This window comes from Roseomonas sp. F4, from assembly GCF_053891155.1.
Genome location: NZ_JBSSHK010000005.1, coordinates 1 through 56553 on the forward strand (window position 1 = coordinate 1; position 56553 = coordinate 56553).

The 56553-nt window shown below is 69.2% G+C and carries 49 protein-coding genes and 2 tRNA genes (1 of these 51 only partly in view); 25 read left to right on the top strand and 26 right to left on the bottom strand.

Annotated elements, in window-relative coordinates:
- Nucleotides 1–1257: putative bifunctional diguanylate cyclase/phosphodiesterase (locus ACVFYP_RS19730; protein ID WP_499201929.1), on the top strand; the 1257-nt coding region annotated here is incomplete at its 5' end.
- Between the two features lie 26 nt (nucleotides 1258–1283).
- Here ACVFYP_RS19730 and ACVFYP_RS19735 read toward each other — a convergent pair.
- Both ACVFYP_RS19735 and ACVFYP_RS19740 read right to left on the bottom strand, forming a co-directional pair.
- Complete coding sequence (locus tag ACVFYP_RS19735; RefSeq protein ID WP_499201930.1) at nucleotides 1284–2024, bottom strand: SDR family NAD(P)-dependent oxidoreductase; 741 nt, start codon at nucleotides 2022–2024, stop codon at nucleotides 1284–1286.
- Between the two features lie 47 nt (nucleotides 2025–2071).
- Nucleotides 2072–2422, bottom strand: coding sequence for a hypothetical protein (locus tag ACVFYP_RS19740; RefSeq protein ID WP_499201931.1), 351 nt, complete (start codon nucleotides 2420–2422; stop codon nucleotides 2072–2074).
- A gap of 500 nt (nucleotides 2423–2922) precedes the next feature.
- On the opposite strand from ACVFYP_RS19740, the gene ACVFYP_RS19745 reads away from it, so the two are divergent.
- The 3 genes from ACVFYP_RS19745 (at nucleotide 2923) to ACVFYP_RS19755 (ending at nucleotide 6258) form a co-directional block, all read left to right on the top strand.
- The gene (locus ACVFYP_RS19745; protein ID WP_499201932.1) at nucleotides 2923–4086 is read left to right on the top strand and encodes an MFS transporter; all 1164 of its coding nucleotides are present in this window, start codon (nucleotides 2923–2925) and stop codon (nucleotides 4084–4086) included.
- Nucleotides 4087–4156: 70 nt separating this feature from the next.
- Nucleotides 4157–4618: a RidA family protein gene (locus ACVFYP_RS19750; RefSeq protein WP_499201933.1), complete on the top strand. Its 462-nt coding sequence runs from the start codon at nucleotides 4157–4159 to the stop codon at nucleotides 4616–4618.
- An 11-nt stretch (nucleotides 4619–4629) separates the two neighbouring features.
- The gene (locus ACVFYP_RS19755; RefSeq protein WP_499201934.1) at nucleotides 4630–6258 is read left to right on the top strand and encodes a GMC family oxidoreductase; all 1629 of its coding nucleotides are present in this window, start codon (nucleotides 4630–4632) and stop codon (nucleotides 6256–6258) included.
- Between the two features lie 45 nt (nucleotides 6259–6303).
- Here the strand turns inward: ACVFYP_RS19755 and ACVFYP_RS19760 are convergent, their stop codons facing one another.
- Complete coding sequence (locus ACVFYP_RS19760; protein ID WP_499201935.1) at nucleotides 6304–6783, bottom strand: VOC family protein; 480 nt, start codon at nucleotides 6781–6783, stop codon at nucleotides 6304–6306.
- Nucleotides 6784–6961: 178 nt separating this feature from the next.
- Nucleotides 6962–12175, bottom strand: coding sequence for a LamG-like jellyroll fold domain-containing protein (locus tag ACVFYP_RS19765; RefSeq protein WP_499201936.1), 5214 nt, complete (start codon nucleotides 12173–12175; stop codon nucleotides 6962–6964).
- A 146-nt stretch (nucleotides 12176–12321) separates the two neighbouring features.
- Here ACVFYP_RS19765 and ACVFYP_RS19770 point away from each other — a divergent pair, with 146 nt between their 5' ends.
- Nucleotides 12322–13479 (top strand): glycosyltransferase, encoded by a 1158-nt coding sequence (locus tag ACVFYP_RS19770; protein ID WP_499201937.1) that lies wholly within the window; start codon nucleotides 12322–12324, stop codon nucleotides 13477–13479.
- Here the strand turns inward: ACVFYP_RS19770 and ACVFYP_RS19775 are convergent.
- The 8 genes from ACVFYP_RS19775 to ACVFYP_RS19810 all read right to left on the bottom strand — a co-directional run bounded on the left by ACVFYP_RS19775 (nucleotide 13424) and on the right by ACVFYP_RS19810 (nucleotide 20255).
- Entirely contained in the window at nucleotides 13424–14005 is a 582-nt protein-coding gene (locus ACVFYP_RS19775) for an SAM-dependent methyltransferase (protein WP_499201938.1), read from the bottom strand. The genes ACVFYP_RS19770 and ACVFYP_RS19775 overlap by 56 nt on opposite strands.
- A complete protein-coding gene (locus ACVFYP_RS19780) occupies nucleotides 14002–14781 on the bottom strand; it encodes a PIG-L deacetylase family protein (protein ID WP_499201939.1) in 780 nt (259 codons plus the stop codon). Before ACVFYP_RS19780 ends, ACVFYP_RS19775 begins: the two co-directional genes overlap by 4 nt.
- Nucleotides 14775–15899 carry an acyl-CoA dehydrogenase family protein gene (locus tag ACVFYP_RS19785; RefSeq protein ID WP_499201940.1) on the bottom strand — a complete coding sequence of 375 codons (1125 nt, stop codon included), beginning with the start codon at nucleotides 15897–15899 and terminating at the stop codon, nucleotides 14775–14777. Before ACVFYP_RS19785 ends, ACVFYP_RS19780 begins: the two co-directional genes overlap by 7 nt.
- Nucleotides 15900–16034: 135 nt before the next feature.
- Nucleotides 16035–17036 carry an LLM class flavin-dependent oxidoreductase gene (locus ACVFYP_RS19790; RefSeq protein ID WP_499201941.1) on the bottom strand — a complete coding sequence of 334 codons (1002 nt, stop codon included), beginning with the start codon at nucleotides 17034–17036 and terminating at the stop codon, nucleotides 16035–16037.
- Nucleotides 17037–17126: 90 nt separating this feature from the next.
- Complete coding sequence (gene minE / locus ACVFYP_RS19795; protein ID WP_499201942.1) at nucleotides 17127–17420, bottom strand: cell division topological specificity factor MinE; 294 nt, start codon at nucleotides 17418–17420, stop codon at nucleotides 17127–17129.
- Nucleotides 17417–18235 carry a septum site-determining protein MinD gene (minD, locus tag ACVFYP_RS19800; RefSeq protein WP_499201943.1) on the bottom strand — a complete coding sequence of 273 codons (819 nt, stop codon included), beginning with the start codon at nucleotides 18233–18235 and terminating at the stop codon, nucleotides 17417–17419. Before minD ends, minE begins: the two co-directional genes overlap by 4 nt.
- Before the next feature lie 144 nt (nucleotides 18236–18379).
- Nucleotides 18380–19138 (bottom strand): septum site-determining protein MinC, encoded by a 759-nt coding sequence (gene minC / locus ACVFYP_RS19805; RefSeq protein ID WP_499201944.1) that lies wholly within the window; start codon nucleotides 19136–19138, stop codon nucleotides 18380–18382.
- Nucleotides 19139–19301: 163 nt separating this feature from the next.
- Nucleotides 19302–20255, bottom strand: a complete 954-nt coding sequence (locus ACVFYP_RS19810) for a Bug family tripartite tricarboxylate transporter substrate binding protein (RefSeq protein WP_499201945.1) — start codon at nucleotides 20253–20255, stop codon at nucleotides 19302–19304.
- 66 nt (nucleotides 20256–20321) lie between these two features.
- Between ACVFYP_RS19810 and ACVFYP_RS19815 the strand changes: the two genes are divergently transcribed.
- The 6 genes from ACVFYP_RS19815 (at nucleotide 20322) to mtnA (ending at nucleotide 24973) form a co-directional block, all read left to right on the top strand.
- Complete coding sequence (locus ACVFYP_RS19815) at nucleotides 20322–21224, top strand: ABC transporter substrate-binding protein (protein ID WP_499201946.1); 903 nt, start codon at nucleotides 20322–20324, stop codon at nucleotides 21222–21224.
- A complete protein-coding gene (locus ACVFYP_RS19820) occupies nucleotides 21221–21658 on the top strand; it encodes an acyl-CoA thioesterase (RefSeq protein ID WP_499201947.1) in 438 nt (145 codons plus the stop codon). The genes ACVFYP_RS19815 and ACVFYP_RS19820 overlap by 4 nt, the downstream gene beginning before the upstream one ends.
- Nucleotides 21659–21782: 124 nt before the next feature.
- Entirely contained in the window at nucleotides 21783–22223 is a 441-nt protein-coding gene (locus ACVFYP_RS19825) for a DUF983 domain-containing protein (protein ID WP_499201948.1), read from the top strand.
- The gene (locus tag ACVFYP_RS19830) at nucleotides 22216–22707 is read left to right on the top strand and encodes a UPF0262 family protein (RefSeq protein WP_499201949.1); all 492 of its coding nucleotides are present in this window, start codon (nucleotides 22216–22218) and stop codon (nucleotides 22705–22707) included. The genes ACVFYP_RS19825 and ACVFYP_RS19830 overlap by 8 nt, the downstream gene beginning before the upstream one ends.
- A 92-nt stretch (nucleotides 22708–22799) precedes the next feature.
- A complete protein-coding gene (locus ACVFYP_RS19835; RefSeq protein WP_499201950.1) occupies nucleotides 22800–23888 on the top strand; it encodes an Acg family FMN-binding oxidoreductase in 1089 nt (362 codons plus the stop codon).
- Nucleotides 23885–24973: an S-methyl-5-thioribose-1-phosphate isomerase gene (mtnA, locus tag ACVFYP_RS19840; RefSeq protein WP_499201951.1), complete on the top strand. Its 1089-nt coding sequence runs from the start codon at nucleotides 23885–23887 to the stop codon at nucleotides 24971–24973. Before ACVFYP_RS19835 ends, mtnA begins: the two co-directional genes overlap by 4 nt.
- Here mtnA and ACVFYP_RS19845 read toward each other — a convergent pair.
- Nucleotides 24955–25161, bottom strand: coding sequence for a hypothetical protein (locus ACVFYP_RS19845; RefSeq protein WP_499201952.1), 207 nt, complete (start codon nucleotides 25159–25161; stop codon nucleotides 24955–24957). The two genes, mtnA and ACVFYP_RS19845, sit on opposite strands and share 19 nt — an antisense overlap.
- 222 nt (nucleotides 25162–25383) lie before the next feature.
- On the opposite strand from ACVFYP_RS19845, the gene ACVFYP_RS19850 reads away from it, so the two are divergent.
- From ACVFYP_RS19850 to ACVFYP_RS19860, 3 genes are read left to right on the top strand one after another with little or no spacing between them, the layout of a single operon-like run.
- Nucleotides 25384–26223, top strand: coding sequence for a transporter substrate-binding domain-containing protein (locus ACVFYP_RS19850; protein WP_499201953.1), 840 nt, complete (start codon nucleotides 25384–25386; stop codon nucleotides 26221–26223).
- Nucleotides 26224–26233: 10 nt separating this feature from the next.
- Nucleotides 26234–26914: an amino acid ABC transporter permease gene (locus ACVFYP_RS19855; RefSeq protein ID WP_499201954.1), complete on the top strand. Its 681-nt coding sequence runs from the start codon at nucleotides 26234–26236 to the stop codon at nucleotides 26912–26914.
- Complete coding sequence (locus ACVFYP_RS19860; protein ID WP_499201955.1) at nucleotides 26911–27585, top strand: amino acid ABC transporter permease; 675 nt, start codon at nucleotides 26911–26913, stop codon at nucleotides 27583–27585. The genes ACVFYP_RS19855 and ACVFYP_RS19860 overlap by 4 nt, the downstream gene beginning before the upstream one ends.
- 12 nt (nucleotides 27586–27597) lie before the next feature.
- Here the strand turns inward: ACVFYP_RS19860 and ACVFYP_RS19865 are convergent, their stop codons facing one another.
- Nucleotides 27598–29565, bottom strand: a complete 1968-nt coding sequence (locus ACVFYP_RS19865) for a methyl-accepting chemotaxis protein (RefSeq protein ID WP_499201956.1) — start codon at nucleotides 29563–29565, stop codon at nucleotides 27598–27600.
- Between the two features lie 201 nt (nucleotides 29566–29766).
- Here ACVFYP_RS19865 and ACVFYP_RS19870 point away from each other — a divergent pair, with 201 nt between their 5' ends.
- Nucleotides 29767–31068, top strand: coding sequence for a hypothetical protein (locus tag ACVFYP_RS19870; protein WP_499201957.1), 1302 nt, complete (start codon nucleotides 29767–29769; stop codon nucleotides 31066–31068).
- A 7-nt stretch (nucleotides 31069–31075) separates the two neighbouring features.
- Here ACVFYP_RS19870 and ACVFYP_RS19875 read toward each other — a convergent pair whose 3' ends face one another.
- Together ACVFYP_RS19875 and ACVFYP_RS19880 are read right to left on the bottom strand one after the other, a co-directional pair.
- A complete protein-coding gene (locus tag ACVFYP_RS19875) occupies nucleotides 31076–32224 on the bottom strand; it encodes a serine/threonine-protein kinase (RefSeq protein WP_499201958.1) in 1149 nt (382 codons plus the stop codon).
- A gap of 172 nt (nucleotides 32225–32396) precedes the next feature.
- On the bottom strand, nucleotides 32397–33281 hold the full coding sequence (locus ACVFYP_RS19880; RefSeq protein WP_499201959.1) for a Tll0287-like domain-containing protein: 885 nt from the start codon (nucleotides 33279–33281) through the stop codon (nucleotides 32397–32399).
- A 259-nt stretch (nucleotides 33282–33540) separates the two neighbouring features.
- On the opposite strand from ACVFYP_RS19880, the gene ACVFYP_RS19885 reads away from it, so the two are divergent.
- Entirely contained in the window at nucleotides 33541–35136 is a 1596-nt protein-coding gene (locus ACVFYP_RS19885; RefSeq protein WP_499201960.1) for a methyl-accepting chemotaxis protein, read from the top strand.
- Nucleotides 35133–36314 carry a PP2C family protein-serine/threonine phosphatase gene (locus ACVFYP_RS19890; protein WP_499201961.1) on the top strand — a complete coding sequence of 394 codons (1182 nt, stop codon included), beginning with the start codon at nucleotides 35133–35135 and terminating at the stop codon, nucleotides 36312–36314. Before ACVFYP_RS19885 ends, ACVFYP_RS19890 begins: the two co-directional genes overlap by 4 nt.
- Before the next feature lie 5 nt (nucleotides 36315–36319).
- Here ACVFYP_RS19890 and ilvD read toward each other — a convergent pair whose 3' ends face one another.
- The 3 genes from ilvD to ACVFYP_RS19905 form a co-directional block, all read right to left on the bottom strand.
- Nucleotides 36320–38038, bottom strand: coding sequence for a dihydroxy-acid dehydratase (gene ilvD, locus ACVFYP_RS19895; protein WP_499201962.1), 1719 nt, complete (start codon nucleotides 38036–38038; stop codon nucleotides 36320–36322).
- Nucleotides 38039–38139: 101 nt separating this feature from the next.
- A complete protein-coding gene (locus ACVFYP_RS19900) occupies nucleotides 38140–38328 on the bottom strand; it encodes a hypothetical protein (RefSeq protein ID WP_499201963.1) in 189 nt (62 codons plus the stop codon).
- A gap of 2 nt (nucleotides 38329–38330) precedes the next feature.
- Nucleotides 38331–41012, bottom strand: coding sequence for a valine--tRNA ligase (locus tag ACVFYP_RS19905; RefSeq protein WP_499201964.1), 2682 nt, complete (start codon nucleotides 41010–41012; stop codon nucleotides 38331–38333).
- A gap of 98 nt (nucleotides 41013–41110) precedes the next feature.
- Here ACVFYP_RS19905 and ACVFYP_RS19910 point away from each other — a divergent pair, with 98 nt between their 5' ends.
- Nucleotides 41111–42085, top strand: coding sequence for a Bug family tripartite tricarboxylate transporter substrate binding protein (locus tag ACVFYP_RS19910; RefSeq protein WP_499201965.1), 975 nt, complete (start codon nucleotides 41111–41113; stop codon nucleotides 42083–42085).
- Between the two features lie 32 nt (nucleotides 42086–42117).
- Here ACVFYP_RS19910 and ACVFYP_RS19915 read toward each other — a convergent pair whose 3' ends face one another.
- The 3 genes from ACVFYP_RS19915 to ACVFYP_RS19925 form a co-directional block, all read right to left on the bottom strand.
- Nucleotides 42118–42711 (bottom strand): DUF2497 domain-containing protein, encoded by a 594-nt coding sequence (locus ACVFYP_RS19915; RefSeq protein WP_499201966.1) that lies wholly within the window; start codon nucleotides 42709–42711, stop codon nucleotides 42118–42120.
- Nucleotides 42712–42714: 3 nt separating this feature from the next.
- Entirely contained in the window at nucleotides 42715–44100 is a 1386-nt protein-coding gene (locus ACVFYP_RS19920) for a TolC family outer membrane protein (RefSeq protein ID WP_499201967.1), read from the bottom strand.
- A 70-nt stretch (nucleotides 44101–44170) separates the two neighbouring features.
- Complete coding sequence (locus ACVFYP_RS19925; protein WP_499201968.1) at nucleotides 44171–44872, bottom strand: protein-L-isoaspartate O-methyltransferase family protein; 702 nt, start codon at nucleotides 44870–44872, stop codon at nucleotides 44171–44173.
- Between the two features lie 177 nt (nucleotides 44873–45049).
- On the opposite strand from ACVFYP_RS19925, the gene ACVFYP_RS19930 reads away from it, so the two are divergent.
- Nucleotides 45050–45120, top strand: a tRNA-Cys gene (locus ACVFYP_RS19930).
- Between the two features lie 83 nt (nucleotides 45121–45203).
- Nucleotides 45204–45278, top strand: a tRNA-Asn gene (locus tag ACVFYP_RS19935).
- 54 nt (nucleotides 45279–45332) lie between these two features.
- On the opposite strand, the gene ACVFYP_RS19940 is transcribed toward ACVFYP_RS19935, so the two are convergent.
- Entirely contained in the window at nucleotides 45333–45932 is a 600-nt protein-coding gene (locus ACVFYP_RS19940; protein WP_499201969.1) for a TetR/AcrR family transcriptional regulator, read from the bottom strand.
- A gap of 127 nt (nucleotides 45933–46059) precedes the next feature.
- On the opposite strand from ACVFYP_RS19940, the gene ACVFYP_RS19945 reads away from it, so the two are divergent.
- Together ACVFYP_RS19945 and ACVFYP_RS19950 are read left to right on the top strand one after the other, a co-directional pair.
- A complete protein-coding gene (locus ACVFYP_RS19945; protein ID WP_499201970.1) occupies nucleotides 46060–47286 on the top strand; it encodes an efflux RND transporter periplasmic adaptor subunit in 1227 nt (408 codons plus the stop codon).
- A 145-nt stretch (nucleotides 47287–47431) separates the two neighbouring features.
- Nucleotides 47432–50593 carry an efflux RND transporter permease subunit gene (locus ACVFYP_RS19950; RefSeq protein WP_499201971.1) on the top strand — a complete coding sequence of 1054 codons (3162 nt, stop codon included), beginning with the start codon at nucleotides 47432–47434 and terminating at the stop codon, nucleotides 50591–50593.
- Nucleotides 50594–50599: 6 nt separating this feature from the next.
- Here ACVFYP_RS19950 and ACVFYP_RS19955 read toward each other — a convergent pair whose 3' ends face one another.
- Nucleotides 50600–51598, bottom strand: a complete 999-nt coding sequence (locus ACVFYP_RS19955; protein WP_499201972.1) for a Bug family tripartite tricarboxylate transporter substrate binding protein — start codon at nucleotides 51596–51598, stop codon at nucleotides 50600–50602.
- A 144-nt stretch (nucleotides 51599–51742) separates the two neighbouring features.
- Here ACVFYP_RS19955 and ACVFYP_RS19960 point away from each other — a divergent pair, with 144 nt between their 5' ends.
- Nucleotides 51743–52612 carry an ABC transporter substrate-binding protein gene (locus ACVFYP_RS19960; protein ID WP_499201973.1) on the top strand — a complete coding sequence of 290 codons (870 nt, stop codon included), beginning with the start codon at nucleotides 51743–51745 and terminating at the stop codon, nucleotides 52610–52612.
- Between the two features lie 125 nt (nucleotides 52613–52737).
- The gene (locus ACVFYP_RS19965) at nucleotides 52738–53415 is read left to right on the top strand and encodes an HAD hydrolase-like protein (RefSeq protein WP_499201974.1); all 678 of its coding nucleotides are present in this window, start codon (nucleotides 52738–52740) and stop codon (nucleotides 53413–53415) included.
- Between the two features lie 3 nt (nucleotides 53416–53418).
- On the opposite strand, the gene prpB is transcribed toward ACVFYP_RS19965, so the two are convergent.
- Nucleotides 53419–54339: a methylisocitrate lyase gene (gene prpB / locus ACVFYP_RS19970; RefSeq protein ID WP_499201975.1), complete on the bottom strand. Its 921-nt coding sequence runs from the start codon at nucleotides 54337–54339 to the stop codon at nucleotides 53419–53421.
- A 190-nt stretch (nucleotides 54340–54529) separates the two neighbouring features.
- Complete coding sequence (locus ACVFYP_RS19975; RefSeq protein ID WP_499201976.1) at nucleotides 54530–55942, bottom strand: sodium:proton antiporter; 1413 nt, start codon at nucleotides 55940–55942, stop codon at nucleotides 54530–54532.
- 190 nt (nucleotides 55943–56132) lie between these two features.
- On the opposite strand from ACVFYP_RS19975, the gene ACVFYP_RS19980 reads away from it, so the two are divergent.
- On the top strand, nucleotides 56133–56553 hold the 5' portion of the coding sequence (locus ACVFYP_RS19980; protein ID WP_499201977.1) for an SRPBCC family protein. Its footprint extends 269 nt past the window's final position; 421 of the gene's 690 nt are visible here — the first part of the coding sequence; its start codon is at nucleotides 56133–56135; its stop codon lies beyond the right edge, outside the window.

A 56553-nucleotide genomic window follows, 5' to 3' on the forward strand; every position in this document is an offset into this window, starting at 1 on the left:
CTGGTCAAGCTCGACATTCTTCGGTTCCACGAGGTCAATAATGGCTTCGGCTATGATGTCGGTGACGCGCTGCTTCGTTCGGTGGCCGCGCGGCTTACGACGCTGTCGGCGTTTGCGCTTGGCCGCACAGGCACCAACAGCTTTGCACTCGCATTCGAACTCAACCATGAAGGCCGCGCCGCAAGCCTGGTCGACGATGTCCTCGACCTGTTGAGGCCGCGTTTCGTGCTTCCCGGCATATCGCTCGCGGTCCAGTTCGGCGCCGGCTTTGCCGTCGGACCCGCCCGCATGGACCCGCTACAGATCGTTCGTCAGGCCGGCGCGGCGTTGCAGCGATCCAAGGCAACGCCCAGCCACGCGCCGCATCCTTTCGCAGCCTCCGACGAGCGGGACGCGCGCAACCGCATCCGCTTAGCCAACGAATTGCAGACCGCGATTCCAAATCACGAATTGCTGTTGCACTATCAGCCTCAGTTCGATCTCGGCTCAGGCGAGCTGGTCGGGGCGGAAGCGTTGATGCGTTGGAACCACGGCGTGTTCGGCGTTCAGTCGCCCGCCCGCTTCATCGGCATCGCAGAGGAAACCGGCGCAATTCTGGAAATCGGCTGCTGGGGTCTGCGCACGCTCGCGGCGAAAGCGGCGCAGATCAATCGAGGGCGCAGCACGCCCATCCGTTTTTCCTTCAACGCGTCGGTCGTGGAATTCATGCGGCGCGACATGGTCGCCTTTGTTGAGCAGGTGCTGAATGAGACAGGCTGCCGGGCTGAGTGGCTGACCCTCGAGCTCACCGAAAATCTGATGATCACTGACCCGGACCAGATCCGAAGGGTGTTCGCAGACTTGCGGCGCCTCGGCGTCGGGATCTCGATCGATGACTTCGGGACGGGATATTCCAACCTTCGCTACCTGGAGCGCTTTTCGCTCAGCGAGATCAAGATTGACCGCAGCTTCGTGCACGACGTGGCACACAGCGTGGCCAAGCGCATCATTGTCGAAGGTGTCGTCAGGCTCGGCGCGGCCCTGGACATCCGCATCGTAGCCGAAGGGATCGAGACGGAGGCGGAGCGCGCGATCATGCAGTCGCTGGGCTGCTCGGTGGGCCAGGGCTATCTCTTCGCCAGGCCCATGGACGAGGATCAGCTCGAAAGGCTTCTCAACGGTGGCGCTGATATTCGTGCTTGCCGGGATCCAGGAGGGCTTCTGCCGATGCGCGCATCCGCGACGACGCCGTGCGCAGGCTTATTGGAGCAGGCCTAGGCCTGCTCACGAAGAAGCAACGCCGCTCAGGCGATCGCGCCGCCATCGACGGTCAGGGTCGCGCCCGTGATCATGCTCGCGGCGGGGCTTGCAAGAAAGACCACCGCATTCGCGATCTCACGCGGCACGGCATAGCGCCCCAGCGACGTCAGGCTTCGTTGGAAATCGGCAGACTGGCCATCCGCCGGGTTTGCATCCGTATCGGTCGCGCCTGGCTGCACGAGATTGACGGTGATGCCGTTCGGGCCGAGTTCGCGCGAAAGGCCCCGCGTGAAGGACGTGAGCGCCGACTTGGACATCGCATAGATCGTCATGCCCGGGAACGGGACCCGCTCACCCAACGACGAACCGATGGTGATGATGCGTCCGCCTTTGCCGAGATGCGGAATAGCGGCCTTCGCGAACAGCACCGGCGCCCGCACATTGACGTCCATCACGGCCTGATAGTCGTTCAGGGCCATGTCGGCGATCGTGCCGATATGGCCGATCGCTGCGCTGTTGACGAGGATATCGAGGCCACCAAGCGCGGAGACGGCTTCGCGCACGGATCGTGCGATGGCGTCCGGATCGGCGCTGTCCGCCTGGATGGACACGGCACGACGCCCCTCGCCTTCAATCGACTTGACCACCGCGAGAGCTTTCTCGGAGGCACTCTGATACGTGAAGGCGACGTCGGCGCCGTTCTCCGCCAGCGCCAGGGCGATCGCGGCGCCGATTCCCCGCGATCCTCCGGTGACCAATGCGCGCTTGCCGTTCAGATCGATCATGCGAATGTCCTTTCCAGCCACTGTCGCCACGCCACGACCTTGGGCGATCAAGCGTCCGGCTGCTGCCAATGGGGGTAGGTCACGTAGGCCGTCACGGCACCATCATCATGAGAACGGATCGTCACCTTGTCACCCTTCTGCATGGCGATGATCTCCCCCGGGCCCGCCGTCACCGAACCATGGTTATCGGAGACGGTGATCTTGCCTTCGAGAATCACCATCGTGTCATGCACGGCCATGGTTTCCTCCAGGACCTGGCCCGGTCCATAGCGCCCGAAGCCGATTGTCACGGGGCCACCATGGCGCTGGTCGAGGACATTGCCGGCGAAGATGTCACCATCCTGCCCTGGTGAGCGCTCCATTGCGGCATCTGCGATGGCAAATTTTTGAACTGGCATGAACTGCCTCCTTATGTTTGGCGGCATGCGCTGCTGCAACCTGCATCGGCAGCCGTAGTTTCTGCCCAAGAATTCAATCTGCCGTTGCCCCACTTTTCATAAGCATCACCAGACGGGACTCGTTCCAGCCAGGATCAGATGAACCGCCGGGGCGTCATGGGTGCAAGATGATGCGGCCAAGCGGTAGGTGGCGCTCAGCACAGGCGTGGGCCTTGGCCGCTGCCGCTAGGGGAACGAGAAATACCGTAAGCGTCGACGCGGCGGCCTGCGGGTGTCGGTTACCGATTCCAGAGCGGCTCGTGATGCTGGCGGACGTCAGGCTACATTCCTTGTCGAGCCGCGTCTGTGCCGGTACCTTTTTCGCGTAATTCAGAACCTAAGCGCCGGCCTGCAGGAGACGAGAATCGCTCATCGAGCGGGATCAGCCAGGCCCGCAGCAACCATGGGCCTTCCCGCGCCGCGGCGGGCCGCCTTTCCCACAAGCCAAACTGGACACCGTCATGGAACCCGCGCCTGGAAGGTCCCGCGGCCTCTCGCTGGTCGCCGTCATCGGCGCGGCCGCGATCTTTGGCCTGACCTACAGCCTCACCGCACCTTTGCTCGCCCTGAACCTCGCCGCCCGGGGTCTTGGCGAGACCATGATCGGCCTGAACGCGGCGATGCATGCCGTCGGCGTGCTGCTGGTCGCGCCCATCCTGCCGCGCCTGGCCGGGCGGTTTGGCGCGCGTCCGCTGATCCTGTCCGCACTGCTTCTCACCGCCGGGCTGCTGCCGCTGTTTCCGCTGGTGCCACTGATCTGGGTCTGGTTCCTGCTGCGCATCGGGCTGGGGGTCGGCGCCGAGATCCTGTTCGTGCTGACCGAAAGCTGGGCCAGCGAGTTGAGCGACGACAGCACGCGCGGCCGGATCATGGCGACCTATACGGCGACGCTGTCGCTCGGCTTCGCCGGTGGTCCGATCATCCTGTCCTTCACGGGGCCTGACGGCATGCTGCCCTTCGCGGTGGGGGCGTTGGTGACGTTGCTGGCGCTGCTGCTGATGGCGCATCCGGGGCTGTTGCGGCCCGCGATGAACGCGCATGGCCACAGCAACCTGTTGCGCTTCATGCGTCTCGCCCCCGTCGCGATGGGCACCACCGCGCTGAATGCGGCGGTCGAGACCGCGGGGCTGTCCTTCCTGGCGCTCTATGCCATGCGGCTGGGGTGGGAGGAGCAGGCGGGCACGCAGCTCATCACCACGCTGCTGCTGGGCGCGATCCTGCTGCAACTGCCGGTCGGCTGGCTCTGCGACAAGATGGACCGGCGACGACTACTGCTGTGGCTCGGCGGCATCTCCACCGCTGGCGCGCTGGCCTGGCCCTTCATGCTGGGCCATGCCTGGATCGCCTATCCGGCGCTGTTCGTCTGGGGCGGGGTCTTCGTCGGGATGTACACGACGATGCTGGCGATCATCGGCGCCCGCTTCCGCGGCACGGATCTGGTGGGCGTCTATGCCGCCATGGGTCTGCTCTGGGGCGCCGGGGCCTTGCTGGGGCCGTCGCTGGCCGGCGTGTCGCTGGACCTGACGCGGCACGGGCTGCCGCTGTTCGTCGCGGCGGCCTGCGGCGCCTTCACCCTGTTCCTGCTGCGCTGGAAGGAACCGGCGCCGGCGAAGCAGGCAGAGTAGCGCAAAGGGGGGGGATGGATCAGCGCCCGCCCGACCGGCAGGATACGCGGCGCAACCTGGGGAGTCCGCCATGTCCGCCGAAAGCCGCCTGACCGAGCTGGGCCTCGTCCTGCCCGCCTCACCCAAGCCCATGGGCAACTACGTGCCTTGGCGCATCGGTGGCGGGCTGCTGTTCCTGTCCGGCGTCGGGCCGCGACTGGCGGATGGCAGTTCCGTGGTGGGCGTGGTCGGCGCCGAGCTGGATGTGGAGCAGGGCTACGCCGCGGCGCGGCTGTGCGGACTCAACCTGCTGGCCAACATGCGGAACGCGCTGGGCTCGCTCGATCGGGTGGACACCATCCTGAAGGTGCTTGGCATGGTGCGCGGCACGCCGGATTTCGGCCATCAGCCGGAAGTGATCAATGGTTGCACCGACCTGTTCGTGGAGGTGTTCGGGGAGGCCGGGCGCCCGGCACGTTCCGCCGTCGGCATGGGCAGCCTGCCGCGCGGCATCGCGGTGGAGATCGAGGCCGTGGTTCTGCTGCGCGGCTGAGGGGACCGATCATGGCCAAGCCGGATGGCGACAGCTTCGACTATGTCATCGTCGGATCCGGCGCCGCCGGGTCCGTCCTCGCCAACCGGCTGAGCGCCGATCCCGGCGTGACGATCTGCGTGCTGGAGGCCGGGCCGCCGGACCGCAACCCCTTCATCCACATCCCCGCCGGCTTCATCAAGACCCTCGCCAACCCTGCGGTGACTTGGCAGTTCAAGACTGAGGCCATCCCGATGACCGGCGGGCGGCGGATCAGCACGACGCAGGGGCGCACCCTCGGCGGGTCTTCCTCCGTCAACGGCATGATCTACAATCGCGGCCAGCCGACCGACCTCGACAGCTGGGCGCAGCGTGGCAATCGCGGCTGGGGCTATGCCGATTGCCTGCCCTATTACCGCCGCAGCGAAAACCGCATCGGCCTGTCCGACGACACGCGCGGCCGCACGGATGGCGCGATCCCGGTCACCGACATGGACTGGATCAACCAGGTGTCGGAGGCCTTCATCCAGGGCTGCGAGGGCATCGGGATTCCGCGCACGCGCGACTACAACAGCGGTGACCAGGCTGGCGTCGGCTATTACCAGCGCACCATCCATAAGGGCCGGCGCATCTCCGCCGCCGTCGCCTTCCTGAAGCCGGCCATGAAGCGGCCCAACCTCAGCGTCCGCACCAATGCCCGCGCCAGCCGCATCCTGTTCGAGGGCAAGCGCGCCGTCGGCGTCGAATACCTTGCCAGCCCTGGCGCGCCGCCACGCCGCGTGATGGCGCGGAAAGAGGTGATCGTCTCCGCCGGCACGGTGAACACCGCGCGTCTGTTGCAGGTCTCGGGCGTCGGGCCGGCCGCGTTGCTGGCCTCGCTGGGTGTGCCCGTGGTGCATGAACTGCGCGGCGTCGGCTCCAATTTCCGCGACCATTACGCCAGCCGCTTCGTGATGCGCGCCAGGCCCGGCGTGCAGACGCTGAACCAATTGGCGCGTGGCGCCAGCCTGGGCGCGCAGATCGCCCGCTGGGCCACCGGGCGGCCCAGCATCCTGGCCACCACGCCGTCGCATGTGCATGTCTTCTGGAAGAGCTTTGCGGGCCTCGACCAGCCCGATCTGCAGTGCGTCTTCACCCCTGGCAGCTATGCCGAGGGCAAGGTCTATGTGCTGGACGACTATCCCGGCGTCACCGCCGGCGCCTGGCAGCACCGCCCCGAAAGCACCGGCTGGGTGAAGGCGCGCAGCGCGAATGTCTTCGAGGATCCGGAGATCAATCCGAACTACCTCTCCGATCCGATGGACATCCGCGTGCATCTCGGCGGCATGCGCCTGCTGCGGCGCATGCTCGGCACGCCGGAACTGTCGCAGTACCTGGAAGCGGAGACCCTGCCCGGCCCGGACGTGCAAAGCGATGACGAACTGCTGGACTTCGCCAAGAAGAACGGCAGCACCACCTATCACCTGATCGGCACGGCACGGATGGGGCCAGAGACGGACCCCTCCGCCGTGGTGGATGACCGGCTGCGGGTGCATGGCATGCAGGGGCTGCGGGTGGTGGATGCCTCCATCATGCCCAGTATGACCTCCGCCAATACCTATGCGACCACGCTGATGATCGCGGAGCGTGGCGCCGACTTCATCAAGGGGGCGGTGGCCTGACGCGGCCTTCAAGGGCAGGCAACTTCGCCAAGGAAGACCAGAGACTTACGGCGCGGGCAACCCATCCTGTCGTCGCCACTCGCTCCAGGGAATGTTGCCCAGTTCGGGTCGGGGGGCCTCGTCGAGCATGGCTAGCACTTCGATGCTGTGGCCATCCGGGTCGCGGAAGTAGACTGAGGCGGCCGGCATCCAGGTGAGGACGGTCGATTCCTGGGTGGGCTGCGCGAAGAAGTCCAAAGGCTCCACCCCTGCGGCGCGCAGCCGGGCGGGCGCGGCGAGGACCTCCTCCAAAGGCAGTGCGAAGGCGATGTGGAGCTTCATGGCGTTGGGCGAACTCGACCCCGCCCAGAGGCCGAGCATTGCGTGACCGCGGCCACCGATCCAGAGGAAGGCCGCCGCTCGGTGCTCAACGACATGGGCGGGTTCAAGGCCGACGACGTGGCGGAAGAAGAAGGCCACCGATCGGTCGAGGTCGCGGACGTTCAGGTGCGTCTCGAACAACCCTCGTGGCGAAAGAACCGCCATGGGAACCTCCGGCTTTGGCACCGCGAGGATAGGTTGATGCGCCCAAGATCTTCAAGGCCGAGGGCTGTCCCGAACCTCTGTTGCAGCCACCCCCGGCCGGGTTGAACGCAGTACGTTCAACCCGCTTTGGATGGAGAGGGCGTATTCGCAATCGGCGGGGCGAAGCGCCCCATCCGCATCAGGCGATGATGACGATCTCGCTGCCGGTCCAGCCGGTGGCGTTGACGAAATCCGTCACGATCTGGCGGGCACCGGTGCCGGTACCGTCCGCATCCCACCAGAGGCGGTTGGCGTCGGTCTCGAAGACGAACTGGCCGAAGGCGCTGTCCGCCCGGCCGGTCGTGTTCTCGACGTAGCGACCCGCGGCCAGCAGATCCATACCGGCGACAAGCCCGCCACCGAAGCCCGCAGCCGAGATTTCAACCGTATCGGCGGCGGAAAAATCCTCGATGCGGTCGCCTGCTTCCGAAGCCAGGCCGAAGCGGAAAATGTCGGCGCCCGCGCCACCCAGCAGGCGGTCGCGACCGGCGCCACCTTCCAGCGTGTCGTTGCCGCCCAGGCCTTGCAGCACGTCGTTGCCGCCCATGCCGCGCAGCACGTCGCCGCCGGCCGAGCCGATCAACCGGTTGCTTGTCGCGCTGCCGGTGCCCGTCAGACCGGAGACCGTCAGCAGCAATTCCTCCACATTGTCGGAGAGCGTGAAGCTCACCGAGGCATTGACGCGGTCACGCCCCTGCCCGGCCAGTTCCATCACCACATCGCCGGCATTTTCGACCATGTAGATGTCGTCGCCGAAGCCGCCTTCCATGCTGTCGGCACCGGCGCTGCCATTCAGCGTGTCATTGCCCTCACCGCCCCGCAGCGTATCCGCACCGCCGCCGCCGATCAGCGCATCATGGCCGCCCGCGCCGTCCAGCACATCGTTGCCGCCGCGGCCGATCACCACGTCATTGGAACCGGTCGCCACGATAGTGTCGTCCTGGTTGGTGCCGGCCACCTCATAGACCAACATGTCGCGCCGCCCGTCATGCTCCACCGCCATCTGGGTGGTGGTGGTGCCGCCCGTGGTGATGGTGAATTCCGGCGCGCCGAAAGCCTCCGGCGCATCGACCAGCGAGGTCACCTTCACATCGTCAAAGGCGAGGCCCGCATTGCCCCAGGAATAGAGGCCGACCGTGCCCTGCGTCAGCGAACGGTCCTCGACGGCATAGGCGAAAATCTCCTCGCCATTGATGAAGGCGCTCATTTTCTGGTCGACGATCTCGAAGCGCAGATGGAAAGTCTCGCCCGGCGTGTAGCGCTGCGGCACCTGGGCCAGGATCTCCTCGATCCCGTCGCGCATGCGGATCAGGTTGAACAGCGGGCCCGCGCCGTTGGACGGGTTGCGGTCATAGGTACCGTCCGCATCCAGCTCCAGCTTGTAGTAGTTCTTGGCGTCCTGGTAGTGGATCAGGAAGCCGAGCCCGTCATTGTCCGGCGTGATGATATTCGCCTCGATGGCATAGTCGGTCCATTCGGAGGCGCCTGCGCCCTGGTACAGCGCGTAGGTGCCGAGGCGCAGCACGTTCACGCCGTCACCCAATGGCGACCAGCCGTTCAGCCACTTGTCCGGGTTGGAGGCGCCATCCCATTCGAGCTGCCGCGATTGCAGGTCGGACCGCTGCACCAGCTTGCCGTCCACGATCGCCCAGTCGGACTGCTTTCCATCCGGGCCGAGCCCGCCCAACTCGCCCTCATCGACGATCACCCAATCGGTGGGGATCGCGGCGCCAGAGAAGTTCTCGGCCACCAGCACCGGGCCTTCCGGCGCAACCACCGGGGCTTCCGGCTGCGGCGGCGTGTAGGCATCCACCGTCACATTGTCGAATTGCGAGGAGCGCTGGTTGTCGGAATAGAGGCCGATCGTGCCGCCATCCAGCGGGGTCGCATCCACCACCTCGCCACCGAACAGCAGCTTGCCGTCCAGCATCGCCGTGATGCGGCCGTCACTGATGGCGACGGACAATTCCTGGTCCACGTTGAAGCGCGTGCCGCCGATCTCCGTCGCCAGCACCGTCTCCACGCCTTCCGCCACGCGGATCAGGCTGCGCGTATTCGTCTCCCCATCCAGCACCAGGCGGTAGTGGTTGTCCTCATCCTGCCAGTAGAAGACCAGGCCGATGCCGTCATTGTCGGTGGAGCGGATGGTCGCGGCCAGGCTGTAATCGTGCCAGTCCAGCGCGGCCTCCGCATTCCACAGCAGCACGTTGTCGGCGCTGTCCGACATTTCAAAGACGCGGCCTTCCGCCGCCGCTTCGCCAGCCTGCGCCTCGCCAGGCGCGAAGACGGTGCCCTTCACCAGGAAGTTGCTGGCCGTCTCGCCGGTCTGGCCGAAGCTCAGCGTGGCGGGGCCGTAGGTCGGCGCCAGCGTCGGCTCGTTGAAATCGAACTGCGCGGAGAGCGCGGTGGGCGCCGTGGCCGCGATGCCGCCGGCCTTGGCACCGCCGAGCGCCGTCATCTCCGTCTCGGTATAGACCTTGTCGGTGACGAGCACAGAGGAGACGTAGAGGTTGGAGGTCTCGCCATCCTCATCCGTGAACAGGCTGGCGCCGGCGCCGACATCCAGGCTGAAGCGCGCGGCGGAGACAGTCTGCTCGCCGACCTTCACACCCTCGATGTACTTCGACATCAGCAGCGTATCGGTGCCGTTCGGCGTGAAGGTGAAGCCGACGCGCTGCCAGGTGTTATAGGCGAAGCTGCCCTGGTAGTTGCCGCCGATGCCGATGCCGCCTGTGCCATCGCCACCCATGCGGATGAACAGGTCGCCATCATCCACATTGTTCGGATTCAGCTGCATCAGCGCGGTCCAGTTGCCCTGACCAGACGGCACCAGGATGTCCATGATGAGCGACCAGGTGGGCACCAGTGTGCCGATTTCCTGGCCCAGATTCGGCTGCAGCAGCAGGCCCTGATTCGGCGCCAGCTTCGGGATGAAGCCGACGCTCTCGGCACCGCCAGCCAGCGCCGCGATGCCGAAGCTCTCCGGCGTGCCGGTCTCGATCAGCGTGGCGGAGGCGCCGGGGCGATCCCAGCCCGCGAGGCTCCCATCGTTGAAGTTCTCGGTCAGCATATTGCCGGGGCCGGCGACCAGGACGAGTTTCTGGTCGGTGGTGACGCGGCCTTCGGCGTCGGTGACGGCCAACGTCAGATGGTGGCGGCCGGCGCCGAGTTGGATCTCCGCCACTTCGCCGCGCGCGATGGCATTGCCCTCGGCATCGTACCAGATGTGGGAAACGATATCGCTCGCCGGGTCCAGCGTGCGGCTGCCATCCAGCGTGACATTGGCGATGCCGCGCAGGTTCGACACGGAAAGGAACAGGTCGTCACCCGCCCTGGCCTGGGCGCGGAGGTCCGGCGTGCCGACATCGATGTCGGTGAACACCTCCTCATGCCCGCGATACGTGCCGGTCAGACCATCGCGATCAAGCTCCTCCTTGGTGCGATAGCCATCGAGGTAGTCGTCGAATTCGGTGAAGTAGGTCTCGGTGGAGATGCGGTCGTTGTCCGGGTCAATCACGACCAGGCGCATGGCGCCATTGCCACCATTGCCGCCCAGCGCCTCATTGCCGTTGCCGGTGATCTCGCGGGCGATGCCGTTCTGGTAGTTCACCAGGCTTTCGATGATGGCGTTGCCGTGCTGGCTGTAGCTGACATTGGTTTCCGCGCCGTCGCCGAAGATATGGCCGGAGAAGGTGAAGGCGATGTTCGGGTATTTCGCCAGAAGCTCGCGATACACCGTCTCACCGTCATTCGCGCCTTCGGGGTCGCGGCCGATGCCGTAGTCGTAGCCCGCGCCCTCGTCATAGAGCGGACCGCCGGCCGGGTCGTGGCGGCCGGCATAGTCGGTGAGGGAGTGGGAGACGATGATGACGCGGTGATCGAGATGCGCGTCCAGCACTTCGCCCGCCCAGCGGATAACGTCGTCGCGGGGGCCGAACTCCATCGACAGCACCAGCCACTTGGTCCCGTCCGTCGCGGTGAAGGTGTTGTAGTTGTTCACCGCGCGATCCGGCTCGCGGTCATAGACGCCGCCGAAGGTGCCGGGGTTCGAAGCCGCCTGACGTTCCGGCGAGAAGTAGATATCGAGTCCGGATGTATGATCGCTGGCGCTGCCGCCCGGACCCTGGTCGTGATTGCCCGGCAGGACCGAGTAGGGAATGATGCCGTCGAGCTGCGACAACGCCGCATTCACCACGGCCCATTCGGTCGCCAGGTTGTTCTGCGTGATGTCGCCGACATGGGCGACGAAGTTGATGTTGTGGCTGTCCTTGTTATCGACCAGCCAGCTCGTCATGTTCATGAACATCTGCGGCGTGCCGTTGGTCAGGCTCGCATCCGAATAGTCCTGCGTGTCCGGCAGCACCGCGATGGTATAGGCGTTAGGGCCAGCGACGCGGACGCGGAAGTTGTCGGCCGCGACGTTGCCTTCCGAATCCGTGGCGGTCACGCGCAGATCGGCGTGGCCGAGCGCACCGAGATCGAGCGTCAGCGTCTCGCCATCCAGCACCGCGCCGGTGACCACGCTGTCATCGTCATTGCCGATGGTGAAAGTGATGTCGTCGCGGTTGAAGACCTCCGACAGGTCGATGGTCACGGTCGAGCCCGGCGTCTTCATCACGTCGCTGATGCGGTTCACCACCTGCAGGTCCGGCGCCGGCGGCGGGTCCGCGTCGCCCGGCGCGGCCAGGCTGCCCTCGCCATAGCTCGCCGCGAAGTCGCCCTCCTCGAAGTCGAACTGCGTGGCGCCGGCTGAAACCGGCGTGGCGGCGATGCCATCCGCATCCGCCCCGCCCAGCGCCGCAACCTCATCCGCCGTCAACGCCCGCTCCGCCACCATGACGGAGGAGATCGCGCCGGCATTGGTCTCGCCATCCTCATCGGACAGCAGCAGCGCGCCGCCCTCATCGCTGAGGTTCCAGCGTGTGCCGGACAGGGTCTGGCTGCCCACCGAGACGCCGTCGATATACTTGTCGAGCACGATGCCGCCCGGCGTCGCCTCCGCCGTGACCACAACGCGGTGCCAGGCGTTGAAGGTGAAGTCCCCGTCATAGACGCTGGAGATGCCGAGGCCGCCGCTGGTCGCGCTGCTGGCGCGGATGAACAGCTCGCCATCGCTGGCATTGCTGGTATCGGTCTGCAGCAGCGCGGTGAAGGCGCCGATCGGCGTCGGCAGGAAGATGTCGAGTGCCAATGTCCATTCGGTCAGCATGCCATCGGCATCGCCGGTATTCGGCAGCAGCAGCAGCGCCTGATCCACCGTGAAGGCGGTGAATTTCAGAATGCCCGACTCGCCGCCGGCAAGCGCCGGCAGTCCCAGGCTGGAGGTTGTTCCAAACTGCACGAAGTCGGACATTCAAATGGCACCCCATCTTGCGAGGCGCGCACAGTCGGGCCGATCCATGTCACGGCTTGTAGCGGTTTGGTTAAGCTCCGATGTCGAATTGGGCAGCTTCCCCCTTCGGGAACGATCGCCCCAGAAGGGCGTTGGCGCCGCACCCCATGTCGATGCCACCCCGTCCCGCCCCGCGCCTCGTCGTCGCCATCCCGGCCCGGGACGAGGCCGCAAGGCTGCCCGCCTGCCTGACGGCGCTGGCGCAACAGCAAGGTGTGGCGCCAGGTGAGTTCGCGGTGCTGGTCCTGGCGAATAACTGCCGCGACGACACGGCCGAGCGGGCACGCGCCCTGGCACGCGAGCTGCCCTATCGGCTGGAGGTGGTGGAATGCCGCCTGCCGCCCGGGCGTTCCCATGCCGGTGGCGCCCGCCGCGCCGCGATGGAAGCTGGCGCCGCGCTGTTTGGCGACGCGCCAGCGGAACAGGCCCTGCTGTTCAGCACCGACGCCGATGGCCGTGCCGAGCCGGGCTGGATCGCCGCCAACCTCGCGGCCTTCGCCGCGGGCGCCGATGCCGTGGCCGGCACCTACGCCCCCGACCCGGCGGAAGCCGCCTTGCTGCCCGCGGCGCTACAGCAGCGGGAGGCCGAAGAAGCCGCCTATGCCGCGCTGCTGGAGGAAATGGCAGCCCTCGTGGAAGCCGATCCGCACGATCCCTGGCCACGCCACGCGGTGCATTCCGGCGCCTCCATCGCCTTGCGCCTCGCGGCTTATCGCGCCGTGGGGGGGTTGCCGCCGGTGCCAGTGGGGGAAGACCGGGCGCTGTTCGCGGCGCTGCAACGCACCGGGCTGCGGGTGCGGCATTGCCCGGCCGCGCGCGTCATCGTCTCCTGCCGCCTGACAGGCCGGGCGGCGGGTGGCATGGCCGATACCCTGCGCGACCGGCTGGCGCGGCCGGAAGCGCCGGTCGATGACCGGCTGGAGCCTGCCTTGGCGGCACTGTTCCGGCTGCGCTGCCGCCAGGCGCTGCGACGGCTGCATCAAGGCCATCCACGCCCCGGCGACCCTGCGCGTCTCGCCCGCATGCTGGGGCTGGAAGTGACGGCGCTAACCACCCTGGCCGCGCAGCCGCGTTTCGCCCCGGCCTGGGAAGCCTTGCAGGCCGCCGCTGAGCCCTTGCGGCGGCGCAGTCTGCTTGTGGCCGAACTGCCGGCCGAGACGGCTCGCGCCCAGTCCATCCTGGCGGTGCTACGCAGCGGAAGACGCCTCCTCAGCGGGCGCGCAGCAGGTCCAGGCGATACCGATCCGTTCGGGATTGCTGCGTGATCACCACGGCCGGCGCCAAGGCTGTGCAGAAGATGCCGGTCGCGGCGTCGCCGGTCAGGGGATAGTCGGTCTCCCCGATCCAATGCACCAGCAGGATGTCGCCGCCCGGCGCCAGGCTCGCCGCCGCCTGCGCCGCCAGGCAGCGCAGATCGGTCGGGCTGAGATAGTACAGCACCTCCGACAGCAGGATCAGGTCGAAGCGCGCCTGCTCCGGCCATTCCGCCGGCAGCACGGCGCGGCGCAATGTCACCTGCGGCAGCGCCGCGCAGCGTCGGCGCGCATCGGACAGGGGCGTCGCCGCCGCATCCACCGCCAACAAGGCCTCGCAGCGCGGCGCCAGCGCGGCGGTCAGCACGCCGATGGAACAGCCGACCTCGAAGGCGCTTGCATAGTGCTCGCTTGGCAGGGCAGCGAGGGTCGCCGCGTATTTGTCCCGCTCGTAATCGCTTTCGGCGAACTTCCAGGGGTCGGGATCGGCACGGTACAGGGCCTCGAAATATTCAGGCGGCAGGCTTGGACGACTCATCGGGTTGGCGCCTCCAGGAACAGCTCCTCATCGCGAAAGGCCAGGTCGAGCGCCGCCTGCGGCAGCACGAAGCCGCCGGGATCGTCCCGCACCACATGGCCAAGTTGGGATCGGTGCGCCGCCACGGCGCGCCGCTTGAGGCCGAGCCAAGCGCCGATCTCCAGGCGGTAGCCGCGCGGCGGGCTGGCGAGGCGCGGCGCCGGCGGCAGTGGGAAACCGGGGATGGGATGGGCATGCGCCATGCCCCAGACCGGATATTCCAGCAGCCGCACGCCCGCGCCGAGTCGTCGATGCAGTGCCTGCGCCAGCACGAAGGTCGCGGCGTGGTCGCCATGCGGGTCATGCCGCCAGGCGGCGAACAGGGTCAGCGGCGGCTTCGGCGCCAGAAGCACCAGGCGATCCAACGCCGCCGCGAAATCCGCGCCCCGCCTCGGCACGGCGCGATCCGGCAGGCCCAGGAAATGCAGCTTCGCCGCATCCAGTCCCAGCAGCACGGCCGCCATGCGGGTTTCCGCCTGGCGCAGCGCCGCCATCCGTTCGGGCGGCCATTCGCGGGAGAAGGGATGGGAGCCAGCGCCGTCGCTGACCACCACCACGCTCGCCTGCCGCTTCTCGCCGGCACAGGCCGCCAGCAGCCCACCGCAGCCCAGGCTTTCATCATCCGGATGCGGCGCCAGCACCATCGCCGCACCCTCCGTCCCCAGCAGCGGCGTCAGGGACGTGCCATGCGGCAGGTCGCGTTCAGCGGCGCGTAGCCAATCGCCGGCGCTCAGCACCACAGCTCGCCCGGCTCCGCCGCCGCGCCCAGCACCGTGGCCGCGGCCTCGCCCAGGGCGCGGTCGGGCGCCGGTTGGCGCAGATAGGTGGCGAGGTCGCGGGCGACGCGCTCCAGCGGATTCGGCCTAATGAAAGCGGCGAGGCCGACGGAGCGCTGGGCGAGTTCCAGCACATCCAGCGCCGCGCGCTCCACCGCCAGGCGTGTCAGGTTCACATAGGCCACTGTCTCGGTCGCCGGCACCGCAGCCTCCGCCCGCGCCGCGGCCGATTCCACCCAAAGCCGGGCCGTCTCCGTCGCGATCGCCGCCTGGCCGAGCCGCGCCGCCTGATGCGGATCGCCACCGCGCCCGGTCTTCGCGAGATGCGCCCGCAGCAGTCCCAGCACAGCCTCCACCCCGCCGCATTGCACGGCGGCGAAGCGCCAGGCGCCGGCGGAGAAATCCGGCTGGCGCAGATAATCGCCCGGCTGGCCGATCGGTGTCGCCGGCAGGCCGGTCAGCGCCATGCTGCCGGTGGCGGAAGCGCGCATGCCCTGCGCCGTCCAGGGGGAGAGATCCGCCCCCTCCCCGGCCCGCAGCGGCACCAGCAGCATCTGTGGCGCGGCCTCCGGCGTCCGCCGCGCCGTCACCAGGGCGCGTTCCACCCATCCGGCGCCGGAACACAGCACCTTGCCGCCTTGCAGCGTGCCCTCGGCAAAGCCGAGCGGCGGCGCGCCGAAGCCATCGGTGTTCCAGACGCCGAAAAGCCGGCCCTCCTGCGCATCCTTCGCGGTGGCCTGGGCCAGATCGCCATGCCGCAGCACCAGCCGCAGCGCGTTCACATGCCCCTCGAAGACCCGCCCCAGCGGCAGGCTCGCGCGGCCGATCAGCCGCAGCGCGGTGCAGAGCGGAATGGCACCTTCCGGCGTCGTGCCCCATCCCAGGCCGCCCAGCGCCGGCGGCAGCGGCGCGGCGAGCAGGCCATGGTCGCGCAGCAGGGCCAGCCCTGCTTCCGGAAAGGCGCCGTCCACATCCAACGACGCCGCCTCAGCTTCAAGCGCCGGCAAGATCCGGCGCAGCGACGCCAGTGTTGCGGAGGAGGCCTCCGCCCGCAGCGGTCGTGGCGACAGCGCGTTCATGGGCGCGGCGCCGGATGGTGCATGGGCTTCGGCGAGAGGCAAACAGGGCGGCGCATGCTGGGTCCTCGATCCCGGCGCCGCGTCATCCGCGCCGCGCCGCGCCCATAACGGCGCAGCGCGCGAAAGGATGCAGGGTCAGGCGGCGGCGCGCGCCGCTTCCGCCCGAACCCCGGCCAGGATGGAGAAGGACCGCAGCCGCGCGGCATGGTCATGCACCTGCGCCGTCACCATCAGCTCATCCGCGCCGGTGCTGGCCAGGAATGCCGCCAACTCGCGCCGCACCGTCTCCGGCCCGCCCACGATCGAGCAGGATAGCGCATTGTCCAGCATGGCCTGGGCCCGCGGATCGAGCCGTTCGGCGAAGCCTTCGACCGGCGCGGGCAGCTTGCCAGCGCGGCCGGTCCGCAGATTGACAAAGGCCTGTTGCAGCGAGGTGAAGAGGAAGCGCGCCTCCGCATCCGTCTCCGCCGCCACGACATTCACCCCCAGCATCACATGCGGCGCGGCCAGCCGGGCGGAGGGCCGGAAGCGTTCCCGGTAGATTGCCATGGCATCGCGCATCTGCCCCGGCGCGAAATGTGAGGCGAAGGCATAGGGCAGGCCCAGCACCGCGGCGAGCTGCGCGCCATAGGTGGAGGAGCCGAGGATCCAGGGCTGCACCGCCAGCCCCTCGCCCGGCACGGCGCGCAGGGCCTGGCCGGGCCGGGCCGGCTCGAAATAGGCCATCAGTTCCATCACATCGCGCGGGAAATCATCTTCCTGCACCAGGCTGCGGCGCATCGCCTGGGCGGCGTGCTGGTCGGTGCCGGGGGCGCGGCCGAGGCCGAGGTCGATGCGGCCGGGATGCAGCGCGGCCAGGGTGCCGAACTGTTCCGCGATGATGATCGGCGCGTGGTTCGGCAGCATGACGCCGCCGGCACCGATGCGGATGGTGCTGGTATGGGTGGCGACATGGGCGAGCGCCACCGCGGTGGCGGCGCTGGCGATGCCGGGCATGTTGTGGTGCTCGGCCATCCAGAAGCGGTTGTAGCCAAGCGCCTCCGCATGCCGGGCGAGATCGGCCGAATTGCGCAACGCCTGGCCGGCGTCGCTGCCTTCGGGGATGGGGGAGAGGTCGAGGACGGAGAGCGGGGTCATGCCAACTGATATGGGCACGCCCCGCCCGTCCGGAAGCCCAAAAGAGACCGAGCGGTAACATTTAACAAAATGCCCCGCTCGTCTCCCGCTTCAGCCCGCGGCGGCGCGGCGCCCGGCGCTGGCCGGCGGACCCGGCAGGTCGATCTCGATGGCGAGCGTCGACATGTCGCCGCCCCGGTCCAGCGAGACATTCACCCGGTTCGGGTCGATGGCGACGTAGCGCGCCACCACGGCCACGATCTCCATCTGCAGCTTCGGCAGGAAATCCTCCCGCGTCCGCCCGATGCGCTCATGCGCCAGGACGATCTGCAGCCGTTCCTTGGCATTGGCCGCCGTCTGCGGCTCCGGCTTACGGCCCTTGAAGAGATCTGCGAGCCAGCTCATGCGGCCCTCCCCCCGAACAGGCGTGAGAACAGGCCCTTCTTGTTCGGCTCGAGAAAACGGTGCTCGATCTTCTCGCCGAGGAAGCGGCCGACGGCGTCCTTATAGGCCTGACCCGCGGCGCTTTCCTGGTCCATGATGACCGGGTTGCCGGTGTTGGAGGCCTTCAGCACGCTTTCGCTTTCCGGAATCACGCCGAGCAGCGGGATCGCCAGGATCTCCCGGATATCCTCCAGCTTCAGCATCTCCCCCTTCTCGACCCGGACGGGGTCGTAGCGGGTGACCAGCAGGTGCTCGCGCACCGGCTCCCGCTTATCCTCCGCCCGCTTCGACTTGGATTGCAGCACGCCCAGGATGCGGTCGCTGTCGCGGACGGAGGAGACCTCGGGGTTGGTCACCACGATCGCCTGGTCGGCGAAATACAGCGCCAGCAGGGCGCCCTTCTCGATGCCGGCGGGGCTATCGCAGACGATGAAGTCGTGATCGGCGGAGAGTTCGTCGATGATCTTGCCGACGCCTTCCTTGGTCAGCGCGTCCTTGTCCCGGGTCTGGCTGGCCGGCAGGATCGACAGCGTGTCCACCCGCTTGTCGCGGATCAGCGCCTGGTTCAGCCGCGCCTCCCCGCTGATGACATTGACGATGTCGAAGACCACGCGGCGCTCGACACCCATGATCAGGTCGAGGTTGCGCAGACCGACGTCGAAGTCGATGACGACAGTCCGCTTGCCCCGCTGCGCGAGGCCGGTGGCGATGGCGGCCGAGGATGTGGTCTTGCCCACGCCCCCCTTGCCCGATGTGACAACGATGATTTCCGCCATGCTGAACCCCCGAAAGCATCCCGGCGCGGCCCCGCCGGGCGCTACGCCAACCTATTCTTCAACAGACCCTGAACGAGTGGCCTGCTTATCCGCCTCGCTCGCTGCTGGCGCAGCAAGCGAGGCGGGCAGGACACTTGGCGGACTTCAGCCCACCGGATCGAACCTCATATGCTCGCCGACCAGGCGCGCCTGCACGGTCTTGCCGATCGGCGCCTCTCCCAGCCCTTCCCGCACCGCGTAATAGCCGGCGATGGAGACCAGCTCCGGGTCGAAATGCAGCGCGAAGACCCGCGCCTCATGATTGTCCTGACCGCCGGCAATGGCGCGGCCGAGCAGCCGGCCATAGACGTGGATATTGCCGTCGGCGATCACCTCCGCCCCACGATTGACCGTGCCGACGATGACCAGGTCGCTGCCCTGCGCCCAGATCCGCTGGCCGGCGCGCACCGGCTGGTCGATCACCATGGCGGCGCGCATTGCCGGCGCGGCCTCGGCTGGCGGCGGCGGCGGCGCGGCCATGGCGGCGGGCGGCGGGGCGGCGAGCGCCACATCTTCCTCCCGCCCGCCGGCCTGGCGCAGCGGCGGCAGGCCGGCGCCCTGGGCGGCGTTGCGCATCTCCGGCGTGCCGCCGGTGGTGCCGATCGGCACGATCTCGATGGCGCGCAGGCCCTGGACCAGGGCGGCGAAATCCACCTCCTCCGGCCGCGCGGGGATGTCGTCCAGCCCGATCACCACCGGGGCGAATCGCAGGAAGCCGGGCGCGCGGCGGAACTGGTCGCCGAGCGCCGGCACCAGTGCCTCCACCCGATGGTCCAGCAGTCGCATCACCAGCAGGTTGAAGTTCGCCCCGCGCAGGCGAAAGGGTTCAAGGCGGGAGGCGGGCGGCAGGGGCGCGGCGGACATCTCGAGGGGGGATTTTCCGACCAGAGGGACATGATCTTGGGGACGTGATCTTGTTTTATAGCCGCCCCTGGCCAGAGAGCGAAGCCTTCTAACGCGGGCATGACATTTTGCAGTCGCTTGCGCTTAGCCCTTGCCATGCCAGGTGAGCATCGAATCGGGAGGGTCAGCCCGTGAGACCCAGCTCCCGCACCAGCCCGCCCCACTTCGCGACCTCCGCCGACAGATGCCGCGCCGCGGCCTCCGGCGAGTTGTCGGCATAGGTATCGACCCCGACATCGGCGAGGCGCCGCAGCGTCGCCGGGTCCTTCAGCGCCGCCGCGGCGGCATCCGCGATGGCCCGGATCGCCGGTGCGGGGGTGCCGGCGGGGGCATAGATGGCCTGCCAGGCGGCCGCGTCGTAGCCGGGTACCCCGGCCTCCGCGATGGTGGGCAGGCTGGGCAGCAGGGTGGAGCGCTCGGCGCTGGTCACCGCCAGGCCGCGCACGCGATTGTCGGCCATCAGCGGGCCGAGCAGGGTCTGGCTGTCGATCATGAAGTCGATTCGCCCGGCCATCAGGTCGCTCACCGCCGCCGGCGTGCCGCGATAAGGCACCACAGTGAAGCCTGCCCCGGTCATCTTGCGCAGCAGCTCCGCCGCCAGGTGGGAGGAGGCGCCGATGCCGGCGGTGCCGAAATTCGCCTCCCCATTGCGGGACTTCAGCCAGGCGATGAAGCCCGGCAGGTCGGTCACCGGAATTGCCGGATGCACCGCCGCGACGAAGGGCTGGCGCGTCACCAGCGAAACCGGCGCGAAGCTCGCCACCGGGTCGAAGGCGAAGCTGGCATACAGCGCCTTCATCGCCGCATGGCCGACACTGCCGACCATGATGCTGTTGCCGTCGGGGGCGGAGCGGGCCAAGTTCGCCGCGCCGATGGTGCTGCCGGCGCCGCCGATATTCTCGATCACCAGCGGCCGGCCGAGCGTCACCGCCATGGGCTCCGCCAGGATGCGCGCCACCACATCGGTCAGGCCGCCGGCGCCGAAGGGCACCACCACGCGCAGCGGCCGCGACTGCGCCCAGGCGGGCAGGGAAAGCAGCGCCGGGGCGGCGAGGAGGAGGCGGCGAGTGGTCCGCATGGCGGGGGTGTCCCTTCTCTTGGAGGCGAGTGTGCTGTCACATGCCGCCCGAACCAGGAGCTGACCGTGACCCGCATTACCTTGCAAGAGCCGTTCCGCGCGCTGTTCTACAGCCCCTTCTACGCCGCTTTGGCCCGCGGCGACTTCGCCGCCCAGGGGGTGGATGTGCAGCTCATCACCGTGGGGGAGCCAGACCGGGCGGTGGCCAACCTGCTGTCCGGCGCGGCCGACCTCGCCTGGTCGGGTCCGATGCGCGTCATCCGCGACCATGCCGCGAATCCGGACAGTCCGCTGGTCAGCTTCGCCGGGGTGGTGATGCGCGACCCCTTCCTGCTGGTTGGGCGAGGGCCGCGTCCGGGATTCAACTTGCATAATTTGGCGTCACTCCGCCTCGGCGTGGTCAGTGAGGTGCCGACGCCGTGGTGGTGCCTGCAACAGGACCTTCTGAAGATCGGCCTGGACCCCGCCACACTGGCCGTCACCCCCGGCCGGACCATGGCGGAGAACAGCGCAGCCATGCTGGCGGGTGAGATCGACGTGGCACAGCTGTTCGAGCCCTTCGCCAGCCAGGCGGTCGCGGCCGGCGGCGCGGTATGGCACGCCCAGGCCGATCGCGGTCCGACCTCCTACACCGCCTTCTACGCCACCCGGGCGGCGCTCACGGCGAAGCGACTGGCGATGATCGGCCTGGTGCGCGGGCTGGCCGCGATGCAGCGCTGGCTGCACGGCGCGACGGTGGCGGAGGTGGCGGAGACGGTGGCCCCCTGGTTCGAGGGTCTGGACCGCCCGGTGCTGGAAGCCGGCATCGCCCGCTATCGCGACCTCGGCGTCTGGGCCAAGGACCCGGTGTTTCCGGAGGAGGCCTTCAACGCGCTGGAAGGCGCCATGTTCGGCGTCGGCGCCATCCCCCGCCGCCCCGGCTTCGCCGCCTGCGTCGACACGGCCCTGGTGGCGGAGGCGCTGGGATGAGCCGGGAGCGGCCAGGCCGCGCGGATTACCGCTTCTTCCTCGATATCCCGACCCGCTGGATGGACAACGACATCTACGGCCATGTGAACAACGTGACCTACTACTCCTACTTCGACACGGTGGTGGCCCGCTTCCTGTTGGGTGCCGGGGCCATCAACCTGGTCGACAGCCCGGTGATCGGGGTGGTGGTGGAAACGCAGTGCCGTTTCCACGCCCCCCTCGCCTTCCCCGATCCGGTGACCGCCGGGCTGCGGGTGGAGCGGGTGGGCAATACCTCCATCCGCTATGGCATCGGGATTTTCCGCGCCGCCGAGGAACTGGCGAGTGCCGAGGGGCATTTCGTCCATGTCTATGTCGACCGCGCCACTCAGCGCCGCCCCACCCCGCTGCCGGAGGTCCTGCGCCGCGCGGCGGAAGGGATCGCCGTGACCTGAGCCCCGCCGGAAACCACCGAACAGCTTGATCGTTGCGGTTCCACGGCCCATATTGCATTGCACAACGGCCGCGACAGGCGGGTTGCCCCCGCATCTGCCGACAAGGCCGGAAGGAGAACGCCTGATGAACCGCTGGGAACCCGCACGCGCGGGCACCGCCGACGCCAACCCGATCTCCTTCTGGACAGCGCTCGGGCGTGGCGCGCGCAACCGCTGCCCTTGTTGCGGCGAGGGCCGGGTGTTTCGCGGCTATCTGCGGGTGGTCGATGAATGCGAGGTGTGTCACGCCCCGCTCGGCACGCTGCGCGCCGATGACGCACCGCCCTATTTCACCATCTTCATCGTCGGCCATTTCCTGTTCCCGCCGGTCTTCTGGGTGGAGAAGGCCTGGATGCCGCCGATGTGGCTGCACATGGTGGTCTGGCTGCCGCTCTTCACCATCGCCTGCATCCTGCTGCTGCGGCCGATCAAGGGCGCGACCGTGGGCTGGCTGGCGCGGCTGGGCTTCGATGCGCCCGCCCCGGAAGTGCTGCCGGTCCCGCCCCCACGCCCCGACCATGCCTGACAGCCAGCCCCCCGGCACGCGGGATCTGATCCGCATCGAGCTGCCGGATGGCCATACCCTGCTGCCCAGCCCCTATGCCGAGGCGGATCGCCGTCAGGCGGTGGACGATCTGCTGGCCGGCAACCGGTTCCGGCCCGCGGGCCTCGGCCCCGGCCCCTTCGGCCTGGCCATCGCGGTGCGCGACGGCCGGCTGATGCTGGAAATCCGGGATGCGGCGGATGCACCGCTGCACGCGCTGGTGCTCGCCCTCGGCCCCTTCCGCCGGCTCATCAAGGACTACCACCTGGTGGTGGAAAGCCACGAGCAGGCAGTGTCCGAGGGCAGTTCGGAAGCCCGCATCCAGGCCATCGATATGGGCCGCCGCGGCCTGCACAATGAAGGGGCCGAGCTGCTGGCGGAGCGTCTGGCCGGCAAGGTCGCCATTGATTTCGAAACGGCGCGGCGCCTGTTCACGCTGGTCTGCGCGCTGCATCAGCGGATCTGAGCGCCCCTGCCGCCGGATGGGGCTGGGCTGGGGCTGGCGGGGGGCGTCGGATGGCAGCGCGGCGGAGCGGTCGGAGAGGCCTGGTCGGGGGCGTGGCGGCGCTGGCGGCGATAGGGGCGGCCGGCGCTACGGCTCTGGCGGTCAGCCGGGTCGAACAATCCCGCCGCTACGATCTGGCGCTGGCCGAGACCCGCGGCGCGCCCCCATCCGGCACTCCGCCGGCGGAGGCGCTGGTGCATTACGCCGCCATGGCCGCCAACAGCCACAACACCCAGCCTTGGCGCTTCGCCATCGCCCGCGACATTGTGGCCATCGGGCCCGACCTCAGCCGTCGCACCCCGGCGGTCGACCCGGACGACCACCATCTGCATGCCAGCCTGGGCTGCGCGCTGGAAAATCTGCTGCAGGCCGCGCCGGCGGTGGGCCTGCATGCGACGGCCGAGGTGACGGCGGAGGGTGACGCGCGGATCAGGCTGGAACCGGACGCGGTCAGCCCCGGCGCGCTGTTCCAGGCCATTCCGCGCCGCCAATCCACCCGAGCGGCCTTCCAGGGCGGCAGCCTGACACCCGCCGAGCTGCGGGCGCTGGAGGTGACGCGGCCGGAGGACGGTGTCGCCCTTCTGCTGATCGACGATGCGCCGCGGCGGGAAACGCTGCTGGATCTCGTGGTGGCCGGCAATGCGGCGCAGATGCGCGATGCGGCCTTCATGGCGGAGCTGCTGGGCTGGCTTCGCTTCAGCCATGCCGAGGCGGTGGCGACGCGGGATGGGCTGTTCACCGGCGCCTCCGGCAACCCGGTGCTGCCGGATGCGCTGGGGCGGCGGCTGTTCCCGCATGTCTTCAGCCTGGAGGCAGAGACCGACCGCTATGTGCGGCAGATGCGCTCCGCCGCGGGTCTCGCCATTTTCGTGGCGGATCGCGATACGCCGGAAGGCTGGGTCAAGGCGGGGCAATGCGCCCAGCGATTCTGCCTGCAGGCGACGGCGCTCGGCCTGCGCACCGCCTGGGTCAACCAGCCGGTGGAGGTGCCGGGGCTGCGGGCCGCACTGGCGGCCTGGCTCGGCGTGGCGCCGCTGCGGCCCGACCTGATCCTGCGCTTCGGCCGTGGCCCGGAACTGCCCTATTCGCTGCGCCGCCCGGTCGCGGATCTGCTCGACCCCGGCTATAAGCCGCCCGCATGAAGATCGACGGCATTTCATATCGCAGCGTCTGGGTCGAACCCTCCGACGGGTGGTCCATCCGCATCTTTGACCAGACCAGGCTGCCCTGGTCGCTGGATATCCTGCGGCTGACGGATGTGGCGCAGGTGGCGCAGGCCATCCGCAGCATGCAGGTGCGCGGGGCGCCACTGATCGGCGCGGTCGCCGCCTATGGCGTGGCGCTGGCGCTGCGCCAGGACGCCTCCACCGAGAATCTGGATCGGGTGGTGGCGGAGCTGGGCGCGACGCGGCCGACGGCGATCAACCTGCGCTGGGCTCTGGCCCGCATGCGCGCCGCCCTGCACAACCTGCCGCCGGGCGAGCGCGTCGCCGCCGCCTATGCCGAGGCCGCGGCGATCTGCGACGACGATGCCGAAACCTGCCGCCACATCGGCGAGAACGGGTTGCCGCTGATCGAGGCGGCGGTGAAGCCCGGCCAGCGGGTGAACATCCTGACCCATTGCAATGCCGGCTGGATCGCGACCGTTGACTGGGGCACGGCGCTGGCACCGATCTACATGGCGCATGATGCTGGTATCCCCGTGCATGTCTGGGTGGACGAGACCCGCCCGCGCAACCAGGGCGCTGCGCTGACCGCCTGGGAGCTCGGCAGCCACGGCGTGCCGCATACCGTCATCACCGACAATGCCGGCGGCCATCTGATGCAGCATGGCCAAGTAGACTTGGTGATCGTCGGCACCGACCGCGTGACCCGCCACGGTGACGTCGCCAACAAGATCGGCACCTATCTCAAGGCCCTGGCGGCGCGCGACAATGGCGTGCCCTTCTGGGTCGCCCTGCCGCATTCCACGCTGGACATGTCGGTGGCCGATGGCGTCGCCGAGATCCCGATCGAGGAACGCGACGCGGCGGAGGTCACCGACCTGACCGGCCGCACGGCGGATGGGCGGATCGAGACCATCCGCGTGGCGGCAGCCGGCAGCCCCGCCGCCAATCCGGCCTTCGACGTGACGCCGGCGCGCCTCGTCACCGGCCTGATCACGGAGCGTGGCCGCTGCGAAGCCTCCGAGGCTGGGCTGCGCGCGCTCTACCCTGAAAAGGGCTGATGCCGGCCGGGCGATGGCTCCAGCAGCCAAAGCCCGATGACGAGCGAGGCGCCACCGAAGCCGGCCAGGATCGCCGCCGTCATCAGCGGAACGCCGCCGGGTCGCGTGGCATCGCCCAGCACCAGGACGACGGTGCTGAGAATGGCGACCAGGCCGAGGGCAACCAGCAGGAGGGCGAAACGGGGCATGGGGCGGTTCCAGAAGTCCATACTGACATTCTCATACCTACGCGCCCGGCTTGGCCGCGACGCGACGCGGACAGGGCAGGATTGAGGCAATGGGCCGGGAATTGTGAAAACCCCTCCACATTTGCCGTGATTTGCGGCAATCCCGTCCGGCGGGCGGTTGCGTCGAATCATCCGGGATGGGATCGTCGGCGCGGGAGACACCGACAATCTGGGAGCTTCACCATGCGCCGCCTGATCGCCGCAGCATGCCTTTTCGGCATGGCCTTCACGACATCCGCCATGGCGCAAGGCCAGCCGCCGCTGCGCTGCGCGGTGGACGGCACCTTCGCGCCGCATGCCTTCCCGACCCTGCAGGGCGGGGTGCAGGGCTTCAACATCGACCTGTTCCGGGAAGCCGCGAAGCGGATGGGGCGTGAGTTGACCATCGACAGCGCCAGCTTCTCCGGCCTCGTCCCGGCGATGAATGCCGGCCGCTACGACTTCCTCTGCGCGCCGACCACGGCGACGGCGGAGCGTGCGGCGAACATGCTGTTCACCGAGGGCTATCTCTACACCGCCTTCCAGTTCGGCATCCGCCGCGGCTCGGCGCCGATCCGCAGCATGGACGACCTGCGCGGCAAGGCGATCAGCGTGAACAAGGGCAGCGCCTATGACGCCTGGGCCGCCGCCAATGCCGCGCGCTATGGCTTCACGGTGCAGACCTACGACACCCAGCCGGATGCGGTGCAGGCGGTGACCTCGGGCCGCGCCTACGCCAATCTCGGCGGCAATACCGCGGTGCGCTACGCCGCGACCCGCACGCCGAACTTCGTCGCCGACTTCGTGATGACGGACACCCGCGCGCATTGGTCCGCGCCGCTGCCGATGGCCGCCACCGAGCTGCGCGTGCAGCTCGAGAATGCGCTGGAGTGCATGAAGCGGGACGGCACCGTGGCACGCCTGTCGCAGCAGTGGTTCGGCGTGGCGCCGGCGGCGGATGATGCCGAAAACACCGTCTTCCCGGGCACGGGCGTGCCGGGCCTGGCCGGCTACGACCCGACACCGCGCGAGCCGCGTTGCTGAGCCTGGCTGCATGACGGGCTGGGAGGCGTTTGCCTTCAACTTCCTCAACCCCGCGGTCGCGGCGCAATATGCGCCGATGATCCTGGCGGGGTTGGGGGTGACCATCCTGCTGGCGGCGCTGGTGATCGTCGCGGGCATCACGGCAGGCCTGGCGCTGGCGGTGCTGCGCGCCCTGGGGGTGCGGCCGCTGAACTGGGCCATCATCTTCCTGGTGGACCTGTTCCGCGCGCTGCCGCCGCTGGTCATCATCGTGCTGATCTATTTCGGTCTGCCTGCCGCGGGCCTGTCCATGTCCGGCTTCTGGGCCACCTGGCTGGCGCTGACACTGGTGCTGATGGCCTTCGCCGAGGAAATCTTCTGGGCCGGCATTTCGGCCGTGCCGCCGGGGCAGTGGGAGGCCGGCCGCGCGCTCGGCCTGCACTTCCTGCCGACACTGACAAAGATCGTGCTGCCCCAGGCGGTGCGCATCGCCATCCCGCCCCTGGTCAACCGCACCATCGCCATCACCAAGGGCACGGCGCTGGGCAGCATCGTCGCCGTCTCCGAAATCCTGGGCGCGGCGCAATCCGGCATGGCCTTTTCCGGCAACCCGACGCCGCTGACCCTCGGCGCGCTGGCCTATATCGTCCTGTTCATCCCCGTGGTCATCGCCGGGCGCTGGATCGAGACCAAATTCGCGTGGCGCCGATGAACGACTTCATCGAGGCCTTTTTCAACGCCGAGATCGCCGTCGCCTCCTCCCACCTGCTGTGGATCGGGCTGGTGCAGACCATGCTGCTGGCGCTGATGACCGTGCCGCTCGGCATGATCGCGGGGCTGGTGATGGCGGTGCTGTCGACGCAGAAAACCCGCTGGGTGCGCTGGCCGCTGATGGCCTTCATCGACTTCTTCCGCGCCATCCCGCCGCTGGTGCTGCTGATCTTCCTCTATGCCGCGTTGCCCTTCGGCGGCATCGACCTCGGCGCCTGGGGGTCCGTGGCGCTGGCCTTCCTGCTGAACACCGGCGCCTATTACGCTGAGATTTTGCGCGCGGGGATCGAGAGCGTGCCGCGAGGACAGCCGGAGGCGGCGCGCGCCCTGGGCCTCCGGCGCTGGCAGGTGTGGATCTTCGTGGTGCTGCCGCAGGCGGTGCGCAACGTGCTGCCCGACCTCATCAGCAATACGCTGGAGGTGGTGAAGCTGACCTCCATCGCCAGCGTCGTCGCGGTGCCGGAACTGCTGTACCAGGCCCGCCAGGCGCAGAGCATCACCTACAACGCCACGCCGATCATGGTGGCGGCGGTGATCTACTTCCTGCTGCTCTGGCCCTGCGTGCGGTTGCTGTCGAGGCTCGAGAACCGGCAGATCGCCGGGCGGCGGTAGGACCGCTCGGGTTCAGGCGGCGCGCAGCGTATCGAGGAAGGTGGCGACCTCGCCGCGCAGGCGGGTCGCCTGCACGGACAGGCCCGTCGCCTCCAGCAGCAGGCCACCGGCCGAGGTCCCGGCCTCCTGCGCCGCCTCCGCCACGCCGCCGATATGGCCGACCACCTCGCTGGTGCCGCGCGCCGCCTGCTGCACGTTGCGGGCAATGTCGCGGGTCGCGCTGCCCTGTTCTTCCACCGCCGCGGCGATCCCGGTCGCGATCTCCGCCATCTCGCCGATCACCTGGCCGATATTGCGGATCGCACCCACCGATTCCGCCGTCGCCGCCTGAATCTCGCTCACCTTGGCGCCAATCTCGCCGGTGGCCCGTGCGGTCTGCGCCGCCAAGTTCTTCACCTCCGCCGCCACCACGGCAAAGCCCTTCCCGGCCTCCCCCGCGCGCGCCGCCTCGATGGTCGCGTTCAGCGCCAGCAGGTTGGTGCGGGCGGCGATGTCGGAGATCAGCCGTACCACGTCGCCGATCTGGTTCGCCGCCGCCGAAAGCCCCTGCACCCGGCCATCCGTCGCCTGCGCCTCCGCCACTGCGCGGGAGGCGATGGCTGAGGAATTGACCACCTGGCGGGAGATCTCGTTCACGCTGGTCGCCAGTTCCTCGGTCGCCGCGGCGACGGTCTGGACATTGGCGCTGGCCTCCTGCGTCGCATCGCTGGCGGCGCCGGCCATGGCGCTGGAGCGTTCGGCATTGCCGGACAGGTCCTGGGCGGAGCCCTCCATCCGGGCTGCGGCGCCGGCCACCTGTTCGATCACGCCGCCGATCTCGGCCTCGAATTTCTCGGCGATATGCCGCATGTCGTCGCGCCTCTTGGCCTCGGCGGTCGTGGCGGCCTGGCGGTGCTCCGCTTCCAGGCGCCGCACCACGAAAGCATTGTCCTTGAACACCTGTACGGCCCGCGCCATGGCGCCCAGCTCACCGCCCATGCTGAGACTGGGAATCTCGGTCTCGAGGGTCCCGGCGGCCAGCCCCGACATGGCGCGGGTCATCTGATCCACCGGCCCGGCGATGGCGCGCCCGACCAGCCAGGCCAGCACGACCGCCATCGCCAGCACGCCAAGGGCCAGCGCCGCGAGCCAGCCCTGCTCATGCGCCGCCTCGGCCGCCGCGGCGCTGCGATCGACGATGATCTCGGCGACGCCGATCACCTGGTCGGTCGAACTGCGCAGCGGCTTCAGACGCACCACAACGGGGCTTCCGGCCAGATGGCCGCTCATGGAACTGGCCTGGCCGGCCAAGGCCGCGCGCAGCGCCTCATCACTGGCGAAGCGGGCAAAGCCCTCCGTCGCGCCGAGTGTGGCGATGGCATCCTGGCGCAGCGCGTGCACCGCGATCGCAAGCCCTGTGGTGCGGCGAATTTCGTTGAGCTGCGCGGCATTGAACACGGTCGCGGCATTCAGGATGCCGATCACCCGCCCCTCATGACGCAACGGCACGATGGCGGCGACGCCCGTGCCGGCCGGCAGCTGCTCGATGCCGCCGCCCTCGCGGTCGTCCCGCATGGCGGCGACCATGTCGCGTCGGCGGGCCGAGACATTGTCATCGAAATTGTCGGGCGCATGCGCGCGCGCCAGGGTCACGCCATCGGCCAGGGTGACGGAGATGTTGGTGGTGTCGCCGGTGCGGCGCAGCACCTCGAAGGCAGGCGCCACGGCCGCGAGCACGGCAGCCCGGTCCTTGGCGACCGTGGCGACGATGACGCTCGGCTCCGCGGCGACAGAGCGGGCTATGGAAAGCTGGCGGTGCGCTTCAGCGGCCAGGGCCCGGTCCAGCGTGACCTCGCCGGTCTCCAGCGCCTTGGCGGCATCCGCCACATGGCGCTCCTGCATGGTCCACCAGGAATAGCCCGACAACGCCAGACAGGAAAAAATCGCAACCGCAACAAAACCTCCCGCGAGCTTGGAGCGGATGGAGGCAAAGCGGTGCATGCGAATTTCCTGGGTGATGGGAAGCAGTCTAGCCATACGCTGAAATGCCTACCGTCCGATGAAGGCAGTCAGGACGCCGGGAAGGTGCTCTCCGACCTGCTCAACAGCACGCGTCGCGGCTGGAGGGATCGCGGCTTCGTCGAGTGACGCCGCACGAGGCAGATTCCTATTCTCTCGGGCCATGGATGCCGGAGACCGCGCGTGACCGTCCCTGCCCTGCCCCGCCGCGCCGTGCTCGCCGGGGCGCTGGCGCTGGCCACCGCCCCGTCCCAGGCCGCGGCCCCGCCGCGCCGGCCCGCCCATGCGCCACGCCCCTCCGACATCTGCTTCTCCGCCCGCTGGGCGCGGCCGGAGGCGCTGGAGGCTGCGAAGGCTTTCGGCGCGACCCGGCTCGACTGGTGCTACACGCGCGACCGGGGCTTCATGACCCAGGCGCGGCAGGCCGGGCTGGCCCCGCTGGGCGGCGCGCTGAACACCATCCTGACCGATAGCCTAACCGGCCGCGCCTGGCGCGAGGGCCGTATCCTCGACCGGGAGGGCCGGCCCGTCACCGCGCCCTGGATGCGCTGGCCCGGCATGGCCTGGGGCTGCGTCAACAGCCCGGCCTATCGCACCACCTGGCTTGCCCATGCCAAGGCGGGGCTGGAGGCGGGGATCGACTGGTTCATCGTCGATGATCCTCGGATGAACGAGGCGGCGGTCGCCTGGGGCGGCTGCTTCTGCCAAGACTGCCAGGCATCGGCGCGGCGGGAGGGCGCGGACCTCGCCACCGACATGCGCGGCTTCCAACGCCGCTCCGTCACCCGCTTCCATCAGGACATGCGGGCGGAGGTCGATGCCATCGCCAGCCGCCGCGTGACCTTTGCCTCCAACAATGTCCGCGGCCAGTCCGGCTGGCCCTACGACCTATTCGACTTCGGCATCGCCGAGGCCGATCCGCGCGACGTCGCCCCCGCCGCCCTGGCCCGGATGCTGCGCGCTGCGGAGATGGCAGGGCGGCCGCAGGTGCTGACCCTGCGGTCGGAGGATGTGGCGCTGAACCGCCGCGTCATCGCCTGGAGCTATGCCAATGGCGGCCATCTCCTGGCACCATGGGATGTCTATCTGCGCTCGACGCCGGAGGGTTCGGACCGCTTTTTCGGCCACGCGGAGGATTTCGCGCCGATCTACGCCATGGCCCGCGCCTTGGCGCCACTGCTGGATGCGGCGGTGGTAAGCGGCGATCCGCCCAACGAGTCCTGGCGCCTGGACCGCCCGGGCTGGGAAGCCGCGCTGCGGACCACGCCGGATGGCCGGCGCGCGGCGCTGCATCTGGTGCCCTGGCAGGCGGAGACACCGGCGCGGCTGACGCTGGACCTTGCCGCGCTGATGCCGGGGCCGGCGGGGGCGGAGCTGCATGGCCCCGGCGGGATGTCGCGGCGCCTCGGCCTTGCCGGCGGCCCGCTGACGCTGGACGTGCCAGCGGCGCCCTGGCTCGTCGTGGCGCTGGAGCGGGCCGGCTAGATCCGGTTCACCGCCCCCTCTCGCCCGCCGCCGTCAGTCGCTTGCGCAGCGCCGTCGCTTCCGCGGGTTCCAGCGATGCGCAGAGCCTGTCGATCAGATCCGGCAGGTCGCGCGCGCCGCTTGCCGCCTTGCGCAACAGCACGCGGGCAATCGGGCCGACGACGAAGGCCAGTTCTTCCGTCATCCGGGCGGCCATGGCGGCGGGCAGTTCGAAGGGCGGGGTCTGCTGCGGGATGGCCACGGTGGTGAAGGGCAGGCTGCCGGACAGGCTGGGTGGCGCCTGCTCCGCCACGGCGGCGGGCAGGATGCGCGTGGCATCCTCCGCCCCGTCACGCAGCGCCTGGCGCAGGGAGGCCGCGAAATCCGCCGCCGAGCTGAAGCGCTGGCGCATGTCCTTGGCCAGCCCGCGGCGCAGCACATGGCCCATCGCCGTGCCCTCCAGCCCGCCGATCTCCGCCGGGGCGGGGCCGGTCAGGCGCACCAGCGTCTCCGTGATATTGGAGCCGCCGAACGGGGTGCGGCCGAACAGAATCTCGTAGAGCACGGCGGCGGTGGCAAACAGGTCCGTGCGGTGGTCCACCCCCTGCCCCATCGCCTGTTCCGGCGCCATGTAGCCGGGCGAGCCGATCATGCCGCCGACCATGGTCATGGCCGAATCGCCCAGCCGGGCAATGCCGAAATCGGTGATCTTCACCGCGCCGCGCGGCGTCACCATGATGTTGCCCGGCTTGATGTCGCGGTGCACCACGCCCACCGCATGGGCGGCGCCCAGCCCCTCCAGCACCTGCAGCACCATGGCCGCCAGCGCCGGCGCATCGCGTTCCGCCGGCGGGCCGCGCATCAGGGCGGCCAGTGTGCTGCCCGGGACATGTTCCATGACGATATAGGGCATCGGCCCGTCATCGGCGAAGTCGTAGACATTCACGATGGTCGGGTGCGCGCAATGCGCGGCGGCGCGGACCTCCGTGCGGAAGCGTTGCAGGAAGTCGTCCCGGCCCGCCGGGTCCAGCAGATCCGTGTTGATGACCTTCACCGCCACCAGGCGGTCGATCAGCGGGTCCACGGCCAGATAGACCCGGCCCATCGCCCCGGACCCGAGCTGCTCGATGGGCTGGTAGCGGCCGAGCGCCGCGGGAAGCGCGTCGTCCCCGCTCATCCGTGCCTCAGAGACCGTTTGAAAATTCCCGAGGCTGAGGGCCCGCAGGTGATTTTTCGTCCCTTCCAGGCGCCGGCATCGGCCGATGCTGGTTGCATCGGCCGCATCCGGGAACGCCGCAGGAGCGGAAAAGCACCGCGGGACCGAACCGCCGGCGTTCTCAAACGGCCTCTCATGCGCCGAGCATCCGCACCGCTTCCTCCAGGCTGCGGCGCATCCGCTGGAAGGCGCGGCCCAGCTCGCCCATTTGATCGCGCCCGGTCACCGTGAAATTCTCCTCAACCGGCTTACCGAGGCTGACGGCGGTGGCGATGCGGACGATGCGGTCCATCGGGCGCAGGATGACGAAGTGCAGCAGCAGGTTCAACGCCACCATCAGGCCGATGAAGATGCCCAGCAGCACTGCCATCGCGCTCAACAGATTGGCCTGGGCGCTGCGCAGCGCCGCCTGCATCGGCACGGAGACGAGCTGCGCGCCCACCGTCTCATTCATCCGCCAGCCGAAGCCATTGGTCGGGCCATAGGCCGCCACCATGCGCGCCGGCGCGGCTTCCACGGTGCTGTGGCAGGTCAGGCAGGCCGGGTCGCGGATGGTGATCGGCCGCGCCAGGGTCAGCACCCTTTCGCCCCGCACCTGGCGTTCCCCCAACAGCTCCGTCAGGCTGGTATTGTTGCGGAAGCTGTTGATGAAGTCGGCCTCCCAGTCCAGGGCGCGGTCGGCCGGGTTGGTCGGGTTCAGCGCCGCTTCCTTGTAGGTATAGTCCGGATGCTCCGCCCGCACCGCCCGGAAATTATACTGCGCGGCATAGGATGGCACGGTCAGCGGCGCCACCCAGTCCGCCCTTTCCCGCATCACCGCCGGAACGACTTCCGCGATGGTGTAGGTGCGCACGGCATTGGCCGCGCTCAGCATGATGCGGGCGTTCTGGAGCACCTCGCGCCGGGCTCCGGCCTCGAATTGCTGCGAGAGAAAGACCCATGCGGCCGCGGCGGCCAGCGCGAAAACCGCCAGCAGGCCGAGGTTCAGTTTTGCGCGGATGCCCATGATGTAAAGCATGCGCCCACCACGGCGTGCCGCCTAGGGCCTGTGGACAATTGGGCAGCAAGCGCGTCCGGCCCCCACTGTCCACGTGGCGGCCACCCCGCCTGGCTGGCGGCGTCACATGTCTCAGAAATCATGCCATTCACCTGCGCTTGTTGCCGCACCGCGCGGCCTGTAGCCTGCCCGCCAAGTAGAAAAGGCCGCCCCGGACCGAATGGCTGCACCGCATCCCATGCCCGCCCCAATGGCTTCCCCGATGGGCGGCGGCGGCGCCGTGCCCCCTGCCCCTAGGCAGGCCCAGGCCTCGCGTCTCGGCGCCTGGTTCGGGCGCATCGGCGTGCGCGCCGGGCTGATCACGCTGCTCATGGTGGTGGTGGTGGGGCTGTTGTCGGGCGCGGCCCTGGTTGTCGTCGGGCGTCAGGTCGTCATCATCGAACAGCTCGGCCTGCGCGACCGCGACGCGGATGCGGCGGTGGACGACCTCGCCTTGCATGTGGCGGATTTCTCCTCCGCCTTTGCCAGCGTCATTGCTGGCGTTTTGCAGCCGGTGCCCAGCGCCCAGCGGATGATCCGCAACGGACAATTGATCGGCGAAGCCTTCCAGCGGATGGTCGATGTGCTCGGCCCGCAGCTCGACCCGATCGTGCTCGGCGGCGGCGTGGACATGGCGCGGCGGCTGCCCGAATTCACCGAACAGGTGCGCGCCGCCTTCGCCGCCCGCCAGCGGGACCAGTTTGGCCCGCTGCATGAGGAATGGCTGGACTTCGCCTCCGCCTTCAACCGCGTCGCCACCGCGGCGCGGACGGAGGTGAAGCGCAGCTCCGACGCCAGCCTCGCCGCCGCGCGCCAGCTCGAAGCCCAGGCGCGGACGATCGTGGTGGCCGCCGCCGCGGTCGGACTGGTGGGCTGCGCCCTGGTCTGGGTGGTGCTGGTGCGGCTGCTGGCGCGGCCCTTGTCGCGGCTCGCCTCCGCCATGGTCAGCCTGTCGCGCGGCGCGGTCGCGACCACCGTGCCGGGCGCCGACCGCACCGACCAGGTGGGCGACATGGCGCGCGCCCTTCTGGTGTTCCGCGACAATCTGATCGCCGCCCGCAACCTGACCGAGACGGCGCTGGAAAATGCCCGCCGCACCGCGGTCGCCACCACCCAGGCCTCGGATGCCATCGGGCAGGTCTCCGACGGCGCCATGACCCAGCTCGCGGAGCTGCGGCAGGTGGAGGAGGCGCTGGGCCATACCCAGGATGCGGTGCGGGAGGTCAATCGCACGACCCAGGACAGCAGCGACCGCGCCGGCGAATCGAAGACCCTGCTGGCCGAGAACCTGGTCAAGCTGCGCAGCCTGATCGAACTGGTGGATGCGGTGGCCGAAGACACCGAGCGGGTCACCCGCATCGCCGGCACCATCGCCAAGATCGCCACCCAGACCAATATCCTGGCCATCAACGCCGCCATCGAGGCCGCCCGTGCCGGCGAACACGGCCGGGGGCTGGCCGTGGTGGCTGAGGAGGTCCGGGCGCTGGCCGCGAGCAGTGAGGGTCTCGCCCAGGAAATCGCCGATGTCGTGCTCGTCGCCGGCCGCCGGACCCGGGAGGGCAGCGGCACCGCCGCCGCGGTGGGCGAGGCGATGGATGAGCTGGAAACGCTGGTCACCGAAAGCGCGCGGCTGGCCGGCGCCATCGCCGTGGCGATGGAGGAGCAACAGGCGACCGTAACCTCCATCACCGAAAGGGTCAGCACCCTGTCCCGCATCGGCCAGTCCAATGCGACGGCCGCCGAGGAGATCACCGTGACCATGATCGACCTGTCCAAACTGGCCGCCGAAACCCGCAGCGTGGTCGAGGCGATGGCCGCCGACCGGGGCCGGGCATGAGCGAGACCACGACGCCCAGCGAGGATGTTGCGATCCTCGTCGTCGATGACAGCAGCTTCAACCGGCTGGTGCTGAAGCGCCGGCTGGCGGAGCTGGGCTATCCGAATGTGACCATGGCCGAGGACGGCGTGCAGGGGCTGGCGGCGCTGGAGAAGGCGCGCTTCGACATCATGCTGCTGGACCTGGAGATGCCGAATCTGGACGGCATCGGCGTGCTGGAACAGTTGCGAGCCGCCCGCGGCGCGGCGCCGCCCGTCATCGTCATCTCCGCCCTGACGGAGATGGAGAAGATCGTCCGCTGCATCGAGCTGGGCGCCGAGGACTACCTGCCGAAATCCTTCGACCCGCCCTTGCTGAAGGCGAGGCTCGGCGCGGTGCTGGAGAAGAAGCGCCTGCGCGACCTGGCCGATGCCCGGCTGGCGGCGCTGGAGGCGGAGCTGGAATCGGCCCGCGCCGCGCAGCTGTCGCTGGTGCCGCGCGATTTCGTGGCGGCGGCGACCGGCCAGCTTTCAGTCCATGCGGCCATGGTGCCGGCGCGGCAGGTGGGCGGCGACCTCTATGACTGCCTGCGACTGGATGCCAAGCACATGCTGTTCGCGGTGGCCGATGTCTCTGGCAAGGGGGCCCCGGCCGGGCTGACCATGGCGCGCACCCTGGGCCTGATGCGGGCCGCGGCGAAGCGGCTGGCGCCGGAGGATGGCGCGCCGGACCCGGGCGCGATCCTGGCCATGACCAATGACGACCTCTCGGCCGAGAATGAGAGCCAGACTTTCGTGACAGTGGTGCTGGGCGTGATCGACGGCACCACCGGCGCCGGCCGGATCGCCGTGGCGGGGCATGACATTCCGCTGCTGCTGGGCGGCCCTCTGCCCCCCCGCCTGCTGGAAAAGCCGCGCCGGCAGCCGGCCCTGGGTGTGATGGAGGGCATCCGCTACGCCTCCGACCCCTTCACCCTGGCGCCGGGGGAGACGCTGTTCTGCTACTCCGATGGCGTGTCGGAGGCCGAGGACGACAAGGGCGGCTTCTTCGGGCGCGAACGCCTGGAACAGGCCCTGGCGGAGGCCGGCACCGAACCCCGCCAGGTGGTCGATACCGTGCTGCGCGCCGTGACCGCCTTCGCCGATGGCGCGCCCCAGGCCGATGACATCACCGCCCTGGCGCTGCGCTTCGGCGGCTAAGCCGCCTATTGGTCGGCGTAGATGTGGCCTTCCTCCGCCGCGCCGGGATGCGTCACCGCGCCCTGCGCCGCCGGCCCCACCGTCTGGGCATATTTCCACAGCGCGCCGGAGGTATAGAGCGTCTTGCGCGGCACCCAGGCGGCGCGGCGAGCCGCCATCTCGGCCTCGGGCAGCATCACGTCGATAGTGCCGGCCTCGGCATCGATGACGATCGGGTCGCCATTCTTCAGCAGGGCGATGGGGCCGCCGACCGCCGCCTCCGGCCCCACATGGCCGATGCAGAAGCCGCGCGTGGCGCCGCTGAAGCGGCCATCGGTGATGAGGGCCACCTTGTCGCCCATGCCCTGGCCGTAGATGGCGCTGGTGGTGGAGAGCATCTCCCGCATCCCAGGGCCGCCCTTCGGACCCTCGTAGCGGATGATGATGACGTCACCCGGCTTGTAGGCGCGCATCTCGACCGCCTTGAAGGCGTCCTCCTCACAGTCGAAGCACAGCGCCGTGCCCTCGAAGCGCAGCTTGTGCATGCCGGCGATCTTCACGATGGCGCCTTCGGGGGCCAACGAGCCCTTCAGGGACACCACGCCGCCGATCGGGCTGATCGGGTCCTCGGTCGGGCGCACCACGTCCTGGTCCTTCGGGAAAATCACCTCGTGGTGGTTCTCGGCCAGGGTCTTGCCGGTGACGGTGATGGCGTCGCCGCGCAGATAGCCGCCCTCCAGCAGCGCCTTGATGATCACCGGCACGCCGCCGATGTTGAACACATCCTGCGCCACATAGCGCCCACCGGGCTTCAGATCCGCGATATGCGGCGTGGCGCGCATGATCTCCGCCACGTCATGCAGGTCGAACTTGATGCCGCATTCATGCGCGATGGCCGGCAGATGCAGCGCCGCATTGGTGGACCCGCCGGTGGCGCCGACGATGGCCGCCGCGTTGAACAGCGCATCCCGCGTCACGATGTCCCGCGGCCGCAGGTTCTTGCGGATCAGCTCCACCACGGCGCGGCCCGATTGCACGGCGTAGTAGTCGCGCGATTCATCTGGCGCGGGGGCGCCGGCGGAACCCGGCAGGGCCAGGCCCAGAACCTCGGAAATGCAGGCCATGGTATTGGCGGTGAACTGGCCACCGCAGGCGCCGGCGCCTGGGCAGGCATGCTGCTCCAGCTCCAGCAGGTCGGCGTCGGACATATTGCCGGCGGCGTGCTGGCCGACCGCCTCGAACACATCCACCACCGTCACGTCGCGACCCTGGAAGCGGCCGGGGCGGATCGAGCCGCCATACATGAAGACCGAGGGCACGTTCAGCCGCACCATCGCCATCATCACGCCCGGCAGCGACTTGTCACAGCCGGCGACGCCGACGAGCGCGTCATAGCAATGGCCGCGCATGGTCAGCTCGATGGAATCGGCAATGACGTCGCGGGAAGCCAGGGAGGACTTCATGGACTGGTGGCCCATGGCGATGCCGTCCGTCACCGTGATGGTGGTGAATTCGCGCGGCGTCGCGCCGGCCTCCTTCACGCCGATCTTCACCGACTGCGCCTGGCGGGACAGCGCGATGTTGCAGGGCGCTGCCTCGTTCCAGCAGGTGGCGACGCCGACGAAGGGCTGGTCGATCTCTTCCTGGGTCAGGCCCATGGCGTAGTAGTAGCTGCGATGCGGCGCACGCTCCGGCCCCACCGTGGTGTGGCGGCTCGGCAGCTTGGACTTGTCCCACTTGGTCATGGCGCGTTTCCCGGCGGTTTGGGATGGCGTGCCACAGGACGCGTGGCGGGGCCAGGGGGCATCACTCGATGTGCGCGCCCTCGATCCGCCTGGGCCTGAAGTCAGCCCAGCGCCACCAGCAACCCCACGCCCAGTGCCAGGCCCACCACGGCCCCCAGCCCCTGCGCCTGGGACCGGTTCAGCCGCAGCCCGGCCAGATCCCGCCCCGGCAGCACCGCCGCGAAAAGCCAGACCGGAATCGAGAAGACCACGATCGCGGCCAGCAGCTTCAGCGTGCCGGGTTCCAGCATGCTCAGCCGGCGATCCGCGCCAGCGCCGCGTCCAGCCGCGCCATCTCGGCCTGGAAGGCGGCGAGGCGTTCGCGGTTCTCCTCCACCACCTCCTCCTTCGCACGGGCCACGAAATCGGCATTGCCGAGCTTGGCCGTGACCTTCGCCGCCTCGGCTTCGGCCTTGGCGCGGGCCTGGCCGAGGCGGGCGCGTTCGGCCGAGAGGTCGATGACATCCGCCAGCGGCAGCATCACCGTCGCCTCCCCTACCACCACCTGCGCCACGCCCTTGGGCACGGCACCTTCCAGCGGCCGCACCTCGGTGGCGCGGGCCATGCGGCGGATCACCTCGATCCAGGCCTCGGCGCGCGCCAGCGTGGTGCCGGAGGCGCCGGAGAGCAGCAGCGGCACGGTGATGGAGGGCGGCACGTTCATCTCCGACCGCACGCCGCGCACCTCGCCGATCAGCCCGACGAGCCAGTCCAGTTCCTCCCGCGCCGCCTCGGCGTCGGCCACCGGCACGGCGCCGGGCCAGGCGGCGCGGATCAGCGTGCATTCGGCGCCATAGCCGAATTCGGCGTGCAGGGCCTCGGTCATGAAGGGCATGGCCGGGTGCAGCAGCTTCAGGATGGTGCCGAAGACATGCTGCGCGGCGCCCTTCACCTCATCCTTCGCGGGGCCATCCGGCCCGTTCAGCACCGGCTTGGCGAATTCCAGAAACCAGTCGCAGAAGCTGCCCCAGACGAAGCGGTAGGCGGCGCCGGCATATTCGTCGAAGCGGAAGGCCTCGAGCGCCGCCGTCGCCTCAGCCACCGCGCGATTGCATCCGTCCAGAATCCACCGCGCCAGCGGCGTTTTCGCGCTGGCCGGATCGAAGGCGGGATCGGCCTTGATCCCGTTCATCTCCAGGAAGCGGGCCGCATTCCAGATCTTGGTGCCAAACGACCGGAAATCCTCGACCCGCTTGCGGCCGAGCTTCACGTCCCGGCCCGGCCCGGTCAGCGAGGCAATGGTGAAGCGCAGCGCGTCCGTCCCATAGGCCTCGATCAGCTCCAGGGGGTCCATGACGTTGCCCTTGGACTTCGACATCTTCTGGCCCTTCTCGTCACGGACGAGGCCATGGATGTAGACCTTCTCGAAGGGCACCTTCCCGTCCATGAAGTGCAGGCCCATCATCATCATCCGGGCGACCCAGAAGAAGATGATGTCGAAGCCGGTCACCAGCACGTCGCCGGGGTAGTATTTCGACAGTTCGGGCGTCTGGTTCGGCCAGCCGAGGGTGCTGAAGGGCCAGAGCGCGGAGCTGAACCAGGTGTCCAGCACGTCCGGATCGCGCACCAACTCCACATCCCGGCCAAACTTCGCCTTCGCCGCGGCGCGGGCCTCCTCCTCGGTCTTGGCAACAAAGACCTCGCCATCCGGCGCATACCAGGCCGGGATCTGGTGGCCCCACCACAATTGCCGGCTGACGCACCAGGGCTGGATGTCGCGCATCCAGGCGAAGAAGGTGTTTTCCCACTGCCTTGGCACGAAGACGGTCTGGCCGGTCTCCACCGCCTTGATGGCCGGCTGCGCCAGGGTCTTGGCGTCCACATACCACTGCATGGTCAGCCGCGGCTCGATCGGCACGCCGGAGCGGTCGCCATGCGGCACCTGGTTCACATGAGGCTCCACCGCCGCCAGCAGCTCCATCTCCTCCAGCTTCGCCACGATCGCCTTGCGGGCGGCGAAGCGGTCCTGGCCTTCCAGGCTGCGGACGAAGGCGTCCTCCGCCCAGGGGCCGGGAATCTCGGACAGCGTCACCTTGGCATCGGCATCGAGTACGGAGGGGCTGGCCAAGCCATGCCGGCGCCCGACCTCGAAGTCATTGAAATCATGCGCCGGGGTGATCTTCACCGCGCCGGTGCCTTTCTCGGGGTCCGAATAGGCATCCGCCACGATGGGAATGCGCCGGCCGGTCAGCGGCAGCACCAAGTGCTTGCCGACCAGATCGGCGTAGCGCGCATCCTCCGGATGCACGGCCACCGCCGTGTCGCCCAGCATGGTCTCCGGCCGGGTGGTCGCCACTGTCACGAAGCGGCCCGGCTCACCCTCCACCGGGTAGCGCAGATGCCAGATGCTGCCCTTCACCTCCCGGCTCTCGACCTCAAGGTCGGAGATCGCGGTCTGGAACACCGGGTCCCAGTTCACCAGCCGCTTGTCGCGATACAGCAGCCCCTGGCTGTGCAGCGTCACGAAGACTTCGCGGACGGCCTCGGACAGGCCCTCATCCATGGTGAAGCGCTCACGCGGCCAGTCCAGGCTGGCACCGAGACGCCGGAGCTGGCGGGTGATGGTGCCACCCGATTCCCGCTTCCATTCCCAGACATTGGCGAGAAAGGCCTCGCGCCCCATCTCGCGGCGCTTCAGCCCCTGAGAGGCGAGCAGCCGCTCCACCACCATCTGCGTCGCGATGCCGGCATGGTCCGTGCCCGGCTGCCACAGCGCGTCGCGGCCCTGCATCCGCCGGAAACGGGTCAGGATGTCCTGCACCGTCATGGTCAGCGCGTGGCCGATATGCAGGCTGCCCGTGACATTGGGCGGCGGGATCATGATGGTGAAGGGCTTGGCCGCACTCTCGGGATGAGCGGCAAAGGCGCCTGAATCCTCCCAGCCCTGATAGAGGCGGGGTTCGATGGCGGCGTGGTCGAAGGTCTTGTCGAGCATGCGGCATCCCTTCCCCGCCGGCCGGCTTCCGTCAAGGGGCGGCTGGACGTCGGCAGGCCTGCGGTTCATACGGGCCAGATCGGGTTGGGAACATCAAGATGCTCAGAATTGGTCGCCGTCCGCTGCTGGCGGGGCTCGCCGCCACCTCCCTCACCGCGCCGGCCCTGGCGCAGGCGCCCTGGCCGAATGGCCCGATCCGCATCGTTGTCCCCTTCCCGCCCGGCGGCAGCGTGGACACCGTGACCCGCCTGCTGCAGCCGCGCCTGACGGCGGAACTCGGCGTGCCGGTGGTGATCGAGAACCGCCCCGGCGCCTCCGGCGCCCTCGGCACCGCCACCGCCGCCCGGGCGCCAGCGGATGGCAATACATGGGTGACGGTGTTCGACAGCCATGCGGTCAACCCGTCCTTCATCAGCAATCTCGGCTTCGACCCGAAGCGCGACCTGGTGCCCATCATGCTGATCGGCACGGCGCCGATGCTGATCACCACCCATAATTCCCGCCCCTGGCGGCGGCTGGAGGAGGTGATCGCTGCGGCCAAGGCGGCACCCGATACCATCACCTATGGCAGCATCGGCGTCGGCAGCCTGTCGCACCTGACAATGTCGCTGATGCAGCAGCGCGGCGACTTCAAGATGGTGCATGTGCCCTATCGCGGGGGCGGGCCCATGAGCGCCGCGGCGGCGGCCGGCGAACTCGACCTGCCAATGGCCAGCAATGCCGGCCTCGGCGGCCAGGTCGGACAGACCCTGCGCCCGCTGGCGCAGACCGGCGGCCAGCGCTCCGCCCTGTTCCCGGACCTGCCGACCGTATCCGAATCCGGCGTGCCGGGGATCGATGCCAAGGCCTGGTGGGCGATTCTCGGCCGGGCCGGCACGCCGGAACCGATTCAGCGCCGCTTCCATGCGGCGCTCGCCAAGGCGCTGGAAGTGCCGGAAGTCCGCGCGCGGCTGGCGAGCCCGATGGGTGTGGAGATCGTGGGCTCCACGCCGGAGGAATTCGGGACCTTCCTGGACCGCCAGATGGAGACCTGGGCGGCGGTGATCCGGGACAACCAGATCAAGCCGGACTGAGCAGCGAGCGGGGCTCTGCCCCGCCGCGACTTTTAAGGCGCGGCGCGTCCTATGACGCGCTCAATCTCGACGCTGACCAGCCGCTCAACCAAAGGCGGCAGATGCTGGTCGAGCCAGGCCTTCAGCAGCGGCCGAAGCTCCTCCCGCACCACATCCTCGATCGACGGGCCGCCACGATGCACCGGGGCGTTGCGCTCCTGCGCCACGCTGCGCAGCAGGGAGGCGAGGGTTGCCGTGGTGGCGGCAGCGACCGCCGGAGCGACCAAAGAGTCGAGGGCGGGTGCCGGCTGCACGGGCATCGGCGTCGGTGCCCGCGGTGGCGGCACTTCCACCATCGGCGGCACCGCAACGGGTGCGGAGATGATCGGGGCCGCGATCTCTTCCGGCTCGGCCTCAGGCTCCGGCTCGGGCTCCTCCGCGACCACCGGCGGTTCGGGTGGCGCCGGCGGGGCGGCGACCAGCATCGCCTCGGTCAAATCCAGCGGCTCCGGCTCCGCGCCGGCCGCGGCCTGGCCTTCCTGCGCCTCATCCTCGTTCAGGATGCGGCGGATGGAAGCCAGGATGTCATCCATGGCGGGGTCGGAGGCACCACCACCCGGACGCCCGTTCGGACCGCCGCCGCTCATGCCTCAGCGCCCCTGTTCGGCGTAGTCGCCGAAGCCGACCCAGCGGTTCCGGACCTCACGGTAGTAGGCCTCCATGTCATAGATCTGCACCGGCAGGTTGAGATCCCGCGCAGTCAACCGGCCGACCGAGGCCGCCAGGCTGTGCGAGGCGGTGATGACATTGGCCAGCGCCCGCACCAGGCTGACGCGGGCATTCAGCAATTCCTGCTCGGCGTTCAGCACGTCGAGCGTGGTGCGGCTGCCGACGATGGCCTCCCGCTGCACGCCGTCCAGCGCGATTTCGGCGGCGCGGATCTGGGCGCGCACGCTTTCCACCTGGGCGCGCGCGGAGGTCAGCGTTTCCCAGGCCGAGGTCGCCTGCTGGCTGGCAGCGCGGCGCTGGTCGCTCACGATCTGCCGCGCCTGCTGCGCGGATTGCCGCGCCTGGCGCACCTGGGAATATTCCGAGCCGCCCTGATACAGCGGCACGGTCAGGTTGGCCGTCACCTGGCTGCCGGTGGCGCGGGTATCCGGCGCCGTGCTGTTGTCGTTGCGGAAGGTGGAGCCGTTCAGGCTGACCTGCGGCAGCAGGGAGGAGAAGTTCACATCCACCAGATCGCGCGCCGCGGCCTCATCGAACAAGGCGGCCACGACATTCGGGTTGTTCTGCCCGGCCAGCGTGCCGGCCTCTGCCGCATTCGCCAGCGGCACCCGCAAAGGCTGCGGCGCGACCAGGCGCTGCGGCGCCTGGCCGACGAGGCGCGCGAAAGTGGCGCGGGACTGCTGCAGCCGGCCTTCCGCATCGGCGCGGGAGGCGCGGGTACCGGCCAGCCGGCTTTCCGCCTGGGCGACGTCCGTGCGGGTGATCTCGCCCACCCGGAAGCGCTCATTGGTGGCCTGGAGCTGGCGCGTCAGCACCTGCTCGTTGTTGATGTTGAGGCGCACCTCCTCCTGGTCCCGGATCACGGCGACATAGGCGTTCACCGTGTCGGACAGCACCTGCTGTTCGGTCGCCAGCAGGCGCGCGCGCTGCGCCAGCACCTGGTTTTCCGCCCGGCGGGTGGAGGCGGTGGTGCGGCCGCCGCGATAGAGCGGCTGGCTGACGCTGCCCTGGATCGAGGCCGTGTCGCGGTCGAGCCCGACCCGGCTGCCGGTGGCGGTGCTGGTGCTGCGGCCCTGGGCGGTGCCGACGCTGCCGGCCACCTGCACCGTGGGGCGCCAGCCGGCCAAGGCCTGCGGCACATTCTCGTCCACTGCGCGCAGCTGGGCGCGGGCGGCCTGCAAGGTCGGGTTGTTGGCATAGGCCAGGGCGAGCGATTCCTGCAGCGTCTGGGCCGCGGCCGGGGCGATCAAGGCGGGCGGCGCCATCAGAAGCGTGGCGAGCGCCAGGGTCGAACGGTCGAACATCATCGTTTGGCGACTCCTACGGCCCGCAAGGCAAGGCGGGGCGGCCGGATGACCGGCCGCATGGCAAGACGACTTAGAATACGAAGCCCGGCGCTGGCTGGAACTGCGGCAGCGGCAGCGTGGCGCAATCAAAGGCATCCGTCACGCTGAAGCTGCCGCCGGAGTGCAGCCCGAGCACGGCGCGGGGGGACAGGCCACGATTCGCACCGGCCAGCACGGTGGCCAGCCGGCCGCCCTCGGCGAGCTGGGCCGCGATCCGCTCCGGCACCGCGGGAATTTCGCCCTCGATCAGGATGGCGTCATAGGGGGCACCGGTCGGGTGACCGGCCAGCGGATCGTGGCGCAGCAAGGTCACTGACCCGGCGGGCAGCAGGGCGGCGAAGGCCGCCTCCGCGATCGCGGCGAGGGCCGGGTCCGATTCGACCGCGACCACGCGCGCGCCGCAGCGCGCCGCGACGGCGGCGGTGTAACCGGTGCCGGCGCCCAGCACGAGCATCCGGTCGCCTTCCCGCAGCCGCAGCAATTGCAGCAGCCGGGCGACGGCCATCGGCTCCATCAGCGCGCGGCCACCGGGCAGGCGCACATCCTCATCGGCATAGGCCCGAGGCGCCAGCGCGGGCGGCAGGAAAGCCTCCCGCGGCAGGTCGCCCATGGCGGCCAGCAGCGCCGGGTCGGTGACTTTGTTCGGCCGCAACTGGCCATCCACCATGAAGCGGCGCGCCGCCGCCATGTTGGAATCGGAGGGAAAAATCATCGCCGCGCGATCCAGGTCCATCACCGCCGCCTTGTCCATGTCCGCGCTTATACGAGCCGCCCGCCCGCCGGCCAAGCAGCACTTCCGCGTCGCAGCATGCGCCCCAAACGCTTAACCGCGCTTGACCGAAGCCGCGCCCTGCCGGATAGAGGCGCCGCTTCGTCATGCGCGGTTTCGCATGTCAGGGGCACCATGCTTGGCCGCGTGGCAGAGTGGTGATGCAGCGGACTGCAAATCCGTATATGCCGGTTCGATTCCGGCCGCGGCCTTTCCTTCCCCGCCCCTACCGACAATCGTCGCGGGGCGGGTTTACCGAGGCCGGGGTGCTTGCTATAGCCCGGCCACTGGCTGATCCGGCGTGGCGCAGCGGTAGCGCAGCGGACTGTTAATCCGTTGGTCGTTGGTTCGAATCCAACCGCCGGAGCCATTACTCTCTCCCCCAGCTGCATGATCCCGACCTCGTCGGCAGGCGTCGCGCGACTCATGCGGGTGGCAGCGCCGCATCCAGAAGCGAGGTTGCGCCCTGGCGCAGCACCTTCGCCGCGCGTTCCGACCCCAGATAGGAAGACGATGCCCAGGCGCCGTCGAACAGCAGCGCCAGCGTATCGGCCAGCAGTTCCGGCGGCTCGGCGCCGGCCGCACGGGCCAGCTCCACCATTCCGGCGCGCATCTGCGCCTTGCACTGCGCCACAAGGCGATGCGTGGGGTGGTCGGGGTCGGGGAATTCGGCCTGGGCCAGCAGCATGGGGCAGCCGCGTTCGGCCCCCAGCGCCACCTTGGCGGCGGCCGCCTCCACCATCGCCCGCAGCTTGGCAGCCGGCGTCTCCGCCCCCGCCGTGACCTCCGCGAACCAGGCGTCGTAGGTCGCCGCATCCTCCGATAGCACGGCGGCCACCAGCGCATCCTTGCTGGGGAAGCTGCGATACAGGCTCATCTTGGTGGCATCCGCGGCGCGGCACACCTCCTCGATGCCAGTGGCGCGGATGCCCTGGCGGTAGAACAGGTCCTTGGCGGCGCTCTGGATGCGCTCGGCGGCCTTGGGTTTTGTGCCCCCCGGCTGGGGGACCGTAACATCGCCCATGCTGGTGTCCTTCTCCCGCCGCGGCGGTGATTTGTGCTGCGGCGCAAAATCGCCCCTTGATGTTACTGACCGGTCACATACACTATGTGACGAACCGGTCGGTATCATCCGGCCCTGGAGATTGGCCATGTCACCCCATCCGCGCAAGTCCTCCGCCGCGGCGCAGGGCCAGAATATCCCCGAAAGCCCCTGGTTTTCGTGGCTCGCCCGCACCCTTCGTCCTTCCACCGCCGCCGGCCTGGCCTTGATGGCCTCCACCGCCCTGGTGCAGCCCGCTGCCGCCCAGGCCCCGCCGGCGGCACCTTCCGTCACCGTTGCCACCCCCCTCACCCGCCCCGTCGCGCAATGGGACGAGCACACCGCCCGCATCGAGGCCTCCGCCAGGGTGGAGCTGCGGCCGCGCGTCTCTGGCCAAGTGGCGCAGGTGCATTTCCGCGATGGCGCCGCGGTGCGCACCCGGGATCTGCTGTTCACGCTCGACCAGCGCCCCTTCCAGATCGCGGTCGACACCGCCCAGGCGGAGCTGGCCCGCACCGAGGCGCGGCTGACGCTCGCCCAGCAGCAGTTGCAGCGCTACGCGCCGCTGGCGGCTCAGCGCATCGCCCCGGAATCGGAACTGGACACGCGCCGCTCCTCCCTGCGCGAAGCCCAGGCCGGCCTCGCCGCCGCCCGCGCGGCGCTGCGCCAGGCGGAGCTGGATCTGGAATTCACCGAAATCCGCGCCCCGCGCCCTGGCCGCGTCAGCGACCGCCGCGTTGATGCTGGCAATCTGGTGCAGCAGGGCGAGACCTTGCTGACCACGCTGCTCACGCTCGACCCCGTCTATGTCACCTTCGACGCCAGCGAGGCGCAGTATCTGCGCTATGCTCGCGCCGCCATGGGCGGCATGCGGCCGAATGGGCAGCAGACCGGCACGCCGGTGCAGCTGCGGCTGCTGGACGAGACCACCTACACGCATGAGGGGCAGCTCGACTTCGTCGATAGCGGCTTCGACGCGCGCAGCGGCACCATCCGCGGCCGCGCCGTGGTGTCCAACCCGAACCTGCTGCTGACCCCCGGCGGCTTCGCCCGGCTGCGGCTTTTCGCCGGTGACGGCCAGGCGCTGATGGTGCCGGATGCGGCGGTGCTGGCGGACCAATCCGGCCGCATGGTGCTGACCGTGACGGCGGAAGGCACGGTGGCGCCCCGCCAGGTGCAGCTCGGCCCGCTGGTCGATGGGCTGCGCGTGGTCCGCAGTGGGCTGGGGCCGGAGGACCGGGTGATCATCGGCGGCCTGCACAGGGCTCGCCCCGGGACCCATGTGACCGCCGAACAAGGCCGCATCGGGCCCAGCCCGCTCGCCTCAGCCCAATGATGCCGACGGCCCCGATAGGCCGCGAAGGCACGCCTTCGGCGTGACAAATCTGAACCGCCGGGGGCCGGTCCCGCCCCCGATCTTGCGACGCCTTCGACCCCCGGGTGAACCCCGCCGGCCGTATCGCGCCTGAGGAATCCGAGCCGTGCGCCTCGCCCGCTTCTTCATCGACCGCCCGGTCTTCGCCGCGGTCCTGTCCATCGCCATCACGCTGGTCGGCGCCATCGCGGCGCTGCGCCTGCCGATCGCTGAATATCCTGAGATCGCGCCGCCCACGGTGCAGGTCACCGCGACCTATCCCGGCGCCTCCGCCGAGACGGTCGCGCAGACCGTCGCCGGGCCGATGGAACAGGAGATCAACGGCGTCGACGGCATGCTCTACCTCTCCTCGCAATCCACCGGCGATGGCCGGGTCGCGATCAGCGTGGTCTTCCGCCAGGGCACCAATATCGACCAGGCCCAGGTGCTGGTGCAGAACCGCGTCGCCGTCGCCGAGCCGCGACTGCCCGAGGAGGTCCGCCGCCTTGGCATCACCGTGCGGAAGGCCTCGCCCGACCTGCTGATGGTCGTGCACCTCACCTCCCCGGATGGCAGCCGCAGCCCGGACTACGTCTCCAACTACGCCACGCTGACCATCAAGGACCGCCTGGCGCGGCTCGATGGCGTCGGCGATGCGCAGATGTTCGGTGCGCGCGACTATGCCATGCGCGTCTGGCTCGACCCGGATCGCCTCGCCGCGCGCGGCCTGGCGCCGGGCGAGGTGGTGGAGGCGCTGCGGCGGGCCAATGCGCAGGTCGCGGCCGGCGCCATCGGCCAGGCGCCCCGCGCGGCGGAGGCAGGCGCCTTCGAGATCAGCGTGCAGGCGCTGGGCCGCCTGACCTCGCCCGAGCAGTTCGATGAGCAGGTGGTCGGCACCGGCACCGGCGGCGCGCCGATCCGTCTGCGTGACGTGGCGCGGACCGAGATCGGCGCCGCCGACTATTCGATGAACGCCCTGCTGAACAACCAGAACGCCATCGCCATCGGCGTCTTCCAGCGCCCCGGCAGCAACGCCCTGGCGACCGCGGATGCCATTCGCGCGACGATGGAGGAAGCCGCCCGCAGCTTCCCGACCGGCATCAGCTACAGCATCGTCTACGACACCACCGGCTTCATCGCGCAGAGCATGGAGGCGGTGCTGGTGACCTTCGCCGAGGCGATCGTGCTGGTGGTGCTGGTCGTCATCCTGTTCCTGCAGAACTGGCGCGCCGCGCTGATTCCGCTGCTGGCAATTCCGGTCTCCATCATCGGCACCTTCGGCGCGCTGCTCATCATGGGCTTCACGCTGAACACGCTGACGATGTTCGGCCTGATCCTGGCCATCGGCATCGTCGTCGATGACGCCATCGTGGTGGTGGAGAATGCCGAGCGCCACATGGCCGACGGGCTGCCGCCGCTGGAGGCCGCCCGCAAGACGATGGACGAGGTCGGTTTCGCGCTGATCGCCATCGCCCTGGTGCTGGTCGCGGTCTTCGTGCCGACCGCCTTCATCACCGGCATCTCCGGCGACTTCTACCGGCAGTTCGCAGCGACGATCTCGGTGGCGACCATCATCTCCGCCATCGTCTCCCTGACCCTGTCGCCGGCGCTGGCCGCGCGGTTGCTGAAGCCGCATGGGCATGCGCCCCAGCGTGGTGGGCTGTTCAAGCCGATCGGCCTGTTCTTCCGCGGCTTCAACTGGGTCTTCGACCGGATGTCCTTCGGCTACGGGTCGCTCACCCGCCGCCTGGTGCGGCTGCCGGTGATCCTGATGCTGATCTATGGCGGCCTGCTGGCCTGGACCGGCAGCACGGTGCTGAGCACGCCGACGGGCCTCATTCCGCAGATGGACCGCGGCTACGTCATCGCCGCCTTCCAGCTTCCCCCCGGCGCCAGCATCAGCCGCGCGGATGCGGTCGTGCGCCGGGCCTCGGATACCATCCTGGCCACCCCCGGCGTCGCCGATGCGGTCGCCTTCGTGGGCTTTGATGGTGCCACCTTCACCAATGCGCCCAATACGGGCGTGGTCTTCGCCACCATGAAGTCCTTCGAGGAACGCGCCGCGATGGGGCTGACCGGCAACGGCATCCTGGCCGATCTCCAGGCCCGGGTGATGGGCGACATGGATGCGCAGGTGCTGGTGATTCCGCCGCCGCCCGTCCCGGGCATCGGCACCGGTGGTGGCTTCAAGCTGATGATCCAGGACCGCGCAGGCCTCGGCCCGCAGGCGCTGGAACGGGCGGTGTGGCAGGTGCTGGGCCAGGCCAATGGCGCGCCCGGAATCGCCTTCGCCTTCAGCCTGTTCAACACCTCCACCCCGCAGATCCGCGCCGATATCGACCGCACGCGGGCGGAGATGCTGGGCGTGCCGATCTCCCGCGTGCATGAGGCGCTGGGCATCTATATGGGCTCGGCCTTCGTCAACGACTTCAACCTGCTCGGCCGCACCTGGCGCGTGACGGCGCAGGCCGACATGGCGCACCGGATGGATGTGGAGGATCTGGCGCGCATCCGCACCCGGAGCGACAGCGGCCAGATGGTGCCGCTGGGTTCCATCGCCACCTTCCACGAAACCTCCGGCCCCTACCGCATGCCGCGCTACAATCTGTATCCGGCGGCGGAGGTGCAGGGCGCGGCGCTGCCGGGCATTTCCACCGGCCAGGCCATCGCGGCGATGGAGGAAGTGCTGCGCAACCTGCCCGAGGGCTTCAGCTACGAATGGACCGAGCTCGCCTTGCAGGAGAAGATCGTCGGCAACACCGCGCCGATCGCCTTCGCCATGGCCGTGGTCTTCGTCTTCCTGGTGCTGGCGGCGATGTATGAAAGCTGGCTGCTGCCGCTGGCGGTGGTGCTGATCGCGCCGATGTCGGTGCTGGCGGCGCTGCTGGGCGTGGGCTTCGCCGGGCTCGACAACAACGTGCTGGTGCAGGTCGGGCTGGTGGTGCTGGTGGGCCTGGCCGCGAAGAACGCGATCCTGATCGTGGAATTCGCCCGCGCGGCGGAAATCGCCGGCGCTACCCGCTGGGAAGCGGCGGCGGCGGCGGCACGGACCCGGCTGCGGCCGATCCTGATGACCTCGCTCGCCTTCATTCTCGGCGTGCTGCCGCTGACGGTGGCGACCGGGGCCGGGGCGGAGATGCGGCAGAGCCTCGGCGTGGCGGTGTTCTACGGCATGCTGGGCGTGACCCTGTTCGGCCTGCTGTTCACGCCGGTCTTCTACGTGGTGGCCCGCGCCATGGCCCGGCGCCGCGCGCCGGCGCCCACGGCCGCGGTGCTGCCGGCGGAGTAGCCTGCCTCAGCCCAGGATGCGGGTGGCGTCCAGCGTTTCGCCCACCGCCCGCCAATCCTGGGCCACCAGCCCGGTCAGCTCCGCCAATGATTTATGACCGGCGCGCAGCCCGAGCCGGTCGATCAGGGTCGCGACGGCGGGCTGGCCGATTGCCGTCCCGATGGCGGCGTTCAGACGTTCCCTCACCGGGTCCGGCGTGCCGGCGGGGGCGAGGAAGGCGTACCAGAAGGACAGCGGCCAGTCGCTGACCCCGGCCTCCGCCAGGGTCGGCACCTCCGCCACCGCCGGCCAGCGGGTTTCGGAGATGGCGATCAGCGGGCGCATCTGGCCGCTCTGCGCGAAGCTCAGCGTATTCGGCCCCATCACCGCATGCGCCTGGTCGCCGAGCACGGCGTTGATCGCGGGCACGATCCCCGCGAAGGGCGCGTGCAGCAGGTCGATGCCCAGCCGCTGTTGCAGCAGCGCCCCGGCGATATGGCCATAGGACCCGACGCCCGGTGAGGCATAGACCAGGTCCCCCGGCCGCTGCCGCGCCAGCGCCGCGAATTCCTCCAGCGTCGTCACCGGCAGGTTCCGGTTGATGGTCAGCAGATTATAGGCGTCGCCCAGGAAGGCGACCGCCGCCAGGTCCCGCCGCGGATCGAAGCGGAGCTGGGACACGCGCGGTACCATGGACAGCGTCGCATTGTTGGCGATCAGCAGCGTATGGCCATCCGGCCGCGCCGCGATCACCTGCTGCGCGCCGATGCCGCCGCCGACACCGGGCCGGTTCTCCACCACGACCGACACCTCGAGCGAGGTCTGCAACGACTGGGCGATGGCGCGGGTGATGCCGTCGCTGACGGCGCCGGCCGGGAATGGCGCGACGATGCGGATCGGCTGGCTCGGCCATCCGGGCGCGGCCTTTGCCGGGCAGGCCAGGCTGGCAGCACCCAGCAAGGAGGCGCCGAGCAGGGCGCGGCGCGGCAGGCCGGCGGCGACGGGGCGGGAGGCAGATCGGGACATGGCCAACTCCGGGCGGAGGCGGCAGGCCGAAATCACGATCGGCCCGCGCGGATTTAAACGCGCGGATTCGTAATTTACGTATCATGCGTTTACAAGACGTGAATCCGTGATATCCATCCTCCAGTACCGATGAATGGAGGACCTATGTCCGACGCAACCCTTCCCGTGATCCGCATCGCCCCCAATGGCCCGGTCTTCGACCTGCCGATCCTGGTCGCCCTGGAACACGACCTGTTCCGCAAGAACGGCGTGGAGGTGGTGCTGGCCACCACCTACGACCCCGACCTCAGCGACGCGGATGCCTTCGCCCGCCAGAAGGAAGCCCTGTTCGAGGCCGGCGGTGCCAGCGCCTACAACCTCTGCGAATGGGCCGGTCTCGACCGGTCGGAGCGCGGCAGCCGCACCTCCCGCGTCGCCTCCCTCCGCCCGGCCGTCGCCGCCCAGGGGCTGGTGACCTTCGACACGGCGCTGCGGGAGCCGCGGGACCTGGCCGGGGTGGCGGTGGCCATCAACGACCGGACCGGATCGCACTACACCGCGCTGCAATTGCTGGAAGGCCCGCTGGCGCGTTCGGAGATCGTGCTGGAGCATCTGGGCTCCCCCAAGGCGCGCTACGCGGCGCTGAAGGACGGCAAGGTACGCGCGGCGATGCTGATGGAGCCCTTCCTCAGCCTGGCGCTGAAGGAGGGTGCGCATCTGATTGCCACCATCTTCTATCGTGGATCCCAGGTGATCTCGCCCGACCTGCCGCAGGCGGCTGTGGAGGGCTATACCCGCGCGGTGGATGAGGCGGCGCGGCTGATCACCGCGGATTTCGCCCGCTACAAGCACTACATCGCCGCCCCGGTGAAGGACCGCCTGAAGCCGGAGGAGGTGGCCGATCACTTCGTCCACTACGCCCCGTCCCGCCCGCTGGATGAGGCGCGCTTCACCTATGTCTATGAGTGGATGCGCGGCTGGGGCCTGACCGAGGGCCAGCGCGGCTTCGGCGATCTGGTCGCCGCCGCGGCCTGAGAGCGGGGCCGATCGCGCACCCCGCCGGATCGTGATCCGCCCTTCCCCCGGCCCAGCTATTGCGGGGGGCCGAGGGAATGGGCATGGAACCCCGGTCGGCAATCACAACAGGGTGCGCATCACGCGTGGACGGGCGGATCGAAGTTGGGGCAGCCGCAGCCGCGTTGGGCGGCCAGGCCCGTCCCCGCCTGGTCCTGTTCGACCTGGACGGTACGCTTGCGGACAGCCGCGCCGTGATGTTCGAGGCGCTGGACCAGGCCGCGCGCCATTTCGGCTTCCATCGGGTGACGGAGGCCGAGGCGGAGGCGCTGCGCGACCGGGACGCCCGCAGCATCCTGCGGGTCCTCGGTGTGCCGCTGTGGAAACTTCCGCGCATCGCCGCCCATATCAAGGCCTGGGCCACCGCCGCGCCGCCCCCGCCGCTGTTCCCGGGCGCCACGGCGATGCTGGCCCAGTTGCATGAGGCAGGGGTGACCCTGGCGCTGGTCTCCTCCAATTCCGAGGTCAATGCCCGCCGCGCCCTGGGGCCGGAAGCGGCGGCGCTGATCGCCCATTGGGCCTGCGATGCCAGCCTGTTCGGCAAGGCTGGACGCTTCCGCCAGGTGTTGCGCCGCGCCGGTGAGACCCCCCGCGGCGCCATCGCCATCGGGGACGAGCTGCGCGACATCGCCGCCGCGCGCAGCGCCGGCCTGACCGCCGGCGCCGTGGCCTGGGGCTACGCCCTGCCCACCGCGCTGGCGGCCGCCGAACCGGATATCCTGTTCGGCAGCATGGCCGAGATCCCGGCCTGGTTCGGCGTGTAGCCTTTACGCCTGCGGCATCCCTTCCGGGATCACGGTGGCGACCAGGCTGGAATCCAGCGCCTCATACTCATGGTAGCCGATGGTGGCGTAGAGCTCGGCGCGGGTCTGCATACGGTCCAGCATCTTCATCGTGCCGCCGTCGCGGTTGATGGCGGCGTAGAGGTCCTCCATCGCCTTGGCGGCGACGCGCAGATGGCTGACCGGCCAGATCACCATGGCATAGCCCAGCTCCTCGAACTCCTTCGCGGTGAAGAAGGGCGTGCGGCCGAATTCGGTCATGTTGGCCAGCAGCTTCACCCCCGGCATGCGGCGGGCAAACTCGGCGAACATGTCGCGGGTGACGAGGGCTTCCGGGAAGATCGCGTCGGCGCCGGCCTCAAGATACAGCTTGGCCCGCGCCACGGCGGCATCCATGCCCTCGCTCGCCACCGCATCGGTGCGGGCGATGATGTACAGATGCTTGCGGGCCTTGCGGGCGGCGGCGACCTTGGCCGCCATGTCGCGGGCATCGGCCAGCTTCTTGTCGTTCAGATGGCCGCACTTCTTCGGCAGAAGCTGGTCTTCCAGATGCACGGCGCCGGCGCCGGCCTCCTCGAACACCCGCACCATGTGCATGACGTTCAGCGCCTCGCCATAGCCCGTGTCGCCATCCACCAGGATCGGCAGGCCGGAGGCGCGGGCGACCTGGCGGATGAAGAAGGCCACCTCATCCACCGTGATCATGCCGAGGTCGGGCAGGCCCATGGTGGCAGACATGGCGGCGCCGGACATGTAGAGCGATTCGAAGCCGGCCTTCTTCGCCAGCAGCGCGGCGATGCCGAGATGCGCGCCCGGCATCTGCAGGATCTGCGGCCGATCCAGCAGGGCGCGGAAACGCACCCCCGCGGGGGCGTCAGGCAGGTCGTTGGCGATTACATAGGGCATGGCGGGCTCCTCCAGTCAGCGCGGGTCACGACTAACAGGGTGGTCCGGAGGCGGCTAGAGCGTGATCCGCGAAGGCGGAATCGCCGTAGCGGTGAATCACCCTCACGGCGAAAGCTAGACCATGATCCGTGTTGACGGATCATGGTCTAGCCTGGGCTGATAGGCTCGGCCGGGAGCGCCGCCTCCGCCATCAGACGGGGCGGAAGAAGATGAAGGTGATCAGCACGAACAGCGGCACCAGGAAGACCAGCGCCCAGCCGCAATAGGCGAAGAAGGACGGCATGCGGATGCCGTTCTCCTCGACGATGGCCTTCACCATGAAGTTGGGCGCATTGCCGATATAGGAATTGGCCCCCATGAACACCGCGCCGCAGGAAATCGCCGCCAGCGTCAGCGCGCCCTGCCCCATCAGCCACAGCGGATCACCGCCTGCCAGCTCGAAGAAGACGATGTAGGTCGGCGCATTGTCGAGGAAGCTCGAAAGCAGGCCGGACATCCAGAAATACACCCAGGGGATCGGCGCCCCATCCGGGCCGGAGGTCAGCGCCACCAGCCCCGCCGCCGCGCCCTGGCTGCCGGCCTGCAAAATCGCCAGCACGGGCGCCATGCAGATGAAGATGGCCGCGAACAGCTTGGCGACTTCCAGGATGGCGCCCCAGGCGAAGCCGTTCGCCTCCCGCAATTCGCGCGTGGTGAAGGCCACGGAAATCCCGGTGATGGCAAGGAACAGCAGGATGCCGAGCACCCGCTCCACCTCCATCGCCTGGCCGAGCACGTTCATGCTGCCGAGCTTCACATAGCCCATGCCGATGACGACGCCGACGATGGCGACCACCATCCAGACATTCAGCCAGCCTTCGACGCCGACAGCCTGCTTTTCCACCACCGGGGCCACCGGCTTCTCCCGGTTCCAGGCCAGGGTATCGAGCACCCAGTAGATGGCCAGCAGGATCACCGCGCAGGTGGCGAATTCGGCGAACAGATGCGTGGTCGGCCAGAAGAAGGACACGCCGCGCAGGAAGCCGAGATACAGCGGCGGATCACCGACCGGGGACAGGCTGCCGCCGATATTGGCCACCAGGAAGATGAAGAAGACGAAGGTATGGGTCTTGCGGGTGCGGAAGGCATTGGCCCGCAGCACCGGCCGGATCAGCAGCATCGCCGCGCCCGTGGTGCCCATCAGGCTGGCCAGGATGGTGCCGATGGCCAGCAAAGCGGTGTTCACCGTCGGCGTGCCGACCAGCGAGCCCTTCAGCAGCACACCACCGCCCGCCGTGTACAGCGCCGTCAGCAGGGCGATGAAGGGCACGTATTCCAGCACCATCACATGGGCGAACTGATACCAGGCGGCGCCGGCGCCGAAGATGGCGGCAAAGGGCAGCAGGAACAGGGCGGCCCAGAGCGCGGCGATCTTGCCGTAATGGTGGTGCCACAGATGCGCCGCGAAAAGCGGCATCAGCGCGATGGACAGAAGGATGCCCACGAAGGGAATGCCCCATGCCAGGGAAAGCTCCGCCCCGGGCACCCCCGCTGCCAGCGCATCCGCCGGCGCCAGCAACAAACCGCCCGCCATGGCCAGGCCGAGCGCACGCATCGCCGTCATCCAGAACCCCCGTTAAGTCCGTCCCCGGCTCAACCCCTTAATCCCTCCCCGCCCCGGCGTCACGATCTGGTGCGGCGGGGAAGGCCGGCGGGGCCGAATCGGGCCGCTCCGGCAGGATTGCCACGCCTTGCCCTTTCCGCCAGGGCGCGCCCGGCCTACCTTCCGGCCTGACAAAGCGGAGATCCCCTGCATGGAAATGACCGGCGAACGGCGCATCGGCGCCCCCCGCGAGAAGGTGTGGGAGGCGTTGAACGACCCCGCGGTGCTCCAGGCCGCGATTCCGGGCTGCGAAAGCGTGGAGCGGATCGGCGACGACCAGTTCCAGGCCAAGGTCTCGATGAAGCTCGGCCCGATGTCGGCCAAGTTCGGCGGCAAGGTGCTGCTGTCCAATATCGTGCCCCCGGCCTCCTACACCATTTCCGGTGAGGGCCAGGGCGGCGCCATGGGCTTCGCCAAGGGCGGTGCCGATGTGGCGCTGGAGGAGCTTGGACCCTCCGACACCCTGCTGAAGTACAATGTGAAGGCGCAGGTCGGCGGCAAGATGGCGCAGCTCGGCGCGCGGCTGATCGACAGCACGGCCAAGTCCATGGCCGATCAGTTCTTCGACCGCT

Bases quoted from the DNA above. Each gene is read 5' to 3' on its own strand.
- ACVFYP_RS19925 (WP_499201968.1), bottom strand. From the start codon at position 44,872: ATGGACCTGGATCGCGCGGCGATGATTTTTCCCTCCGATTCCAACATG.
- ACVFYP_RS19855 (WP_499201954.1), top strand. From the start codon at position 26,234: ATGACGGGCTGGGAGGCGTTTGCCTTCAACTTCCTCAACCCCGCGGTC.
- ACVFYP_RS19760 (WP_499201935.1), bottom strand. From the start codon at position 6,783: ATGGCGGTTCTTTCGCCACGAGGGTTGTTCGAGACGCACCTGAACGTC.
- ACVFYP_RS19875 (WP_499201958.1), bottom strand. From the start codon at position 32,224: ATGAGCGGGGACGACGCGCTTCCCGCGGCGCTCGGCCGCTACCAGCCC.
- ACVFYP_RS19735 (WP_499201930.1), bottom strand. From the start codon at position 2,024: ATGATCGATCTGAACGGCAAGCGCGCATTGGTCACCGGAGGATCGCGG.
- ACVFYP_RS19910 (WP_499201965.1), top strand. From the start codon at position 41,111: ATGCTCAGAATTGGTCGCCGTCCGCTGCTGGCGGGGCTCGCCGCCACC.
- ACVFYP_RS19825 (WP_499201948.1), top strand. From the start codon at position 21,783: ATGAACCGCTGGGAACCCGCACGCGCGGGCACCGCCGACGCCAACCCG.
- ACVFYP_RS19915 (WP_499201966.1), bottom strand. From the start codon at position 42,711: ATGAGCGGCGGCGGTCCGAACGGGCGTCCGGGTGGTGGTGCCTCCGAC.
- ACVFYP_RS19845 (WP_499201952.1), bottom strand. From the start codon at position 25,161: ATGCCCCGTTTCGCCCTCCTGCTGGTTGCCCTCGGCCTGGTCGCCATT.
- ACVFYP_RS19820 (WP_499201947.1), top strand. From the start codon at position 21,221: ATGAGCCGGGAGCGGCCAGGCCGCGCGGATTACCGCTTCTTCCTCGAT.
- ACVFYP_RS19945 (WP_499201970.1), top strand. From the start codon at position 46,060: ATGTCACCCCATCCGCGCAAGTCCTCCGCCGCGGCGCAGGGCCAGAAT.
- ACVFYP_RS19865 (WP_499201956.1), bottom strand. From the start codon at position 29,565: ATGCACCGCTTTGCCTCCATCCGCTCCAAGCTCGCGGGAGGTTTTGTT.
- ACVFYP_RS19850 (WP_499201953.1), top strand. From the start codon at position 25,384: ATGCGCCGCCTGATCGCCGCAGCATGCCTTTTCGGCATGGCCTTCACG.
- prpB (WP_499201975.1), bottom strand. From the start codon at position 54,339: ATGCCCTATGTAATCGCCAACGACCTGCCTGACGCCCCCGCGGGGGTG.
- ACVFYP_RS19765 (WP_499201936.1), bottom strand. From the start codon at position 12,175: ATGTCCGACTTCGTGCAGTTTGGAACAACCTCCAGCCTGGGACTGCCG.
- mtnA (WP_499201951.1), top strand. From the start codon at position 23,885: ATGAAGATCGACGGCATTTCATATCGCAGCGTCTGGGTCGAACCCTCC.
- ACVFYP_RS19975 (WP_499201976.1), bottom strand. From the start codon at position 55,942: ATGACGGCGATGCGTGCGCTCGGCCTGGCCATGGCGGGCGGTTTGTTG.
- minE (WP_499201942.1), bottom strand. From the start codon at position 17,420: ATGAGCTGGCTCGCAGATCTCTTCAAGGGCCGTAAGCCGGAGCCGCAG.
- minD (WP_499201943.1), bottom strand. From the start codon at position 18,235: ATGGCGGAAATCATCGTTGTCACATCGGGCAAGGGGGGCGTGGGCAAG.
- ACVFYP_RS19960 (WP_499201973.1), top strand. From the start codon at position 51,743: ATGTCCGACGCAACCCTTCCCGTGATCCGCATCGCCCCCAATGGCCCG.
- ACVFYP_RS19745 (WP_499201932.1), top strand. From the start codon at position 2,923: ATGGAACCCGCGCCTGGAAGGTCCCGCGGCCTCTCGCTGGTCGCCGTC.
- ACVFYP_RS19810 (WP_499201945.1), bottom strand. From the start codon at position 20,255: ATGCGGACCACTCGCCGCCTCCTCCTCGCCGCCCCGGCGCTGCTTTCC.
- ACVFYP_RS19785 (WP_499201940.1), bottom strand. From the start codon at position 15,899: ATGAACGCGCTGTCGCCACGACCGCTGCGGGCGGAGGCCTCCTCCGCA.
- ACVFYP_RS19920 (WP_499201967.1), bottom strand. From the start codon at position 44,100: ATGATGTTCGACCGTTCGACCCTGGCGCTCGCCACGCTTCTGATGGCG.
- ACVFYP_RS19940 (WP_499201969.1), bottom strand. From the start codon at position 45,932: ATGGGCGATGTTACGGTCCCCCAGCCGGGGGGCACAAAACCCAAGGCC.
- ACVFYP_RS19955 (WP_499201972.1), bottom strand. From the start codon at position 51,598: ATGTCCCGATCTGCCTCCCGCCCCGTCGCCGCCGGCCTGCCGCGCCGC.
- ACVFYP_RS19755 (WP_499201934.1), top strand. From the start codon at position 4,630: ATGGCCAAGCCGGATGGCGACAGCTTCGACTATGTCATCGTCGGATCC.
- ACVFYP_RS19770 (WP_499201937.1), top strand. From the start codon at position 12,322: ATGTCGATGCCACCCCGTCCCGCCCCGCGCCTCGTCGTCGCCATCCCG.
- ACVFYP_RS19860 (WP_499201955.1), top strand. From the start codon at position 26,911: ATGAACGACTTCATCGAGGCCTTTTTCAACGCCGAGATCGCCGTCGCC.
- ilvD (WP_499201962.1), bottom strand. From the start codon at position 38,038: ATGACCAAGTGGGACAAGTCCAAGCTGCCGAGCCGCCACACCACGGTG.
- ACVFYP_RS19890 (WP_499201961.1), top strand. From the start codon at position 35,133: ATGAGCGAGACCACGACGCCCAGCGAGGATGTTGCGATCCTCGTCGTC.
- ACVFYP_RS19830 (WP_499201949.1), top strand. From the start codon at position 22,216: ATGCCTGACAGCCAGCCCCCCGGCACGCGGGATCTGATCCGCATCGAG.
- ACVFYP_RS19900 (WP_499201963.1), bottom strand. From the start codon at position 38,328: ATGCTGGAACCCGGCACGCTGAAGCTGCTGGCCGCGATCGTGGTCTTC.
- ACVFYP_RS19740 (WP_499201931.1), bottom strand. From the start codon at position 2,422: ATGCCAGTTCAAAAATTTGCCATCGCAGATGCCGCAATGGAGCGCTCA.
- minC (WP_499201944.1), bottom strand. From the start codon at position 19,138: ATGTCCGCCGCGCCCCTGCCGCCCGCCTCCCGCCTTGAACCCTTTCGC.
- ACVFYP_RS19750 (WP_499201933.1), top strand. From the start codon at position 4,157: ATGTCCGCCGAAAGCCGCCTGACCGAGCTGGGCCTCGTCCTGCCCGCC.
- ACVFYP_RS19790 (WP_499201941.1), bottom strand. From the start codon at position 17,036: ATGACCCCGCTCTCCGTCCTCGACCTCTCCCCCATCCCCGAAGGCAGC.
- ACVFYP_RS19775 (WP_499201938.1), bottom strand. From the start codon at position 14,005: ATGAGTCGTCCAAGCCTGCCGCCTGAATATTTCGAGGCCCTGTACCGT.
- ACVFYP_RS19880 (WP_499201959.1), bottom strand. From the start codon at position 33,281: ATGCTTTACATCATGGGCATCCGCGCAAAACTGAACCTCGGCCTGCTG.
- ACVFYP_RS19905 (WP_499201964.1), bottom strand. From the start codon at position 41,012: ATGCTCGACAAGACCTTCGACCACGCCGCCATCGAACCCCGCCTCTAT.